This window comes from Vibrio rubrogenes (genome assembly GCF_059641415.1).
Window position 1 is genome coordinate 57,672 of the sequence record NZ_JCARSY010000004.1, and the last position, 57,671, is coordinate 115,342.

58 protein-coding genes and 1 pseudogene (2 of these 59 cut by a window edge) are annotated in these 57,671 nt (G+C 41.1%); 34 read left to right on the forward strand and 25 right to left on the reverse strand.

Going from position 1 to position 57,671, the window contains the following annotated elements:
- The 7 genes from AC55NX_RS04740 to AC55NX_RS04770 all read right to left on the reverse strand — a co-directional run.
- Window positions 1-946, reverse strand: the 5' portion of a protein-coding gene (locus AC55NX_RS04740) for a pyridoxal-phosphate dependent enzyme (RefSeq protein ID WP_496994693.1). 86 nt of this gene lie to the left of the window's left edge; the window shows 946 of its 1,032 coding nt (coding positions 1-946); its start codon is at window positions 944-946; its stop codon lies beyond the left edge, outside the window.
- Window positions 947-949: 3 nt separating this feature from the next.
- Complete coding sequence (locus tag AC55NX_RS04745; RefSeq protein WP_496994694.1) at window positions 950-2,155, reverse strand: M24 family metallopeptidase; 1,206 nt, start codon at window positions 2,153-2,155, stop codon at window positions 950-952.
- A gap of 173 nt (window positions 2,156-2,328) precedes the next feature.
- Complete coding sequence (locus AC55NX_RS04750; RefSeq protein ID WP_496994695.1) at window positions 2,329-3,753, reverse strand: 4-hydroxyphenylacetate 3-hydroxylase family protein; 1,425 nt, start codon at window positions 3,751-3,753, stop codon at window positions 2,329-2,331.
- 187 nt (window positions 3,754-3,940) lie between these two features.
- Window positions 3,941-4,492 (reverse strand): hypothetical protein, encoded by a 552-nt coding sequence (locus AC55NX_RS04755; RefSeq protein ID WP_496994696.1) that lies wholly within the window; start codon window positions 4,490-4,492, stop codon window positions 3,941-3,943.
- Between the two features lie 42 nt (window positions 4,493-4,534).
- Window positions 4,535-4,921, reverse strand: coding sequence for a phage integrase central domain-containing protein (locus AC55NX_RS04760; protein ID WP_496994796.1), 387 nt, complete (start codon window positions 4,919-4,921; stop codon window positions 4,535-4,537).
- A 750-nt stretch (window positions 4,922-5,671) separates the two neighbouring features.
- Window positions 5,672-6,910, reverse strand: coding sequence for a type II toxin-antitoxin system HipA family toxin (locus AC55NX_RS04765; RefSeq protein ID WP_496994697.1), 1,239 nt, complete (start codon window positions 6,908-6,910; stop codon window positions 5,672-5,674).
- A gap of 12 nt (window positions 6,911-6,922) precedes the next feature.
- Window positions 6,923-7,237 (reverse strand): helix-turn-helix domain-containing protein, encoded by a 315-nt coding sequence (locus AC55NX_RS04770; protein ID WP_028299537.1) that lies wholly within the window; start codon window positions 7,235-7,237, stop codon window positions 6,923-6,925.
- A gap of 420 nt (window positions 7,238-7,657) precedes the next feature.
- Here AC55NX_RS04770 and AC55NX_RS04775 point away from each other — a divergent pair, with 420 nt between their 5' ends.
- From AC55NX_RS04775 to AC55NX_RS04815, 9 genes and pseudogenes are all read left to right on the forward strand, one after another.
- The gene (locus tag AC55NX_RS04775; protein WP_496994698.1) at window positions 7,658-7,900 is read left to right on the forward strand and encodes a helix-turn-helix transcriptional regulator; all 243 of its coding nucleotides are present in this window, start codon (window positions 7,658-7,660) and stop codon (window positions 7,898-7,900) included.
- A gap of 44 nt (window positions 7,901-7,944) precedes the next feature.
- Window positions 7,945-8,563, forward strand: a pseudogene (locus tag AC55NX_RS04780) (DUF927 domain-containing protein); the annotation flags it as partial.
- A gap of 298 nt (window positions 8,564-8,861) precedes the next feature.
- Window positions 8,862-9,194, forward strand: coding sequence for an HVO_A0114 family putative DNA-binding protein (locus AC55NX_RS04785; RefSeq protein WP_496994699.1), 333 nt, complete (start codon window positions 8,862-8,864; stop codon window positions 9,192-9,194).
- Window positions 9,187-10,269 (forward strand): DNA cytosine methyltransferase, encoded by a 1,083-nt coding sequence (locus AC55NX_RS04790; protein ID WP_496994700.1) that lies wholly within the window; start codon window positions 9,187-9,189, stop codon window positions 10,267-10,269. Before AC55NX_RS04785 ends, AC55NX_RS04790 begins: the two co-directional genes overlap by 8 nt.
- Window positions 10,270-10,272: 3 nt before the next feature.
- Entirely contained in the window at window positions 10,273-11,991 is a 1,719-nt protein-coding gene (locus tag AC55NX_RS04795) for an McrB family protein (RefSeq protein ID WP_496994701.1), read from the forward strand.
- Between the two features lie 84 nt (window positions 11,992-12,075).
- Window positions 12,076-14,730, forward strand: coding sequence for a DUF2357 domain-containing protein (locus tag AC55NX_RS04800; protein ID WP_496994702.1), 2,655 nt, complete (start codon window positions 12,076-12,078; stop codon window positions 14,728-14,730).
- A gap of 39 nt (window positions 14,731-14,769) precedes the next feature.
- Window positions 14,770-15,213: a hypothetical protein gene (locus AC55NX_RS04805; protein ID WP_496994703.1), complete on the forward strand. Its 444-nt coding sequence runs from the start codon at window positions 14,770-14,772 to the stop codon at window positions 15,211-15,213.
- A gap of 9 nt (window positions 15,214-15,222) precedes the next feature.
- Window positions 15,223-15,750: a type II toxin-antitoxin system MqsA family antitoxin gene (locus tag AC55NX_RS04810; RefSeq protein WP_496994704.1), complete on the forward strand. Its 528-nt coding sequence runs from the start codon at window positions 15,223-15,225 to the stop codon at window positions 15,748-15,750.
- The gene (locus AC55NX_RS04815; RefSeq protein ID WP_496994705.1) at window positions 15,743-16,204 is read left to right on the forward strand and encodes a preprotein translocase subunit SecB; all 462 of its coding nucleotides are present in this window, start codon (window positions 15,743-15,745) and stop codon (window positions 16,202-16,204) included. Before AC55NX_RS04810 ends, AC55NX_RS04815 begins: the two co-directional genes overlap by 8 nt.
- A gap of 599 nt (window positions 16,205-16,803) precedes the next feature.
- On the opposite strand, the gene AC55NX_RS04820 is transcribed toward AC55NX_RS04815, so the two are convergent.
- From AC55NX_RS04820 to AC55NX_RS04830, 3 genes are all read right to left on the reverse strand, one after another.
- On the reverse strand, window positions 16,804-17,127 hold the full coding sequence (locus AC55NX_RS04820; protein ID WP_496994706.1) for a hypothetical protein: 324 nt from the start codon (window positions 17,125-17,127) through the stop codon (window positions 16,804-16,806).
- A gap of 265 nt (window positions 17,128-17,392) precedes the next feature.
- Entirely contained in the window at window positions 17,393-17,545 is a 153-nt protein-coding gene (locus tag AC55NX_RS04825; RefSeq protein WP_496994707.1) for a hypothetical protein, read from the reverse strand.
- A gap of 205 nt (window positions 17,546-17,750) precedes the next feature.
- Window positions 17,751-18,617 (reverse strand): YicC/YloC family endoribonuclease, encoded by an 867-nt coding sequence (locus AC55NX_RS04830; protein ID WP_496994708.1) that lies wholly within the window; start codon window positions 18,615-18,617, stop codon window positions 17,751-17,753.
- A gap of 233 nt (window positions 18,618-18,850) precedes the next feature.
- Between AC55NX_RS04830 and rph the strand changes: the two genes are divergently transcribed.
- Window positions 18,851-19,567, forward strand: a complete 717-nt coding sequence (gene rph, locus AC55NX_RS04835) for a ribonuclease PH (protein ID WP_496994709.1) — start codon at window positions 18,851-18,853, stop codon at window positions 19,565-19,567.
- Between the two features lie 115 nt (window positions 19,568-19,682).
- Entirely contained in the window at window positions 19,683-20,327 is a 645-nt protein-coding gene (gene pyrE, locus AC55NX_RS04840) for an orotate phosphoribosyltransferase (RefSeq protein ID WP_496994797.1), read from the forward strand.
- 110 nt (window positions 20,328-20,437) lie between these two features.
- Here the strand turns inward: pyrE and lpxM are convergent, their stop codons facing one another.
- The 4 genes from lpxM to coaBC all read right to left on the reverse strand — a co-directional run bounded on the left by lpxM (window position 20,438) and on the right by coaBC (window position 24,242).
- Window positions 20,438-21,406 carry a lauroyl-Kdo(2)-lipid IV(A) myristoyltransferase gene (gene lpxM, locus AC55NX_RS04845; RefSeq protein ID WP_496994710.1) on the reverse strand — a complete coding sequence of 323 codons (969 nt, stop codon included), beginning with the start codon at window positions 21,404-21,406 and terminating at the stop codon, window positions 20,438-20,440.
- A gap of 19 nt (window positions 21,407-21,425) precedes the next feature.
- Window positions 21,426-22,370: an LpxL/LpxP family Kdo(2)-lipid IV(A) lauroyl/palmitoleoyl acyltransferase gene (lpxL, locus tag AC55NX_RS04850; RefSeq protein ID WP_496994711.1), complete on the reverse strand. Its 945-nt coding sequence runs from the start codon at window positions 22,368-22,370 to the stop codon at window positions 21,426-21,428.
- 6 nt (window positions 22,371-22,376) lie between these two features.
- Window positions 22,377-22,967, reverse strand: a complete 591-nt coding sequence (gene slmA / locus AC55NX_RS04855) for a nucleoid occlusion factor SlmA (RefSeq protein WP_059122573.1) — start codon at window positions 22,965-22,967, stop codon at window positions 22,377-22,379.
- A 72-nt stretch (window positions 22,968-23,039) separates the two neighbouring features.
- Window positions 23,040-24,242: a bifunctional phosphopantothenoylcysteine decarboxylase/phosphopantothenate--cysteine ligase CoaBC gene (gene coaBC / locus AC55NX_RS04860; RefSeq protein WP_496994712.1), complete on the reverse strand. Its 1,203-nt coding sequence runs from the start codon at window positions 24,240-24,242 to the stop codon at window positions 23,040-23,042.
- A gap of 196 nt (window positions 24,243-24,438) precedes the next feature.
- Between coaBC and AC55NX_RS04865 the strand changes: the two genes are divergently transcribed.
- The 6 genes from AC55NX_RS04865 (at window position 24,439) to mutM (ending at window position 29,138) form a co-directional block, all read left to right on the forward strand.
- Window positions 24,439-26,118, forward strand: coding sequence for a methyl-accepting chemotaxis protein (locus AC55NX_RS04865; RefSeq protein WP_496994713.1), 1,680 nt, complete (start codon window positions 24,439-24,441; stop codon window positions 26,116-26,118).
- A 109-nt stretch (window positions 26,119-26,227) separates the two neighbouring features.
- The gene (gene radC, locus AC55NX_RS04870) at window positions 26,228-26,902 is read left to right on the forward strand and encodes a RadC family protein (protein WP_059119591.1); all 675 of its coding nucleotides are present in this window, start codon (window positions 26,228-26,230) and stop codon (window positions 26,900-26,902) included.
- A 365-nt stretch (window positions 26,903-27,267) separates the two neighbouring features.
- Window positions 27,268-27,504, forward strand: a complete 237-nt coding sequence (rpmB, locus tag AC55NX_RS04875) for a 50S ribosomal protein L28 (RefSeq protein ID WP_005467944.1) — start codon at window positions 27,268-27,270, stop codon at window positions 27,502-27,504.
- A gap of 13 nt (window positions 27,505-27,517) precedes the next feature.
- Window positions 27,518-27,685: a 50S ribosomal protein L33 gene (gene rpmG / locus AC55NX_RS04880; protein ID WP_004728408.1), complete on the forward strand. Its 168-nt coding sequence runs from the start codon at window positions 27,518-27,520 to the stop codon at window positions 27,683-27,685.
- A gap of 138 nt (window positions 27,686-27,823) precedes the next feature.
- A complete protein-coding gene (locus AC55NX_RS04885; RefSeq protein ID WP_496994714.1) occupies window positions 27,824-28,327 on the forward strand; it encodes a hypothetical protein in 504 nt (167 codons plus the stop codon).
- A gap of 1 nt (window position 28,328) precedes the next feature.
- Complete coding sequence (mutM, locus tag AC55NX_RS04890; RefSeq protein WP_496994715.1) at window positions 28,329-29,138, forward strand: bifunctional DNA-formamidopyrimidine glycosylase/DNA-(apurinic or apyrimidinic site) lyase; 810 nt, start codon at window positions 28,329-28,331, stop codon at window positions 29,136-29,138.
- A 28-nt stretch (window positions 29,139-29,166) separates the two neighbouring features.
- Here the strand turns inward: mutM and coaD are convergent, their stop codons facing one another.
- Window positions 29,167-29,661: a pantetheine-phosphate adenylyltransferase gene (gene coaD, locus AC55NX_RS04895; RefSeq protein WP_059119595.1), complete on the reverse strand. Its 495-nt coding sequence runs from the start codon at window positions 29,659-29,661 to the stop codon at window positions 29,167-29,169.
- Window positions 29,662-29,831: 170 nt separating this feature from the next.
- On the opposite strand from coaD, the gene AC55NX_RS04900 reads away from it, so the two are divergent.
- Entirely contained in the window at window positions 29,832-30,896 is a 1,065-nt protein-coding gene (locus tag AC55NX_RS04900) for a glycosyltransferase family 9 protein (RefSeq protein ID WP_496994716.1), read from the forward strand.
- Here AC55NX_RS04900 and AC55NX_RS04905 read toward each other — a convergent pair.
- A complete protein-coding gene (locus AC55NX_RS04905; protein WP_496994717.1) occupies window positions 30,835-31,614 on the reverse strand; it encodes a glycosyltransferase family 2 protein in 780 nt (259 codons plus the stop codon). The genes AC55NX_RS04900 and AC55NX_RS04905 overlap by 62 nt on opposite strands.
- A 119-nt stretch (window positions 31,615-31,733) precedes the next feature.
- Entirely contained in the window at window positions 31,734-32,786 is a 1,053-nt protein-coding gene (locus AC55NX_RS04910; RefSeq protein ID WP_496994718.1) for a glycosyltransferase family 9 protein, read from the reverse strand.
- 100 nt (window positions 32,787-32,886) lie between these two features.
- On the opposite strand from AC55NX_RS04910, the gene AC55NX_RS04915 reads away from it, so the two are divergent.
- The 3 genes from AC55NX_RS04915 (at window position 32,887) to AC55NX_RS04925 (ending at window position 35,748) form a co-directional block, all read left to right on the forward strand.
- Window positions 32,887-33,588 (forward strand): 3-deoxy-D-manno-octulosonic acid kinase, encoded by a 702-nt coding sequence (locus tag AC55NX_RS04915; RefSeq protein ID WP_496994719.1) that lies wholly within the window; start codon window positions 32,887-32,889, stop codon window positions 33,586-33,588.
- 3 nt (window positions 33,589-33,591) lie between these two features.
- Complete coding sequence (locus tag AC55NX_RS04920; RefSeq protein WP_496994720.1) at window positions 33,592-34,647, forward strand: glycosyltransferase family 9 protein; 1,056 nt, start codon at window positions 33,592-33,594, stop codon at window positions 34,645-34,647.
- A 120-nt stretch (window positions 34,648-34,767) separates the two neighbouring features.
- Window positions 34,768-35,748 carry a WaaS/CpsH family glycosyltransferase gene (locus AC55NX_RS04925; protein ID WP_496994721.1) on the forward strand — a complete coding sequence of 327 codons (981 nt, stop codon included), beginning with the start codon at window positions 34,768-34,770 and terminating at the stop codon, window positions 35,746-35,748.
- Here AC55NX_RS04925 and waaA read toward each other — a convergent pair.
- From waaA to rfaD, 8 genes are all read right to left on the reverse strand, one after another.
- Window positions 35,726-37,006: a lipid IV(A) 3-deoxy-D-manno-octulosonic acid transferase gene (waaA, locus tag AC55NX_RS04930; RefSeq protein WP_496994722.1), complete on the reverse strand. Its 1,281-nt coding sequence runs from the start codon at window positions 37,004-37,006 to the stop codon at window positions 35,726-35,728. The genes AC55NX_RS04925 and waaA overlap by 23 nt on opposite strands.
- Before the next feature lie 4 nt (window positions 37,007-37,010).
- Entirely contained in the window at window positions 37,011-37,790 is a 780-nt protein-coding gene (locus tag AC55NX_RS04935; protein WP_496994723.1) for a glycosyltransferase family 32 protein, read from the reverse strand.
- Window positions 37,791-37,802: 12 nt separating this feature from the next.
- On the reverse strand, window positions 37,803-39,026 hold the full coding sequence (locus AC55NX_RS04940; RefSeq protein ID WP_496994724.1) for an O-antigen ligase family protein: 1,224 nt from the start codon (window positions 39,024-39,026) through the stop codon (window positions 37,803-37,805).
- A 2-nt stretch (window positions 39,027-39,028) separates the two neighbouring features.
- Window positions 39,029-40,051: a glycosyltransferase family 9 protein gene (locus AC55NX_RS04945; protein WP_496994725.1), complete on the reverse strand. Its 1,023-nt coding sequence runs from the start codon at window positions 40,049-40,051 to the stop codon at window positions 39,029-39,031.
- Between the two features lie 8 nt (window positions 40,052-40,059).
- Window positions 40,060-41,091, reverse strand: a complete 1,032-nt coding sequence (gene waaF, locus AC55NX_RS04950; RefSeq protein ID WP_496994726.1) for a lipopolysaccharide heptosyltransferase II — start codon at window positions 41,089-41,091, stop codon at window positions 40,060-40,062.
- Between the two features lie 78 nt (window positions 41,092-41,169).
- Window positions 41,170-42,282: a glycosyltransferase family 4 protein gene (locus tag AC55NX_RS04955; RefSeq protein WP_496994727.1), complete on the reverse strand. Its 1,113-nt coding sequence runs from the start codon at window positions 42,280-42,282 to the stop codon at window positions 41,170-41,172.
- A gap of 120 nt (window positions 42,283-42,402) precedes the next feature.
- Window positions 42,403-43,569 carry a nucleotide sugar dehydrogenase gene (locus AC55NX_RS04960; RefSeq protein ID WP_496994728.1) on the reverse strand — a complete coding sequence of 389 codons (1,167 nt, stop codon included), beginning with the start codon at window positions 43,567-43,569 and terminating at the stop codon, window positions 42,403-42,405.
- An 80-nt stretch (window positions 43,570-43,649) separates the two neighbouring features.
- Window positions 43,650-44,591 (reverse strand): ADP-glyceromanno-heptose 6-epimerase, encoded by a 942-nt coding sequence (gene rfaD, locus AC55NX_RS04965; RefSeq protein WP_496994729.1) that lies wholly within the window; start codon window positions 44,589-44,591, stop codon window positions 43,650-43,652.
- A 249-nt stretch (window positions 44,592-44,840) separates the two neighbouring features.
- Between rfaD and rfbB the strand changes: the two genes are divergently transcribed.
- The 13 genes in view from rfbB to AC55NX_RS05030 are tightly spaced (at most 18 nt apart) and all read left to right on the forward strand, a layout consistent with a single transcriptional unit that may run on beyond the window.
- Window positions 44,841-45,908 (forward strand): dTDP-glucose 4,6-dehydratase, encoded by a 1,068-nt coding sequence (gene rfbB / locus AC55NX_RS04970; RefSeq protein WP_496994730.1) that lies wholly within the window; start codon window positions 44,841-44,843, stop codon window positions 45,906-45,908.
- Window positions 45,908-46,783 carry a glucose-1-phosphate thymidylyltransferase RfbA gene (gene rfbA, locus AC55NX_RS04975; protein WP_496994731.1) on the forward strand — a complete coding sequence of 292 codons (876 nt, stop codon included), beginning with the start codon at window positions 45,908-45,910 and terminating at the stop codon, window positions 46,781-46,783. The genes rfbB and rfbA overlap by 1 nt, the downstream gene beginning before the upstream one ends.
- A 9-nt stretch (window positions 46,784-46,792) precedes the next feature.
- On the forward strand, window positions 46,793-47,671 hold the full coding sequence (rfbD, locus tag AC55NX_RS04980) for a dTDP-4-dehydrorhamnose reductase (protein WP_496994732.1): 879 nt from the start codon (window positions 46,793-46,795) through the stop codon (window positions 47,669-47,671).
- Window positions 47,672-47,676: 5 nt separating this feature from the next.
- Window positions 47,677-48,228: a dTDP-4-dehydrorhamnose 3,5-epimerase gene (gene rfbC / locus AC55NX_RS04985; RefSeq protein WP_496994733.1), complete on the forward strand. Its 552-nt coding sequence runs from the start codon at window positions 47,677-47,679 to the stop codon at window positions 48,226-48,228.
- Window positions 48,225-48,995, forward strand: a complete 771-nt coding sequence (locus AC55NX_RS04990; protein ID WP_496994734.1) for an ABC transporter permease — start codon at window positions 48,225-48,227, stop codon at window positions 48,993-48,995. The genes rfbC and AC55NX_RS04990 overlap by 4 nt, the downstream gene beginning before the upstream one ends.
- Entirely contained in the window at window positions 48,992-50,170 is a 1,179-nt protein-coding gene (locus AC55NX_RS04995) for an ABC transporter ATP-binding protein (RefSeq protein WP_496994735.1), read from the forward strand. The genes AC55NX_RS04990 and AC55NX_RS04995 overlap by 4 nt, the downstream gene beginning before the upstream one ends.
- A complete protein-coding gene (locus AC55NX_RS05000; protein ID WP_496994736.1) occupies window positions 50,154-50,984 on the forward strand; it encodes a glycosyltransferase family 2 protein in 831 nt (276 codons plus the stop codon). Before AC55NX_RS04995 ends, AC55NX_RS05000 begins: the two co-directional genes overlap by 17 nt.
- 7 nt (window positions 50,985-50,991) lie before the next feature.
- Complete coding sequence (locus AC55NX_RS05005; protein ID WP_496994737.1) at window positions 50,992-52,953, forward strand: glycosyltransferase family protein; 1,962 nt, start codon at window positions 50,992-50,994, stop codon at window positions 52,951-52,953.
- Window positions 52,908-53,939 (forward strand): glycosyltransferase family 2 protein, encoded by a 1,032-nt coding sequence (locus AC55NX_RS05010; RefSeq protein WP_496994738.1) that lies wholly within the window; start codon window positions 52,908-52,910, stop codon window positions 53,937-53,939. Before AC55NX_RS05005 ends, AC55NX_RS05010 begins: the two co-directional genes overlap by 46 nt.
- Complete coding sequence (locus AC55NX_RS05015) at window positions 53,932-55,155, forward strand: glycosyltransferase family 4 protein (protein WP_496994739.1); 1,224 nt, start codon at window positions 53,932-53,934, stop codon at window positions 55,153-55,155. Before AC55NX_RS05010 ends, AC55NX_RS05015 begins: the two co-directional genes overlap by 8 nt.
- Before the next feature lie 2 nt (window positions 55,156-55,157).
- Window positions 55,158-56,093 (forward strand): NAD-dependent epimerase/dehydratase family protein, encoded by a 936-nt coding sequence (locus tag AC55NX_RS05020; RefSeq protein WP_496994740.1) that lies wholly within the window; start codon window positions 55,158-55,160, stop codon window positions 56,091-56,093.
- Between the two features lie 18 nt (window positions 56,094-56,111).
- On the forward strand, window positions 56,112-57,023 hold the full coding sequence (locus AC55NX_RS05025) for a glycosyltransferase family 2 protein (RefSeq protein WP_496994741.1): 912 nt from the start codon (window positions 56,112-56,114) through the stop codon (window positions 57,021-57,023).
- Between the two features lie 15 nt (window positions 57,024-57,038).
- Window positions 57,039-57,671, forward strand: partial view of a glycosyltransferase family 2 protein gene (locus tag AC55NX_RS05030; RefSeq protein ID WP_496994742.1) — the 5' portion only. The gene runs 225 nt beyond the window's last position; only the first 633 of its 858 coding nucleotides appear in the window; it begins with the start codon at window positions 57,039-57,041; its stop codon lies off the right edge, out of view.

Here is a 57,671-nt window from a genome sequence, read left to right on the forward strand (position 1 = left end):
GTATGACTCCCTTTTCTACCAACCAGTCATCATCGTAAAATTGTTCAAGATAGTTGATACCGGAGTCTGGGGTGATTGCGAGTACTGAATTAATTTCAGGCAATTGTAATGCCATTAGCGCAGAAAAAATAACAACTCCTGAGGAGCCACCAAGTAACAACCCAACATCACGCGCTAATAACCGACACAAAGAAATTGCATCTTGATCACTAACACTGTTAAGAAAGTCAAATATGGCTAGATCCGTATTCTGTGCTTTCCAACTCAGTCCTAGTCCATTGAGCAAATAGGGACAAAATGGTTCTCCAAAAATAGCAGATCCTGCCACATCACAAGCCATAGACAGAGTTTTCGGATGTACCTGTTTTACACCTTTAACAATACCACCAAAGTGTCCGCCTGTACTCACTGAACCAAGCAACATGTCAACAGGTATATCTATAAATTCTTGTGAGGTAACCATCTCATGGTAATTCGGATTGTCTGGATTATCATATTGATTAGTCCAGTAAGCATCAGGGTATATTTCTAATAAAGCCTTAACTCTCTCAATTCGAGCTTTTTGATATCCACCACTTATATCCGGAGTACTAACAACTTCAACTTCAGCACCGTAAGATTTAAACCAGTTCAGAGAGTTATGACTTACTTTCGGATCAACGACTACAATCAAACGAAACCCCATACTGGCACTCAGCATTGCTAGCGATTTCCCCAAATTCCCTGAAGTTGATTCAATCACAGTCCCACCGGGAAGTAACTTACCACTATCCATCGCCGTTTGAATTAACCCTAGAGCAGTCCGATCTTTAACGCTAAAATTTGGATTGAACTGTTCTAGTTTGAGTAACAACTTTTTATTGGCAGGAATGAGAGGATGCTGTAACGAAAAGAGAGGTGTATGACCGATAAGATCAGTTACAGAAGATATTGTATATGTCGTCATAATTTATAATCTCACTAAATCAGGGGCGGGATTAGCAGTCAAAAACTGGTTATATGATGAACCGATTAAAAGAGGATCTTCTATATGTAACGCTCCTCTCCCAAACTCGTAATATGGAGTTTCCACAGAAAGAACCATTCCCTCTTCAATAATATTGTTATCAGAAGGACTGAGAATAGGGAGCTCATAAGGTTCCAGCCCTATGGCATGGCCTACATGATGGCGATTATATTCAGGAAAACCTGAACGATGAACAACATCCATCACTCTTGAATATACATCCTTCCCGGTAAGTCCCGGACGTATAAAGTCAAGTGCGGCCAACATTCCATTTCGTAGTGCTTGGTAACGTTTTTGAATGATCGGTGCCGGTTGTCCAACACAATAGACTCTTGCAATATCAGACCAGAAGCCTTGATAGATCGCGTCAGAATCAAACCAAAGTAGGTCTCCTGGCTGCAAACAAATATCTGAACGTTGTTTACGTTGTCCACCAATAGCTGAACGACCGATTTTCAGCATAGTTAAAGACGGAAAAGCCCCTCTTTGTACCAGAGCACAGTTGAATCGTTCCGCTAATTCGATTTCTGACATCCCAACTTCAGCAAAAGCCGCTGTGTCGTAAATTGCAGATTCATTAATTAGGGCAGACTGAGTGAGCAACTCAATCTCATACGATGTCTTGAATTGTCTAGAAAAGCGAATCTGCTTCGATGCTTCAACCCATAGAAGTTCCGGGAACTCCTGTTGCAGGTATTGTAATGACTGTAATGTTATACCATCTTCGTCATAACCCACTCTCTTAATATCTACATCCTTTTTCAACTCGAGAATCAATGCTTTAGCTGCTTCTGCCGGAGAAGGGTGTGATTGCTCAACCTGACTGAGTAACTGTAGTTTTACCTCTTCCAGTGTTAAATCCATTTTTTCAATAGACTCTCTATAAAATGTTCCATACGTCTGTACGTGTTGAATTGGATTGTCCGCATCGAGAATCTGATCAATCTCCCCAATAGAATGCACCATATGTATTGTGTCAGGACTATGACGATGTAGCATTACATAACATTGTCCATAATATGGATTTAATGTTTTTATTACAGGTGAAAAACCAGAAAAATATTGAATATTCTCTTTGCTTGTACCAATCAACAAGTCAATATCCATCCTAGAAAATAATTTCTCTATTTGAGGTAAGTTATACGCCATAATGATTCCCATGAAAATGACTGTTATCACTTTAATTATTAAATTAAATGTAAGTATGATCTTTATTAATAGGTGTTATTTGTGTTGATGATAGCGAATAAATATCAAAGATATAATTTAATACCATGTTGTTTGATTTTTGTTGATAATATAAATATTAAATGGTCATGCACTCATAATAATTTGCTTTTAATTTTATTAAGATGCTGCTGAATATTTTTTTTGGGATAATTTTTATAATGTGTTGCAGCAATTCTTACAGGATCACCTGCATGATAGATTTCATATACCAACTGTCTTTGTCCGAAACCATCACCAGTTAAGTCCCAAGCAAGATTTAAAAGAAAAGCTCGCTCTTCAGCATTCATTGTCGCGCTATGCAATGTTGTGCGAATCGTCTCACCATTTTCATTATCGAAGTCACCATGGTGTGGTACCGCTAGCATAGAACCTGCTGCTAGTGATTGGATAATATTTACCATACGGTGGTACCATTTGGGGAAATGATATCGAACAGCTTGAATTGCATGAATGCTAGGATTCAAGATACCATTTTCTAATGTTGCATCGTGTTCTGATAAGAGGATTGCTGCTCGAACTAATTCAAGACTAGTTGTCATCTCACCTAATTGTTCCTGGACGTTCAGGAAAGAATCCAAGCCCATTTTATCTGCAAGTTCGATTGCTACACCAGTTAACAGCTCAGCCTTAGCGAGTCCACGAACAATTCCCTGATGCCCATTATGATTACGGATCCGTGTCTTATCATAAAAAGCATTCGACTTTTCAACATCGCGAAATACAAAAACGTCACCCCAGGGAATAAATACTTCATCAAAGATCATATAGGCATCAGATTCATCAAACTGATTTGCCATCGGGTGGTCTAATTGATTATAATTAATATAATTCAAAGGCTTACGGCATATTAATTTAAGCCCTTGAGCTGTTACAGGTACAGCAAAAGCCAGTGCGAAATCCTCATCACCAGAACGTAGCCCTGGCATATTGAAAATTAATAATTCATCAGCAATAGGAGCTAATGTGACGATCATTTTCGCTCCGGAAACTATGATACCCTTCTCATCTGAAGAAATAACTCGTACACCGCAATATGCATTTTCCTGAAGCCCTAGTTGTATTGAACGATCAATCTGGGGATTAACGGCTCCATGGCCAATAAAGAGGTTTTGCTGACGGCATTTTTCATAATAACATTTAGCATTATATGAAAAATCTATGAACTCCCCGGCTCCTAAGAAGTCAGAATTAACAGCCATCGTTGCCAAAGCTGCATTAATAAAATCAGGTGTTCTTCCCAACATTCCAAAAGATAAATCGGCAACCATCTTATAGCTGTCGCGTTTCTTCTTTAGATCATTAATGTTTCGGGGAGCAAGTGTACTTATGTGATATTGTTTTTCATCCTCCATATAAGTGAATAAGTCTGGTTGTGACTCCTGGAGTTGATAAAAATTTACAATGCTATCAATAGCCCCTTTGAACGAAGGCTCTGTCGTTACATCAGTAATTAATTTTGAATCAATATAAACACACCTTGGGACTTTCAGTCTTTTTAAGTAATCTTCTTCTAACATAGAAATTCCTTCACCAATTTTAAGCAAGTTACTTAACATAATTAACTGAGAAATAATAATAGAAAACGTATTAAATACAGACTAAATTTAAAAAATATTATATCTAGCTATTTAATAAAAATAGATAGTTTAATTATTAATGTATATTTACATCATCTATTATTTCAGAGTTAATAATCAGAGATATCTACATATGGCCACAAACAAGATTCACCATAAGCAAAGGCCACAAAAAACATATTACAATTAATGCAACTGATTGCAATATGAATTTAAAATATAACAAGGCCATTAACAAATAAATTACATTAATGTGATTGATACTACGTTGCAGTGAAATAATGTGAGTATTTGGTAGCATTGATGATACTGCCCCTGTTGCCCCAATCCTTGGGGGGTTTGAGTTTCTTCTGACAGGCTTTTTCGGTATACGGCTACGTTTACCATCGAAAAAGGCTAATACGCGGAACCAATAGAGTGATTCTTCATAACCCAGGCTATAAGTTGGCCGAGCAGGCGGGATCAACCCTAGCTTTCGGCTTATGCCGACAATCACGCAGAACGCGAGCTTTAGCGTAAGCCATGGCATGAGTATCACTAATATCGTCAGGCAGTACCAGGTAAGTGCATAGCCTAAGCCATGAGGCTGTTCGAGTAAGGCAATGCCAATACACCAACCAAGTCCTGCCAACATGGCTATTGGAAAGGTAATGGGTGCAAGCAGCATCATAAATTGCATGTTAGCGCCCTCCTGTGTGATGTGGTGAAGGGGGCCCAAAGTTCACCAGCGGTTCGATGACATCGGCCACGGTTTGATGAGCAACACGGCGCTCTTCAAAGTAATCGCTGGCCCCATATGTGGGCGATGGCTTGCTCGTTTAATCGCATGTCGAAACAGCTGCTTCATGTACATCAAGGTGTCGTTGGCAATGGTGGGGCGGTTGTTTTCTCGTATGCGCTCTAATACTTCGCGCACGTCGTGTGCGGTCACCTCGGCAATACATTTAATGCCAATAACTGGGCTAATGTTTTTGGTATAAACCCGATACGGAATTTTTGGGTGCTTGAGTCGTCGGCTAAGATCTGTTCGATACCAGTCGTGGAACAGTTGATCGACGGTTTCAATGTCAGATAACTCGATTTTCTGTTTCTCCAGAAGAGGATCTATGCCGCCTCATACTTCTTTTCGAAAATATGCGGCGGCACTTTTTCTGGAATAGGCGGCAGCGTCCGCCAGCAACATTAAAGGAAATTGCCTCAAGGTTGCTTCTCGCCTTCTTTTGGCTGTGTGGTGTCGCGGATCATCCAATAAGGTGAGCCTTGTTTACGGACACAAAAGTACAGTCCTTCACCGTCCGAATATTTTTGGGGTTCGGCTTTGCTGTGATTTTTCGCATGTTTACTCCATAGTTGCTGAAATAATGGAGGGGGCAATAATGGCTGACCATCATTCTGCCCACCACTTGCCTGTGGCTTTTACTAAATTTTAGTGGAGAGCAATGGAAAAACAGTGTCGTTTTCACGCTGCTGTTAGGGTTAAAACATAGCAGTTTTGAAAGGCATTATCGAGCACGATTTCTGTCAACATAGCTTGGCCATTTTTTCGCTTGTTCTATGTGATAGTGATGAGTCAGCAGAAAACTCGCCTAAGCTAAAATAGACATCATGGTGTCCATTTTAATAGAAATAAGCTCAATATGGATACTATGGTATCCAAGAGTGATAAGTCTGAGTGTCGAATATCAGGCATCAAGGTCTACAGATTGTTACCTTTGAAGTAACTTTGTGTAGACCTCTAACCGCTGCATTTCCCCGTTCAGTAAAATACACTGATGAGCACTCAACTTGCATTTCACACATTTACGCGCAGAAAAGTGCGGAATTTTACATTTTTATGCGCATAAAAGTGTTATGCGTTCTAGTCGAGTATAAAGCAGTCCCTCAATAGTTCTCTTTCTTCTTTGCGGATGCCCGCTTGTTGGGCAAGGCTTTCCCATTGTGAAACGGCTTTTAACAATCTTTGGTGGATGGCCTTGGCTTTACTTTCGGTAACGTGAAAATACTCTGCAACGTCAAATGCCAAGTTAGTCGAAAGCGCGTTGCTTACGTCATCAATATTAAGGTGTAGACCAGTGGCGTATAACACAGGGTTGATATCGTAGGCGGGAGATAGCCGCCAACCAGTGGACTCCAGAATGAATCCATGATTTCTAAGATGATCATCACAATTAGATACCATGATATTAAACAGTATTCTGGTCCAAAGTTGTTCAAGATCTGACTGAGTATTCGAGCCGTGTTGGATCAGAAACTCAGCCAGCTCTAAGTAACTTGCCCCATCATCCTGACCATCAAAGTACTCTAGTTGAGTCATCGCTGAGCTGAAGTGTAGCCGCTTTCCTGTTTCGGTACGGTCGAACCTTTTTGTTAAAAAAATATGATGTTTGCCAATAGCTTCAACTTTTGATTCAGCCATTTCGATTCCAGACTCAATGGCCATTTGATACACAATGAACTCCCATAAGCCAATATCGTAATCATCGTGACGGCTAGGGAACTTAGCTAACCACAAACTATCGTCGTGATTTCTTATTGACGCCTTTGGCCTGGCTCCACCTAGTGATGAGCCCGGTGAGATCAGCATATTGAGCCATTTCAGATAATCTGGATTATCCAAATCCGGAGTTTCTTCGATTTTATTGGCGGCATGTTGTAGCTCGGGTAAGCTGGTTATTGCGGGTGCTGCCAGCTCATGGCTATCGTCTAAAAATGGCCCCGTTGGTGATGTACAAAAGCGCAGCGCTCCCATGCGAAATGAATCGTGAACACCTAATAAGTAATCCGTCTCGTATAGTTTTTTTGCTCGCCGTTTTTCTTGTCTAGCAACCACTGCTTCTCTGCGCTGCATTAACAATCGGCCCCAACGATCTGGGCATGAGTCCAGAAATGTTTTGAAATTCTTATCGCCCTGCGCATGTTGTTCGCCAACGAATAGTTTTAAAGAGGGGTCAATTTGGCGAACATAATCGGAAGTTAGCCATGTCTTGTCATAACTAAAGCTAAAATGTTCTTTGCCTCTAATTTCTGACGATCGTAATGTGCCAACTAATATAGGGTCGGTTGACTCAGTCCAATCAGCATAAACGTAGATTTCCATAATGAGACACTCTTATTTTTTTTTCAGCAATTGGATGTCTTGCAGCTTTCTTCCCAGCTCGTCATCAAAGGCGACTTTGGCTAGGTCTTCCAAGAGACCTAAACAGGCTAATACGTTGACATAGTGACCAAGCGAAACGGAAGGATCGCCCTTTAGGATTTTTCGTAACGTTGGTTTAGACAGACCAGTTCTTTCGTGCAGCATTTCTTGGGTAATGCCGCGTCGCTTCATTGCCAGAGTTAAGTTCTCGCCCAAGATGCTTAACACCTTTTTGTGCTTTGGAAAAACGACAGCGGTGCGCTTTGCTGTTGATTTGATGGTATTCATAGTGAAACTATATTTTCTTAAATATTCAAATAGTGAAAGTATAGCTTCACTTTTGACTTTGAGTAAAGTGACAGTTTGATATTATTAAGCAGATTAAAGTGAAACTATATTTTCATTTTTCAATGGATAAAGAAGTTATAGTTTCATTTTCAATCTTTGCCTCACACTTCATTTGCTGTAACCCCACTTACCCCTTGGGCTTTTGGGGCCGTTTGGGCAAAGCCTTAATTCACGCCACTTAGCCACACACCAATCATGCCCACATGGCATTTGTTACTTGGGGCATTATGTAAATTCTGGGGCGGTTTGTTACTGCTACTCTCAGAAAGCTGCACGATCTGGTCACTTATCTGCCTACTGCGTCCGTTTAGTACTGGCAAACTCCTAACTGAACTTAACAGATCAGTGAGGAAGCAAACGATGAACCCAACCACGCAATCACCCATCACATCAGTACACCCAGCTCGTCAGCAGCGGATTTTGCGTTTGCCCGAGGTAAAGGCCAAAACTGACTTTGGCTGCAGTACCATTTATGCTTTGATGGCCAACGGAGAATTTCCGCGATCCATTCGTATTGGCGCGCGTGCCGTGGGCTGGTTAGAAAGCGATATCGACCAGTGGATTGAAACCCGCCGTATCGGTGCTACCTATGGCCGTGGATAAACCATTAGCATCAAATCGGTTACCTTCCAGTGAGATGAATAGCAACGCGCCAACATTACGGCAGCTTGGCCTTGGATTGGTTACGATATTTAACGGAGCACAGCGCGCAGGCTCGCCCTGTTTTCCAAAGCGTACGCCAACGTTTTTTAGCCAGCTTATCGGCCGAGGCCGACGGCCAAGTACGCCGAGTAGCAGAAAAGTTTGCCTTACTGGGCAGCGTCGGCCTGTTAGCGATTCGAGCCAAAGTACTCGATTGGCCAGCCCAAAGTGTAGAAGCCACCTGTTTAAGCCAGCTTAACCAATGGATACTCGCCCGCGGTGGTGTTGCCGCCAATGAAGTTCAACAAGCCATCCGCCAGGTACGCAGTTTTATTGAGCAGTATGGCGAAAGCCGCTTTACACCCAAACAAATCGGTTACAGTAGCCAAGTACGCCAACGGGCGGGTTGGATAAGACACCAGCGGCCCACAAACCCTCTACCTGTTTGACCCAATCGGCTGGCGTGAAGCCACCTAAGGCCTAAGCCCAGATCGCGCCGCCAAAGCGCTGATGGCCGCAGGCTACCTAGTCCCCGATGGTAATCGGCCGCAACGCAAAGTCAGCCTGCCCGACAACACCCGCCCACGCATGTACTGCGTTAAAGGCAGCATCTTGGATGACTAAAAAGGCGATTAATCCTGTGTGGGTTTGTCGTCTTGTAGTGAACTGCCAGCCAACATAAGAGCTGGGCGAGGTCCAAAGTCTAAAGCGGACAATACCGCTAGCGTACTGGTTGTGTACTTCCTGAACACTGGGCTTTTAATCGTCCTCAACGGAAAATAGTCTTGCGCTATTATCAGCAGTTGATAAGATATGCAGCTTATGTATAAGCGTACAGTCTTTAGATTGGTTAAGCGCTGTTTTATCTACTTGCTGGGAACCTAGTGAGCAAACAATTCGAGTAAGCTATGCGAGTAAAGCAATGAAAAACGCAAAACAATCGCGCTGCGTTATTGGGATTAAGGGGCAAACCCCCGACCCTGATTACCCCGTCGATATCTGGTTCGACTCGCTGAAATCGGTGGCCAATGTGCTGTCGAAAGAAAACCAGCAGTTGTTAAAAGTGATTGCCGAACAACAGCCGCAATCAGTGACTGAGCTGGCAACACTTACAGGCCGAGCGGTCAGTAATGTGTCGAGAACACTGAAAACATTAGATGGTTTAGGCATTATTTGTTTGACTCGCGTATCAGGCCAGGTCAAGCCAACTATAAAATTTCGCTCCTTTATTGTTGTAGGAGACTACTGTGAGTAATGTAATATTTTCTTTTTTTTCAGGTTCAGGATTTCTTGATCTTGGTTTTGAAAAAGCAGGTTTTGAAATTGTATTTGTAAATGAAATAGAAAATCAGTTTATCAAGGCATATGAGTTTAGCAGAAAAAAAATGGGTCACAGTGAGCCGAAATACGGTTATCAGGCAAACTCAATAGAAGACTACCTAAATGATAAAGATGATGGTCATCTTCACGAAAGTGTTAGAAATGAGAGTTTAGCAGGTAACCTCATAGGCTTTATTGGTGGACCGCCTTGTCCTGATTTTTCAGTTGGGGGGAAGAATGCAGGTAAAACTGGGGAAAATGGTAAGTTATCAAGATCTTATGTTGAATGTATAAAAAAATATAAGCCTGATTGGTTCGTTTTTGAGAATGTTAAAGGACTATGGAGAACTAAAAAGCACCGTGAATTCTATGATGAGTTAAAAAAAGAGTTGCTTGAATCAGGATACGAGCTAAATGATCGTTTGATTAACTCATTAGAGTTTGGTGTCCCTCAAGATAGAGATCGGATCATACTTTTTGGGATCAAAAAAGATCTATATAAAAAGATAGACAAAGACTTTTCTTGGGATAGGTATATGAAATACCCCAATAAGTCAGCTTTTTCTTATGAATGGCCTGATAAAAGCCCGTTTGGACAAGAGCTTGAGGTCCCACGTGCATTACCTTTAGAGCTTACTGTTGGCTATTGGTTTAATAATAATAAAGTTAATCAGCATCCAAATAAGGATCATCATTTTACACCAAGAGCTGGTTTGGCTAAATTTCTAGTTATTGATGAAGGTGATACATCCAGAAAGTCTTATAAAAGGCTTCATCGTTTTCGATACTCACCAACAGCTGCATACGGTAATAATGAAGTTCATTTGCATCCAACTAAGCCTAGAAGAATATCTGCTGCTGAAGCTATGGCTATTCAGTCTTTACCTAGTGATTTCGAACTTCCTAGTTCGATGACTTTAAGTGCCATGTTTAAAACAATTGGAAACGGTGTTCCTTATCTATTTTCATATGGAATAGCTAAAACGATAAAAGATTATCTGAAGGATTGATAGATGCAAATTGAAGATGCATTAAGCAAATCGAGAATGTGGATAGATCAGCTCGTTGGTAAAGAGTTGCAATACATAACAGGAAGGAATACATCGGTAATTAATAATGTTGATTGGGATGATGAGGGGAAAATATTTGTATCCCGTGGAGAAGGTCAAATAACTATACGTTTTGAGCGTATTGTTGCGGTGATCTCAAAACTAATAAAAGGTCATCCAGTACATGTAGATACTATCCTGAGGTCAGGAAGTAACGATAGAAGTGTAATTGAAACAATAATTGCAAATTTTCCACCTGTCGGTTTTATGCGTCCAAGTCAAGGTAGAAATAGGAGTAAAAATAAAGTGATCCAATGGTTGAATGAAGATATTCATTCTTTGGGTGTTATTAAGGATATAAGTCCAGATGAGTTTTCTGCATTGTCTTTCAGCGCTGCTCAAATACAAAATGCACAGCTTCTTTCCAAACCTTTCCTCCTTCTCGCTGGCATCTCAGGTACAGGTAAAACCCGTTTTGTGCGTGAGCAAGCAAAAACCTCGATGCAGTTTGATGAAACCTATTGCTTAACCTCGGTACGCCCCGATTGGCATGAGCCGAGTGATTTGCTGGGCTACATTTCGCGCTTAAATGGCGCTGCTGAATATATCACCACTGATGTGTTGCAGTTTATCGCCAAAGCATGGCGTGCCATTGTTGATAGTAACTTAACCGTTGAGGTTCAAGATAGCGAAGACCAAGGTGAGCGTTTAGTAGTAGCAGGCGAACGTGATGCGCTTGAGCAGGTGTTGCCTTACTGGCTGTGCTTAGATGAAATGAATCTTGCGCCTGTTGAGCAGTATTTTGCCGATTATTTATCGGTACTGGAAACTCGCGAGTGGCGTTGGACGGATGACAGCTTTACCTACAGCAGTGATGCGCTATTAAAACCCGCCACCATTAAAGCCGTCGCTGATAAAGAAAAGCTGCGTGAAGCGCTAGGCTTTGACAGCACTGACGATGGTAAGTATAACGAGCTTTGGGATTTGATTTGCCAGTATGGTTTAGGCATTCCGTTTAACCTGCTGGTCGCGGGCACGGTGAATATGGATGAAACCACGCATGGTTTTTCGCGCAAAGTGATTGACCGTGCACTGAGCTTTGATTTTGGTGCGTTTTTCCCTAACGACTATAACGACTTTTTCACCCCAACCAGTTGCAATAAGCGCCTTAGCTATCCTATTTGGTCAAACGCCAGCAAGGCGGATTTAGCCAATACCTTTGATGCTGACGGCACTAAAACTGTTGCGTTTTTATCGGCTGTCAATGCAGTGCTAAAAAACACGCCGTTTGAATTGGCGTTTCGTGCTTTAAACGAACTTCTTCTTGCTGTCGTCAGCAGCCAACCACAAGATGACTTAACCCTCAAAGCCGTTTGGGATGATTTTATGATGTGTAAGGTATTGCCGCGTATAGAGGGGGATTCCGACAAACTGACTACACCAGATGGCGAGGCTTTGTTGGCAGAACTGAATAACGTGTTGGCTGGCCAGTTAGCCCCAATTTGGTTAGCGTCTGAAACGGACGAGGCGAATCAGCGCCCAGACTTATATCGTGAGAAAATTACTGCCGATGGCGCTACTGATGATAACAAAGTACTGCGTATTCCGTGTCGTTCAAAAGCCAAGTTAATGTGGATGGACGATCGTTTAGCCAGTGCCACCTTCACCAGTTTCTGGCCTTAATGGCCGATTTTGTTTGATGCCTTCTATGATGCATGCAACACATAAGTTTGACCTGAGCAACGATGGTGAAAGGAGTGGTAGGGAATGCCGGAGTTAATACGATTACAAACCCCCGACTTTGAGTTTTCGGTCTGGGCGAATGATATTAGCCAGCGGTTGAGCGTGTACCAGAATACAATGGCGCACAGGGCGAGCGCTAATGATATACAACCTAGCTACGAATTGCGCTTTGCGCCTGCGGCTGAACTGAGCAATGCTATTGAACCGCAAGGGCTTGTTGCAGGTAGTTTAGACAAAAGTGGGTTAGATGATAGTGACCTTGTTGCCAATGGCTTAGCGAAACACGCTGAGCTGACATTAAATTCCCCGCTGTTTTTTGAGAATACTCAGTACCAGTTTGAGTGGGTCTTTTTTAGTGAAGTGTCTAACGCGCGGTTAACCCACCGCAGCCAAAGTGTGAATGAGGCATTTCGTTTTGCTCCCGAAGGAAAAACCGCAAGGGGCGTGGTGCCTGCACGTTTAACCGGCACCATCAATATCGGCAATGATGTGGGGTGGTTACGTTTGCCACTTACCTTTGAGCTGAATGGCAAAACACAGACTCAGCATATTGCCTTTGAAGTGCTGCCAACCAAAATGGCGTTGCACCAAGACTTGCCTGCCATGTACCAAGCCATTGATGCTGTATTTCCTCATTGGCGTTTTAGTTTGGTAGAAAAAACTGACCAAACTGTTGCACGAAGCAAAAAGCGGGTTCACTTTCCTCTAATGTGGCTTGAAAGCTTTAAAGAGCTAAGAAAGCGTTTTGAAAGTGGCTTAAAGGTGGTATGTGCTGCACCGCATAGCCGCTTACAACCAACGGTTGCCAATATTAAAGCGGCCAAACTAAAAGGCCGTTTGCCTCATAAGTTAGCTGAGCAGGTCAAGCAAGATTTTGCGAATGGCCAGTACGATAAACGCTACGCGGTCGAAAAAAAGCAACTGAGTGTCGATACCCCAGAAAACCGCTTTATCAAAATGGTGGTGAGTGAAAGCAAGCGGCAATTAGCGGAGTTTGAACAAAAGCTAAGGCAAAGTAACCAAGCACTAGAGCGCCCACGTTTATCAGAATCCTTCATTGATGAAGTACATAGTTGGCAGCAGCCGCTGCAAAAAGTGTTAGGCCAAAGTTTTTTAAAAGAGGTTGGTGCATACACAGGGTTAAGCCGCGGGTCGTTAGTGCTACAGCAAAAAACCGGTTACAGCGCGGTGTATCGTGTTTGGCAGGAGCTGAAATTTTATTTAGATCTTTTTGGCAATCAGACGAGCATTTCGATGAAATCGGTGGCTGAGATTTACGAAGTGTGGTGCTTTTTATGCTTGAAACAGATATTAGAGCGTGATCTTGGCTTTGAATTGGTGGAAAACAGTGCGGCAGAGTTAAAACCAAATGATTTTTTTGAGTACAGTTTTAAAGAAGATGGTTTGAGAGGCGCGTTTCGTTTTAAACGTAGCGATGGTGTCACTGCAAGGCTAGCACACGAGCCAGTATTCAACAAAGACGGTTTAATTCGGTCGTATGTAGTTAACCAAAAACCGGATATTGTGTTGGAAGTGACATTGCCTAAAAGCGCAAGTTCAGACTCAGGCTCATCAGAAGAGAAGCAGTTTATTTGGCTGTTTGATGCCAAATATAGAATTTCTGACATTAAAGTTGATCTAAAAAACCAATTGATAGGCAAACCAACAGAGAAAGATTTAAAACACTGGGAAAGCAAAACTGAGGTTGAGAAAGAAGCAGCTGAATTAGCCGTAGTAGATGGCGTACCAGACGATGCCATTAACCAAATGCACCGTTATCGGGATGCTCTCATCCGTTTATCAGAGCCGAGCTTGTCTGAGCAGCCATCCAGTTCAATAGCAGGCCAACCTGCTAAAAAAAGCCGCCCAGTTTTTGGTGCGTTTGCTTTATACCCAGGCTTTTTTGATCAAGCCACAAAACCCAACCCCTACGCAGCCGCTATAGAAGAAGTGGGTATTGGCGCGTTTGCATTATTACCCAGTCAAAATAGGCCTAGCCAAAATGACCCCAGTCAAACTGATCCTACCCAGACTAAGAGCAGTTATTCCGGTCATCAGTGGTTGCTAGAGTTTTTGCAAGCGCAAATTGGCACAGCGCCGAATGCACAAACAGGACAAAACAATGAAGCCATTTACCCTGTGGCTGGCATGGCGGAAAGGCTCTACGTACAAGAAGCAGCACGCATACCTTATTATGGCATGCGCCAAGTGCTGTACCCTGATTTGACGATGACAGTGGCATTAGGTGGGCAACGTGGCCGTGATAATGGCTACTTTGAAAAATTTCAGCAAGGTACAGCGCAGTGGTATCACCTGCCGCAAAGCACGTTTTTGCAGAAATTTAAGCAGCATATTGCCGAGGAAATTCGCTATTTAGCGTTGGCGTCTACCTCAGACGTCCAAAGTTCAACCAAGCAAATTGACAAACTTTGGCCGGTTAAGCGAGTCACTGTGTTACCACGCGACACCATTACCGAAGAGCAAGCCGGTAAGAAGTCAGGCTCTGTTGATTTGTATTATTTATTTGAACTCGGCAAACCGCTATCGCTGCAAACGCCAGTGACCAATGTGCCACATCGCCCAATGAAAAACTCGATGAAACTCACAACCTTAACTCGCCTAGAGAGCGTCAATAAGTTTGTTGAGGTTGAAAAAGTGTACGAAGAGGCAATGGTATGAAGGCTAAATGTTCAACTTTAACTGGATTAAATTACCATTATGGTAAATAATGCGATAAATGTAAGCGCATATATTGATGAGCAGCCTCCTAATGAAGCAGGCAGTGACAGAATCTATATCGCAGACGGACCTCTTTATTCATCAGAGTTGGTTAGGGCATTGCTCGCAACCGTTGGTGACAACACTAAGCTATTGACTGAACGTTGTAGAAAAGATGTTCAGACAATGGAATACGATATTGATGATGTTAAACAGCTAGTTTGTGCCGCTCTGAGTTCAGGAAGTTACCTAAAATCAGAATGGTGCATAGTTGGTCAAACTGATAAGGCTATGTCTTGGGCTGCATGTGATAGTTATCGGCTGTTTAGAAATGAATGGGTGGAGTATGCGCATAAAGAAATGCGCTACGAATACTATGTGAAATTTGCGATAGGCAAGACAGGTAAGTTGTTATTACTGGTTTCTTGTCATTTGTCGCGCTGAGGATATGTGATGAATAGTCAGACTTGTCCAATTTGTGAGATGGGCCAATTAACACTCCATACTGAGAGGGTTACAGTTGAGCATTTAGGTCAACAAGGCCAAATTGAAAGCCAGTATGTAGTGTGTGATTGCTGTGGCAGTGAACAGGCAGGTACTGCTGAAGCTCGCTTTAACAAGCGTGCAATGATTGCTTTTAAAAAGCAGGTGCAAGGCTTGTTAACGGGTAATGAACTCCAGGTCTTGCGTAAACGCTGGGGCTTAAAACAGGCTGATGCTGCAAAAGTGTTTGGTGGTGGCCCTGTTGCGTTTTCCAAGTACGAATCAGACGATGTGATGCAATCAGACGCAATGGATAAACTGCTCCGTTTAGCGGCGGAAGTGCCAGCTGCTTTAGATAAGTTAATGTCGGATGCGGGTGTTGAGTGTAATATCCAGACAAGCTGGAAAAATGTAGCTGTAGTGGATTTCTCATCGACTGCTCGAAAGACGAGAATTGTTGCATCGCACGAACTCGAACTAGAGGCGTGTTATGGCTAAAAAAGTATCAAAATCGTTACAACAGGCTATTGATGCTTTAGTGATACAGGATGTATACGTTAAATCGTGCCAAGCTAAGTGTGCTGATGACTTTGACCCAAAATCTACGGAACTTGAAGCATTGTTAGTGCAACAAATGCATGTTGTTCTTCGAAGTGAATTGATCGATATTGATGGTGATGGCCATTTGGTGCGCATTTATATCCGCTTGGGGACACGTTGGGTTAATCCTAAGGAAAATAGCGATCCTGATATTAAAGCATTTGTTGAAGCAGACTTTATTGCAGAATACCAAGTCACAGCAGAATTAGAGCAGGCAGCGATTGATGAATTTGCATTGAAAAATGCTAGCTACCATGTTTGGCCCTATTGGCGTGAGTTCTTGAGTACTCAATGTGAACGACTGCGTTTGCCAAGGGTTGTTTTACCAATTGTGCAATTTAGCAAACAGTAACTAAGAACTGGCCGCATTCCTGCTTATCGACAATAAAAAACCAGTTTATTAAGTCTCAGGCCGTCAATTGGCAGTTGTTCGGTTTTTCCGAACAACTGCCAATTAAAAAGCGACATCAAATAATATCGAGTTTGATATTAAAATAGCACTAACAATACCCCTCCCGCTACCCGTTAGATCAGCGCCCTGTGAGGGGGTACTCGTTTCTGGGGCTTGGTTTCGTTTTCAAGTTTATGATTTGGGATAAAGGTCTCTACTCGTTGGTACAGTAATGAGTTACGGTACCAAAATTCGCTTTCAGCCAAACATCATTCTCCGGCCCACAGCGGTGGTGCAGCAGCGTTAGGTTAATCTGGTGGCTGATCACTTTGCTTCGTGGTTTTCCATTACTCTTTCTTAAACCACTCAGTAACAAACCAGTACAAGAATTGCCTATTTGCTCTGGCGACCTAGTCAAGCAGAAGGCGCGGTTTTGCAATCCGTTGAACCAGACAATGGCTTGGCGCGGTAAAGGAATGCTGATCGGCACGCCAGTTTTACTGCGTTCTTTGGGCAGGTCCCATACGCCCGTGGTTCAATCCATTTCACGTCACATGGCTTCACACAGCTCGCTTTTGCGCACGCCCAACACCAAAAAACAGGCTGCAAGCGAGGTAGTTATCGCGGCCAAAGCTGTTGATATGAGTATGAAACACACTAAAGGCGTAGTGAATTTCCTCTTTGCTGAGCATCCTGTCTTTACTGGACTCTACGCCACCGGCATCGTCCACCGTGAAGGCTGCTGCGGGGTTATTCAGCGTTAAATCGAGCTTAATCGCATGTCGAAACAGCTGCTTCATGTACATCAAGGTGTCGTTAGCAATGGTAGGGCGGTTACTTTCTCGGATGCGCTCTAATACTTCGCGCACGTCGCGTGCGGTCACTTCGGCAATACATTTAATGCCAATAACTGGGCTAATGTTGTTGGTATAAACCCGATACGGAATTTGGGGTGCTTGAGTCGTCGACTCAGATCGGTTCGATACCAGTCGTGGAACAGTTGATCGACGGTTTCAATGTCAGATAACTCGATTTTCTGTTTCTCCAGAAGAGGATCTATGCCGCCTCATACTTCTTTTCGAAAATATGCGGCGGCACTTTTTCTGGAATAGGCGGCAGCGTCCGCCAGCAACATTAAAGGAAATTGCCTCAAGGTTGCTTCTCGCCTTCTTTTGGCTGTGTGGTGTAGCGGGTCATCGAGCCTTGTTTACGGACACAAAAGCACAGTCCTTCACCGTCCGAATATTTTTGGGGTTCGGCTTTGCTGTATGCAATAACCTGTTTTACTGTGATTTTTCGCATGTTTACTCCATAGTTGCTGAAATAATGGAGGGGGGCAATAATGGCTGCCCATCATTCTGCCCACCACTAAACAGGTAGTTTTTAACAGACATCTGCAAACCGATTTGGACGGGGAAATAAAAAAGCCCTGTATTTTCAATGCTATTCACAAGGTAATACAGGGCTTCTAAGACATTCTTGGACGGGTAGCTTTCTACCCAAGAACCTATTCGATGTTTTGGATCTGCTCTCTCATCTGTTCAATCAAAACTTTCAGTTCGACGCCGGAGGCGGTGACTTCGGTATTGATTGATTTTGAGGCCAGCGTGTTCGATTCACGGTTGAACTCTTGCATCATGAAATCCAGGCGCCGGCCACAGGAGCCGCCTTTTTTGAGAATGTTTTTGGTCTCTTTGACGTGTGAATCGAGACGGTCGAGTTCTTCGGCAACGTCGGATTTCTGGGCCATGAGCACCAGTTCCTGCTCGATGCGGCCGGGGTCGAGTTCGACGTTGGCTTCTTCAAACTTATTCAACAGGCGCTCGCGTTGCCATTCGATAATTTCAGGCATGTGGGCCCGGACTTTGTTGACTTCTTGAGTGATGGCATCCAGACGCTGTTCGATCAGCGCTTTCATATTTTCGCCTTCGCGGCCGCGGGATTCGATAAACTCTGTTAAAGCGCCGTCAAACTCATCGAGCAGCTCGGTATTGATCGTGTCCATATCGTGTTCAGGTGTTTCCATGACGCCCGGCCATTGCATCACCTGAAATGGATTGATGCGGCTCAGCTCTCCGGTCATATGCATGACTTGATTGGCAGCGTCGATCACCTGTTTGGCGAGTGCTTCGTTAATCGTCAGTTCGTTTGCTGCTGAAGGATTGGCCTCAAATCGCAGATGACATTCGACTTTGCCCCGGGCCAGACGCTTGCGAAAGCGTTCACGCAGAATCGGTTCCAGACTGCGGAATTGCTCAGGGAGTCGGAAATAGGTTTCGAGATAGCGTTGATTGACGGAGCGAATTTCCCATACGGCTGTACCCCAGTCAGCTTTTGCCTCTTTGCGTGCGTATGCGGTCATACTATAAATCATCAAATTTTCCTTAAGTCTTGAAGATTTGGACTTGCTATTGGTTTCATCTTAACACAATTCTATGGTGTAAGACGTGCGTTGATAGTGAATCCGGCGGATTGTTTGGTTGTCATTTCAGCCGATGTCGTTTGCGTTGTGCGGTGTGTTCTTGATGGTGGTTTGCGGATCGGATTTCCGCTATAATCTGCGGCCAATTTCATCACTCATCTAAGACAACAACAGGTAGATACCTTATGCGTCCAAACAACCGTGCTGCGGATCAAGTTCGTCCGATTCAAATTACTCGCCATTATACCGCTTATGCCGAAGGCTCTGTGTTGGTTGAGTTCGGCAATACCAAAGTGTTGTGTAATGCCAGTGTGGAGGAGAATGTACCACGTTGGTTAAAAGGTCAGGGCAAAGGGTGGGTGACCGCTGAATACGGCATGTTACCGCGAGCAACGCACTCGCGAACGCGTCGGGAAGCTGCCAATGGGAAGCAAGGTGGCCGCACTATGGAAATTCAGCGATTGATTGCCCGTAGTCTGCGTGCTGTGGTTGATCTGGAAGCGATGGGTGAAATCATGATTACCGTGGATTGTGATGTGATTCAGGCGGATGGCGGTACCCGGACGGCATCGATTACCGGTGCCAGTGTCGCGATGGCGGATGCATTTGAGTCTTTGGTTGCATCGGGCAAACTGAAGAAGAACCCGATGAAAGGCCACGTTGCTGCTGTTTCGGTCGGGATTCTTGGTGATGATGTGTTGTGTGATCTGGAATATGTCGAAGATTCGGCAGCCGACACCGATATGAATGTGGTGATGACCGAAGCCGGTAAAATGATTGAGATTCAGGGGACGGCTGAAGGCGAACCGTTCAGTCATGAACAATTACTGGATCTGCTGGCGGTGGCCAAAAAAGGTATTACAGATATTGTTGCGGTGCAAAAAGCAGCCTTAGCAGATTAATCGTAGAGAATAGCTCCTTGTCGGAGCTATTTTTTTGCGGTCAGTTTTTAGTGGTCGTGGTGGATCGACACACATCGACATTGATAAGAAAAGAGAAATAGAAAGAGAGACAGTCATGAAAGCGTATCAGCGTGAATTTATTGAATTTGCCCTTGAAAAAGAAGTTCTTAAATTTGGTGAGTTTACTTTGAAGTCCGGCCGGAAAAGCCCTTATTTCTTTAATGCCGGTCTGTTTAACACCGGGCGGGATTTAGCGCGTCTGGGGCGTTTTTATGCAGCGGCATTGGTTGATTCAGGCATTGACTACGATGTGTTGTTTGGCCCGGCCTATAAAGGGATCCCGATTGCAACCACAACCGCGGTGGCGTTGGCGGATCATCATGATGTCGATACGCCTTACTGCTTTAACCGTAAAGAAGCCAAAGATCATGGTGAGGGCGGACATCTGGTCGGCAGTGCGCTTGAAGGGAAGATTATGCTGGTGGATGATGTGATTACGGCTGGCACTGCGATTCGCGAGTCGATGGCAATCATCCAAGCCAACGGTGCGGCACTGGCTGGTGTATTGGTCGCCATTGATCGTCAGGAAAAAGGTACCGGAGAGTTGTCCGCGATTCAGGAAGTAGAAAGAGACTTCGGTTGTGCGGTGATTTCGATTGTCGGCCTGACCGACTTAATCACTTATCTTGAAGAGCAAGGTAATAGTGGCGAACATTTGGCAGCGGTGAAAGCTTATCGTGACCAATACGGTGTGATTTAAATCCGTGACGGATTGAGGATGATTCATCCGATGAAAAAAGACTCAGTCACTGACTGAGTCTTTTTTGTTGTCATCCCTAAACCACCGCCTTGGGCGATGGTGATTGTTTGTTACTGATATATTTTCTTGCCGTCGCGCTGCGTTTGTAGCAGAAATAAGTTCCACATGTATTGTTCCGGATGTGGGATAACCAAATCTTCAATCGCTTGATTCATTGCCCGGGCATCCTGCATTTCATCACCGGTCGGGAAGTTCTCAATTGCCGGCAAAATGTACACTTCATATTTTGACGTTTTATCATTGTATGCCGGTAGCACTGGCACCACTTTCGCTTTGGATAAACGAGCCATTTTGCCAAAGCCTTTCAGTGTGGCTTTTTCGGTCGCAAAGAAAGGGACAAACACAGAATTTTGAGGCCCGTGATCTTCATCGGGGAGCCAATAACCGATATAACCATCCTTAATGGAACGAACAAATGGCTTCACGCCAGCATCTCGTGCAAATATACGGCCGCCATACTGCATACGTTGAACATGCATCAGCCAGTCACCAATCGGGTTACGCTGCGGTTTCATGATTGTGGTGACTTTATAACCGCGTGCTGCCAGCATGACCGCAGGATAGTCCACTGCCCATGCATGGGGGGCGAGAATGATGACTTTCTCTCCGGCATCGAGTAACGGTAGCAGATTTTCCTCACCAATCAGTTCCCCCCGCTGTTGATTATGCCGGGTCGAGCGCACTAAAAACTCAGAGTAACCCAGCATGTATTGTGCGGCTTTGACAAAGGTTTCGTGCAGAATTTGCTCGCGTTCTGCTTCGCTCTTTTCCGGGAAACAGTACGTGAGGTTGATGCGGGCCCGCCGAACGACACGGCCATTTTTATTGACGATTGGCTTGGCTATTTTACGGGCAAGGCCATCCCGCCATTTGGGGGGGATAAAAGCAAATAGCGCAGCAAATAAGATACCCAGCCAAGTCCCCCAGTGGCGAGGATGTAAAAAGGACCACTGAAAAGTCGGATTGTACAGGTAATCGTCAATGCTGTTTTGACGCGGATTGTCTGGCGTTGAGCTCATGAATGCATGATCCTGATGTTTACTGATATCGAGTGTGACTGGTTCCGTCAGGCAAAGATTTAAATCGTTTGTGAAGCCACATCCATTGTTCCGGTGCGCGCATAATAACCATTTCAAGATATTGATTGAGGTACGCTGCCGCAGCTGTCATATCCTTTTGCGGATATTGTTCTTCAATTGAAATATCGGCCATGATTTCATAGGTTCCCTGAACGGTTCGGAATCCGGAAGCGGGAACAATGGCACACTTACTGGGGTAGGCAATCAGGCTGGTTCCGGTTGTGGTACACGCCTCATCAACGCCAAAAAAGGGCACAAAGACGGATTTATTATGACCATAGTCCTGATCCGGCAGATAAAACAGCCGTTCACCTTTGCGTAACACACGAATCATTTGCTTCAAGTCGCGTCGGTAGACCAGTTTGTTGCCGTTTCTGGTCCGGCCGCGATACTGGATAAACTCATAAGCAGGATTGCTATGTGGGCGGTACACGCCATAGCCGGGTAAGCCGAGTACAGCAAAGCCGCGGGCACAGATTTCCAGATTCAGGGCATGAACCGCACACAACAGCACCCCCTTATTGTTTTCTGCATGTTTGCGCAAGGCGCTGATGTCTTTTTCGACCAGAATGCGACGAAAGCGCCAGGTCGGCCAGAACCAAGTGATACCGGATTCAACTAAAGCCGCACCGGTATTTTTGAAGTTTTCAACCACCATCGCATCGATATCATCGGGTGACATCTCGGGAAAGGCGAGACGCAGATTTGTTCTGGCAATATGCACGCGTTTTTTGCCGAACTTCATGCCTAATTTTCCGAGCGAGCCTCCGATAGAAAGCGATACAGAATAAGGCAACAGGTTGACGATTGCCGCGAGAAGGCCGAATCCAAACCACACCCCCCAATATTTGGGGTGTAATAACGAGACGGAAAAGGCAGGTTTGCCGATTTTGTAATCATTCATAAAGTGTTATTTCAATTGTGCGCTGAGCAGGGACCAGTATTGTTCAAAATTTGCAGTTGGCTGATATTTGAAGTCTGAACGGACAAAACGGTTCAAGCTTCCTTCAACCTGGCCTAACAGTTGAGCCGCCAGAATATTTTCTCCGACAGGGAATGATTTTCCTTCCCGAATTTGGCGCTCGCGTAGAATCTGACGTAAAGAGGTTTCTATGCGTTCAAAAAGTTGGTTGATTCTTTCACGGAGTCGCTCGTTTTCAAACATCAGGGCGTGGCCGGATAATATCCGAGTCAGGCCAGGATTGCGTTCAGAAAATGTTAAAATTAGCTGCATCACCATGTTGAGGCGGTTGAGAGTATCTTTCTCTTCATTGAGGATCATATTAATCCGCGACATCAGTGTTTCTTCAATAAACTCGATCAGCCCTTCGAACATGCGGGCTTTGCTAGGAAAATGACGATAGAGCGCTGCTTCTGAAACACCGACCTGCTTTGCGAGCTTGGCGGTAGTAATGCGAGAGGCGCCATCATGAGACTCTAGCATCTCAGCCAGTGCCTGAAGAATTTCGTCACGGCGATTACTTTTTTTTGTTCCGGTCATTTCCATACCCTTTCCGTTACCACATGCTATCAGTAACCGGGTGAATGAATTCAGTCGGTTACGATTGTTATTTTATCCTATTTTTTCACTGATAAGTGTCATTAGTGCCAGCGCCAACTGCGATTTGGAAGCCAATGGTAATTTTCGCTCTCCGTCGGGCCAGAGCAGATGAAGTGCATTTTGATCGCTATTGAATCCCTGCCCGCTGACGGACACATCGTTGGCGCAAATCATGTCCAGATTTTTACGTGCCATCTTAGAGCGGGCATACTGTTCAATCTGCTGTGTTTCTGCTGCGAACCCTACCGTAAATGGTCGGTGAGTGGTCATTGCTGCGACAGAGGCGACAATATCCGGATTTTTGACCAGTGTGACGGTCATGGTATCGGCATCGTCCGTCTTCTTGATTTTCTGCTCGGCAACGTCCGCTGGCCGATAGTCGGCAACCGCAGCACAACTGATAAATACATCATGGTGTGGGGCTTGAGTCATCACCGCATCATACATATTGACGGCACTGCTGACATTGATGCGCTGTGCACCAATCGGTGCCGATAAATGGGTTGGACCGGCGATGAGTGTGACGTCGGCACCGAGTTGGATGGCTGCTCTGGCTATCTCAAATCCCATTTTGCCGGAACTGTGATTCGTCATATAGCGCACCGGATCGAGAGCTTCTTGAGTGGGGCCGGCAGTAATGAGAACCGATTTTCCTGCGAGTAACTTGGGCTGGAAAAATTGTTCGCACAATTCAACCAGTTGCATTGGTTCCAGCATTCGTCCCGGCCCGACATCACCGCAGGCTTGCTCACCGGCATCGGGTCCCCAAATATGCATGCCAAATGATGCGAGGGTATCCAGATTTCTTTGGGTGGCAACATGACGGTACATTTGCTGATTCATGGCCGGTGCAAGGGCAACTGGTGCCGGTGTCGCTAGAATAAGAGTGGAGAGTAAATCATTCCCCATGCCTGCAGCGATACGGGCAATAAGGTCAGCACTTGTCGGTGCCAGCAGGACGAGATCAGCCCATTTGGCCAGTTCGATATGGCTCATTGAGCGTTCCGCTGCTGGATCCAGCAAGCTGTCTGACACGGGGTTGCCGGAAACAGCCTGCATGGTGAGCGGTGTAATGAAAGCTTTTGCTGCATCGGTCATGACGACTCTGATTTCTGCGCCGTGATCAATCAGGCGGCGTGTCAGTTCTGCGCATTTGTATGCTGCGATGCCACCACTGATCCCCAGCAGTATTTTCTTTCCTGCCAATGTTTGCATGTTTCGATTCCTTAATCACTCTGCGCGCTATGCTAGCACAACTCCTGAAAAGATGTCAGAACTGTGTCAGAGGAACTCATCCGCTCAGATCACCATATTCATATACTTGAGTATATCTCACAGATATTTATGCCAAAATATGCAATAAGAGGGCTATCGATAAATGGTTAATTGATCTAAGCGAATAAGGAATTTTATGTTGAATTCTCTTCGGAGCCGAACCAAGCTCCTTTTCATCACTGTGATTCCTCTGATAGTGATTACAGCAGTGATAACAATGGTGTATTACTGGAGTGGGATGACTTCGCTGAAGCAAGAGCTGGCACAATATCGACAAGGATTGGTAACCAGCCATAAGAATAAGCTGAAGTCTTATATAATGATGGGGACGACCGCTATCAAGCCGCTCTATGATAGTGATCAAAATGGTGAAAATCAGGCGCAGGCAAAAGAGATATTAAAAGCCATGCGTTTTGATGATGATGGCTATTTCTTTGCCTATGACTCCCAAGGTGTGAATACGCTTCATGCGATTAAGCCGCAACTGGAAGGGAAGAACCTCTATAACATGAAAGATAATAATGGTGTTCCTGTGATTGCCGGTTTGATTGAGGCGTCAAAAACGGGGGACGGTTTTCTTTATTTTTCATGGCATAAGCCCTCTTTGAATGCGCAAGCTCCGAAGTTAGGTTATGCCGAATACCTGCCGAAATGGGATTGGGTTTTAGGCACTGGGGTTTACATTGATGATATTGATCGTCAGGTGGCGGCTTTTCAACATAATCGGGAAAAGCTGTTACATCAGCAAATGTGGTCTGCTGTCGGATTATCGGGGGTTGGTCTGATATTAACGATTGTGATTGTGAGTTGGTTAGTCTCTAAAGGCGTTGCACCTCTTCATCATATTCTGAAATCGTTGCAGGATGTGGCTGCCGGTGGTGGTGATTTGACCGCTCGCTTACATGTGGAAAGCCGTGATGAAGTCGGTATGGTGGCCGAAGCATTTAACTCATTTATGGATAAACTCCATCCGCTGATGTCGGATATTAGCCGGACAGAGCATGATGTTATGTTGGCGGTGAATGATCTCGATCAGCAGACCTCCCATTCCAACCAGAAGATGAACAGCCACTGTCAGGAAACCGATAAGGTCGTGACGGCGGTGACAGAAATGAGTGCGACTGCCCGTGAAGTGGCCTTGAATACGAATGCCACTGCGCAGGCGATTGAATCAGCAAATCAGCAGATTGTTGAGGCGCAGGATGAGGTGAATTTCGCAATTGAAGGCATTAGCAGTTTGGTGAAAGAAGTGAATCTGACTTCTGAAGCTATCTCGGAGTTGAGCCAACAAGCCGGAGAGATCACGCTGGTTCTGGATGTGATTGGTGAAATTGCAGAGCAGACTAATTTACTGGCATTGAATGCCGCCATAGAGGCGGCTCGAGCCGGAGAACAAGGGCGGGGATTTGCTGTGGTTGCCGATGAAGTTCGCTCGCTCGCAAGCCGAACTCAAAATAGCACGCAAGAGATCGGTAATATGCTGAACTCGTTGAACCAAGGCGTCAGTAAAGCGGTCGGTCGGATGCAAGCGAGCCGTGAGCGGGGCAAAAGCACCGAACAAGAATCGGTTCGTATCAAAGAAAGTTTATCCGGTATTTCTCAAGCGATTCGGACCATTCAGGATATGGGAATTCAGACTGCTTCGGCGGCAGAGGAACAAAGTGTCGTTTCTGAAGAGATCAACCAAAATCTGGTTGCGATTCAGCAGATTGTGAATGAGTTGAGCCATAATTTGCAGCAGTCGGAATCAATCAGTAGCCGTTTGGCACAATCTGGTAAGAAAATGGGAGACTTGGTCGGACACTTTAAGATTTAGCCGACATGATGGTTGCAACTGATGTTGATATCTCTCGGATTTCCTATCAACGAAGTTGAATCCAACGCTATCTTCAGTATTTGTATAGCAAACCGAGAGGAGCTATACAATGAGCCTGAAATTCCTTCCTAAAGAATCAATGCCGCGGGAAAAGCTACTTTCCCGTGGTCCCCACGCCCTGTCTGATGCCGAACTGTTGGCTATTTTCTTACGTACCGGAGTTGCCGGTATGAATGTCCTCGAATTGGCTGATTTTCTGTTACAGGAATTTGGTTCACTCCGTGCGTTATTTTCAGCCCAGAAAAGTGCATTTTGTCGGCATAAAGGTCTGGGAGAAGCGAAATTTGTGCAAATGCAGGCAGTGTTAGAAATGGCACAGCGTTATTTTTCGGAAACGATACAAAGAGGGGATGCGCTGACGAATCCACAATATACCCGGCATTATTTATCAGGAATACTTCGAGATAAGCGTCGGGAAGCATTTTATGTGTTGTTTCTGGATAACCAGAATCGGGTCATCTGTGGTGAAATCATGTTTGAAGGGACGATCAATGCCGCGAGTGTCTATCCGCGAGAGATTGTCGCGCGGGCACTGCAGTATCATGCTGCATCAGTGATTCTGGCACATAATCATCCTTCAGGGGTTGCTGAACCCAGTCAGGCTGATCGGCATATTACCCGGCGAATTATCGATGCCTTGGCGCTGGTAGACATTCGAGTGTTGGATCACTTTGTGATTGGTGATGGCGAGATTGTGTCTTTTGCTGAGCGAGGCTGGATTTAGGGTGGATGAATCCTGCATGTGTGGGAGGCGTTGAACGGTTTCCGATGATTTTGCGAGGAAGTTGCCGCTTTCGGTTGATTTGATAGCATCCGCGAAAGTTTTTAGTTGTGGGAACAGGAGATTCTGTTATCATTCGCCCACTAAATTTTCAACCTATTATCAGCTCGGCGATGAAAAAGATCACAGGATCTGCAAAAAAGGATCTGTTCGGGTCTTGAGCAATGCACATCAAGTTAGTATAATGCGCGACCTTTGATAGCCTTGTATGGATTTTCCATAATGGTTTTAAACCTCACCCTTCAACATGGAGAGAGGTTCGGCCACCAAGGTTGATATCGAGCTGAAACGATTTGGAGAAGACATTCATGTCCCGAGTATGCCAAGTAACTGGTAAGCGTCCTGTAACGGGGAACAACCGTTCGCACGCACGTAATGCTACTAAGCGTCGTTTTCTGCCGAACCTACAAACTCATCGTTTCTGGGTAGAGAGCGAAAAACGTTTTGTTAAACTGCGCCTGACTGCGAAAGGTATGCGTATCATTGACAAGAAAGGTATTGATACCGTTCTTGCTGATATTCGTGCTCGCGGTGAAAACGTTTAAGAGGAATTGAGCAATGGCTAAAGGCATTCGTGAGAAAATTCGTCTGGTATCATCTGCTGGTACTGGTCACTTTTACACAACTGACAAGAACAAGCGCAACATGCCAGGTAAATTTGAGATCAAAAAGTTTGATCCAGTAGTTCGCCAGCACGTTGTTTACAAAGAAGCAAAAATCAAGTAATTGAACTGCTTTTTGTAAGTGTTATAAAACCCAGCTTCTGCTGGGTTTTTTATTGCCTTCTATCTACCTTTTTTCAGTGAAAGATCATAGGATGAACGGATATATCGATGAGCGACAATATCTGTTGAGAGTGACCTGATGAAGGATCGAAAACGGCGTTGGAATAATTATCTGATTCTGGCGGTGATTTTATTTATCGCCATTTTGAATCTACCATCCATGATTAAAGATTATCTTTTACCTCATGAAGCTCAGAGCAATCCATCGCTTCTCAATCCCCAACTGACTATTACGTCGATACAGACACAACCTTGGTCACTGGTACGTGACGCCAAAGGTGGCTGGACATCAACGGTGTCGTTTGATATTTCAGCGCTGGAACTGGTACAACGGTGGCGGAATCTGGTTGGCACTCGGGTTGATGATAAGACCTACCACTCATTGTCCGGTAAGCTGAATGATCCGGGAACGGTTGAAGTCTGGTATGAAGAGCAGGAAGAGCCGCAGCGAATTACTTATTATCGCTTCCCGCAGTTTTGGTTATTCAAAAACTGGCAGGAACACTGGATTGCTATCTCGGTGGAAGACAATTATCTGTTTCCGTCGATCATCGCTAAATCACCAACGCAGAAGGAGGATTAAAATGCCGGAGTTACCGGAAGTTGAGGTAAGCCGACTAGGGATTAGTCCTTTTTTGGTGGGTGAGCAGGTGAAATCGGTGAATGTGCGAACACCTAAACTGCGCTGGGAGATTCCTTTTGAGCTTCAGCAGATTTCGGGGCAAGTGATTCGGCGGATTCATCGCAGAGCAAAATATCTGCTGCTGGAAACGGATGTCGGAACCGCGATTATCCATTTGGGAATGTCAGGCTCTTTGCGCGTGTTGGATGTTTCGCTTCCGCCCGGTAAACACGACCATGTGGATCTGTTTATGATGAACGGGAAGGTACTACGCTATAACGATCCGAGACGGTTTGGGGCATGGTTATGGGCTGAGAAAGGCACCATGCATTCGGTATTCGACAACCTTGGCCCGGAGCCGCTTTCGGATGAACTGACCGCTGAGTATATTGCTGCGAGAGCGAAAGGAAAACGAGTGACGGTCAAACAGTTCATTATGGATAATAAAGTGGTGGTTGGTGTCGGGAACATTTATGCCAATGAATCTTTGTTTACCACAGGGGTTCGACCAACCCGAGAAGCCGGTTCACTGACAATGAGTGAATGGGAGACGCTGGTGAGTGAGATTAAAGCGGTACTGACCCACTCGATTCAGCAAGGTGGCACGACCTTGAAAGATTTTGCCCAAACTGATGGTAAACCCGGTTATTTTGCTCAGGAACTACGTGTTTATGGAAAAGAAGGGGAACCATGTCCTGAATGTGGTCAAGCGATCGTGGCGCAGAAGATCGGACAACGGAATACTTTCTATTGCCCACTCTGCCAAAAGTAGTTGTATCAGCGTTAGCGATTAAATTGGGTTAAATACTACGTTTTTTACGCAGAGATTCAGCAACGACCGGCGGTACAAACGAATCGACGTTTCCTCCGTGGATGGCTACTTCCCGGACAATGGTTGACGAGAGAAATGCAAATTCATCTGACGGGGTGAGAAATACACTTTCAAGCTCTGGCATCAGTCTGCGGTACATGTTGGTCAGGCCGAACTCATACTCAAAGTCCATGGTTGTTCGGAGGCCGCGAATCAAGACGTTGGCGCCGACTTGTTTGGCAAAATCGACCAAGAGCCCGGAAAATCCCTGTACACTCACGTTCGTCAGATGTTGAGTTGCCTGTTCGGCAAAAAAGACTCTTTCCGCCAGCGTAAACATGGTATTTTTACTGGGGCTGGCGGCAACCGCAATCATGACTTCATCAAACATACCAGCGGCGCGATTGACAATATCAAGGTGCCCGTTGGTCAGCGGATCGAATGTTCCCGGATAGATGACGCGCGATAATTTTTTTTTGCTCACAGTCCGTTATCTCAACAGTTAAACTGAGTGTCTTCGGTATCTACCGAAGGCGTCTCAAAATGTAAAGTTCGTCAGAGCCATCTGACACTTACACTATAGTAACAAAAAGATTCAAAATAACCTATTGATGTCCGTATGATCGATGCTATGTGACGAAATAAGAGTTTGAAATGAAAAAAATACTTGTCATTCGTAATGATAAAATCGGTGATTTTATGCTGGCATGGCCGAGTTTCGCGATGCTCAAAGCATCAATTCCCGATTGTCACATTACTGCGTTAGTGCCTCGTTATACCATCGCGCTTGCCGAATTATGCCCGTGGATTGATGCCGTGCTTGAAGACCCGACCAAAAAGGGGTCAACATCATCTCAACAAGCGTTGATTGAAGAAATCCGCCGACGTCACTTTGATGCGTCGATTAACCTGTTTTCGACAACTTACAATGCGTTGTTGGTCTGGAAGGCGAAGATTCCGTACCGGATGGCTCCGGCGACGAAACTGGCACAGGTGTTTTACAACCATCGGGTAAAGCAGAAGCGTTCTCAGTCAGCGAAACCTGAGTTTGAGTATAATCTGGATTTGATTCGTACTTTTTTGCAGGATCATCAGATATCGGTGGTTGAGCCGCAGCCCCCGTACCTGACTTTTTCGCCATCAGAGCTTGCTAAACAAAAAGACAAACTTGCGGCACAACTGGGGATTCGTTCTGACAAATCATGGGTATTTGTCCATGCAGGCAGTGGCGGTTCGGCCAATAACTTGTCTCTTGAACAGTACAGCCAGTTGCTCGATGGAATGAACGGTGACTTTGAGGTGGTGCTGACTGCCGGACCGGGAGAAGAAGAAAAAGCCTATCAACTGCAATTGGCGATCAATCACCAAGGTGAAAAAGCGGTTGTCTATCATAAGAATGACGGGTTGGTGGATTTCGCTCGATCAATTGCTTGTGCGAGCCTGTTTATTGCCGGGTCTACGGGGCCATTACATATTGCTGCGGCGATTGATGTTCCGACCATTGGCTTCTTCCCGGCTAAACGCTCAGCGACGCCATTACGTTGGTATCCATTGAATTCTCAAGGGCGTCACTTATCGTTTGCTCCCCCCGCTGTCGGCGGGAAATCACAGCAGGAGGATATGAGCCAAATTCGGATTCAATCGCTCTTAAGTCAGATCAATGCCTGGGCGGCGACGTATTTGTCCTTATCCAAAGGTCAGCGTATTTCACAAATGTAGAATGTGCCGAAAGCAGGGAGAGCAGTAAGCCCTGCTTGCCGTCTAAAAAACCTGCTTTGATCACATACATTTTCACAAAGCATCCGAGTGCATGAATAATACCTTGGCCGATACTGCTTTTTTTTCCGCGTTGTTGTCGTTGTTCTGCCCACGCCTTTGCATATCCGGCTGACTTGACCAGATAGTGATGCATATCGTCGTACGTGTAGTGGATTGCGTCGCCAGACAGTGTTTCGACTTGCATAGATGAGGTCACTTCCACTTTTTCATGAACCAAAGCGTCGTTGTATTGCGTCAGTTTGGTTGGATAGAGCCGTAAAACTTTGTCGGGATACCAGCCACTGTGGCGAATGAATCGACCAAAAACCCAGCTTAACCGTGATATTTGATAGATAGTATTGGGTCGATTCGCTTTCACCGCCTCTTGAATACTACTGCGAAGCTCCGGCGTGATGCGTTCATCGGCATCCAGCCATAAGACATAATCGGATTCGACATACGATTGCGCGAGACGACGTTGCGGACCGAATCCCGGCCAGTCAGTATTGGAGAAAAACTTATCGGTAAATTGCCGGGCGACCTGCTCCGTTTCGTCGTGACTGCCTGAATCGAGAATGACAATCTCATTGACCCAACCCTGAACAGTTTTAAGACAGGCTGCCAGATGTTTGGCTTCATTTTTCACAATCAGGGCCACGGCTAAGGTTGGTTGTGTCACGATTATATTTCTCCGCTGAATGACGTTGTGATTCGTTTTTATCGCTGTCTGATGATAACAGGATACAGGTATTTGTCTTTATCTGGTTTGAAAGTCTATCGAGTGGCGTTCTCGTTCTCTCACAGCCCAAAATCCTTCACGGCTTTTTCAAACATTTGAATCACTTGTGTTGGCTGAATCCGGCCCATGGCTGATTTATCTTTGACGCGAGCACGCCAATTAAGTTTGGTGCTTGTTTTACCGGTTTGTGCTTGTATGGCTTCTTCATAGACGGAAACGACATAATTTTGATAGCAATAAGGCCCGGTTCGTTGTGGATTATGATGGGCATACAATCCGATAATCGGTGTGCCCATTGCATTGGCCATATGAGTCGGGCCGGTGTCCGGTGCAATCACGATATCACTGTGATCGAGTAAAGCCAGCATTTGTTTCAATGTACTGTCGCCAACTTTATTGGTGACCGGAAAGTCAATCAGGCTGAGTATCTGTTGGGCTAAGTCACGCTCTACCTGAGCAGGGGAGCCGGCAAGGATGATATGCCAGCCTTGCGCATGGATATATCGCATCACTTCAGCATAACCGGCGGCAGTCCAGTTTTTATAGGCTTTACTGGCTCCGGGAACAATCACCAGATTTCGTTTATCCTGGCGAAGATGTTGCATCGCCCATTGCTGATCATGATGAGAATAAGTGAGTGTCCACTTTGGTGTGATATCTTTAATCCCAATGTATTGTGCAAAGGCAAGCAGGCCATCCAACACATGTGGTTTATCCGGGGAAGGGACGTGCTGACTGGTAAACCAAGTCTGACAATCCTGACTGCGTGTTGCATCGAAGCCTAACTTATAAGTGGCTTTAATGCCGAGTGTGGCAAGGCTGGCTCTGAATGCATACTGCATATGGAGGAGTGCATCAAATCGTTCACCTTTCAGCGTTGCCCAGAGCTGTCGATAGGCTTTGAACCCCTGTTTTTTATCAAACACAATGAGGTTGATATTGTCGAGACCATCCAATAACTGGGCTTCTAATTGACCGGTAATCCAAGTGATTTTTGTCTCAGGCCACTGGCGTTGAATGGCTTGAACCGCTGCAACGGCATTGCAAACATCTCCGATGGCAGACAGACGCAGGATACATATCGAGCGAGGGGCGGAATCAAATAACGCCATAATGATCACTATAAAGCAATGAGAGTTGTTCGGAATTATGCAGAGACCGGAAGAAAATGTAAAATGCTGATTGAGTGAAGTTTTAATCATTGGGTAAGCCGTGAAAACGTTCGAAAAAGGTAAGTTACGAGTGTGGTATGACGAGGCGCTGTTATCCGCGTCTCCGGAGCAATGTTTTGATGTCGGGTTCTGGCAACAGCAGGATCGGATTGTCGGTCAGGCTTCTGGCCGAGGCACAACATGGTTTATCCAATTAGACAAGATTCAGGGCGCATTACGGCATTATCGACGGGGTGGATTATTTGGTCGGCTTGTCCGTGACCATTATCTTTTTTCTTGTTGGGAGAAAACCAGAAGCTACCAAGAGTTTCAGATTCTGGAACATCTGAGAAATGCCGGGGTAAATGTACCGCGCCCTGTGGCAGCAAGAGCGATTAAAAAGCATGTGTGCTATCAGGCCGATTTAATCACTGAGAAAATTCCGAATGCCCGTGATTTAGTGACGATTCTTCAGGAAAATGCATTGCGTGATGAAATGTATGTGAAAATCGGGCAAGAGGTTCGTAAGATGCACGATGCACAAGTCAATCATACAGACTTGAATATTCATAACATCTTGATTGATGATCGAGAACGGGTTTGGATTATTGATTTTGATAAGTGTATGATTCAGACTGACGGTGATTGGAAGGAGAATAATGTATCTCGTTTGAAACGCTCGTTTCTGAAAGAGCAACAAAAGCGATATATTTTTTGGGAGCATTCATCATTTGACTATTTGTATCAAGCGTATAGCGAATAAGTTATGAAGAAAAATATTTTTATTGTTAAATTTCAAGCATTTAGAGATGTTTTTCGTCAAAAGATCGGGTTATTTCTATTTGACAGAGAAAATCAAATAGAATTTGATTTAACGAAAACCAAGAGCATTCTATTTATTCGCAACGATGCAAAAATTGGTGATACGATTGTTTCATCTGGTGTGATCAGTAAAATCAAAAAATTTAGACCAGAGATAAGAATCATTGTTATGACGAATCCAAGTATGAGAGAGTTATTCGAAAGTGGATTTGGTGTTAATGATTTTGTTTATCTAAGGAAACGGCCATCTTATTCTGAGATTAGAAAGGCATGCCAAGAATTAGGCGAGATTGATGTCGCAGTATCATTGAATCAAAATATGAAGATGAAAGATATTTATTTACATCGATGTCTACAAACAAAAGTCAATATTGGCCTTGATTCAAAAGTTAAATTAATTAATAAAAACATTTCGAACGATATATGTGATAAACACTATTCTCTGAAGTTTGACTTCATTACTAAATGTATTGGGATCGATAAACCTGTAGAACCTTACATTATACCATCAAGTGAAAGTTCCATAGCTAAAATCAATCAGTTTATTTCGAATAACCAAATCGGGAAATACATACTATTTAATCCTTTTGGTAGTGGTAGTACAAGAAAATTAAATAAAGAAACCATTCTGAATATAATTCATCAATTAAATATAAACTATCCTAATTATCAGTGTGTTTTGCTGTCATCTCCTGGAACTCGAGATGAGATTAACAGAATGAAAATTCATGATAATAAACTAGTCTTCCATTTTGAGGATAGTGAATCAATTTATGATGCTATCTCTATCGTAGCACATGCTGAATTGATTGTTACTGTGGATACATCAATCGTCCATATTGCTACTGGCCTCGGTAAGAAGCAAATCGCTATTTATAAAGATGATGAGGAAAACTATAGAAATTGGGGGCCAAACTCAGATATGGCTCGGTCAATATTTACATCAAAGGATGATATTAATGACATTGACTTGTCTCGATTTAATGACTTCCCATTATAAACTAATGGTTCGTCTATCATCATGATCACTATAATTTTTATTATGTAATAGGCATTAGTAGTTTTTGGTCAATTCAAGGTAATTACAGTATATGCGAATAGAAACGGTTGGGATATATCGATGAATGTTCTTTTTATTTGCCCCAATTGGGCTGGATTAGCAACACCAATAATTAAAGAAATGTCCCGACAAGGACATCATGTGACTCATATTGACCATTCTGACTTATCTCAATTTCGTTACTTTGATAGTTGTCATCGTATTATGTCAAAAATTTATAGTAAAATATCAGGTATAAATTATAAACATAAGCAGAAAGATATTTTGGTAGAACAGACTCTGACCGGTTTTTTTATTGGTCGAGATAAATATGATATCATCATGATGACTGAACCGAATATATTTAATCGTGATCATTTAAATATATTAAAGAATCATACAAACATGATAGTTGCGACACTGTGGGATAGTTTGAGAAAATCTCCTGATAATGCAAATAACCTTGATATGTTCGACTTAACATTCAGCTATGATCAGATAGATTGTAAGGAAAATGGATTTATAAAAATAAATAATTATTTAGATCCAATGTGGAATGCACTACTCAACTATGATGAGTGCAAATATGATTTATTTTCTGTTATGTATTTTACAAAGGAACGGTATCAACATGTAATAAAAATCCTTGATAGCAACCCTTGGTTAAATCCTAATATTATATTTTACTGTGATCATCCACGCAAGCTAGAATATATAAAAGATTACCGATTAAAATCAACAGATAAGCTAGTTTTAGGTGAGGATTTAGCTCGTTATATTAGTGAATCAAAAGGTATTTTGGATGTATTACAGGGTGAACAATCAGGATTGTCATTTAGAATTTATGAGTCTATTGGTTATGAAAGAAAACTCATCACAACAAATTCTCATGTACGAGACTATGATATATATAATCCCAATAATATAGCTGTACTTAGTGATGATTGTATAATTCCACATAACTTTTTTAATCAGCCATATGAATCAATAGATAAGGATATTATATATAAATATACACTAGAATATTGGGTTAAATATATTATGAGTGAAATATCATATTAATAGTTTTCCTTAATGCGCCAGCATTGTCCATAACTAAATTTTTAGCCTGAGATGACATTTGATTGATTTGATCATGATCTTTGAATAATGCCATAACGTTGGTAGAAATTTCATTGGCATGATCCAGAATAATAACTGCCCCAGCTTGCTGTAAAGATAAAGTGATGTCGCGAAAATTATAATAACTGGGGCCTGTAATAGTTGGTATTCCTAGCGCGGCTGGCTCTAAGACATTATGTCCCCCAACTGTTTTCCCAATGAAACTTCCGCCCATAACACAGATATCAGCGGCTCCTATCAAAATTAGCATCTCTCCCATAGTATCTCCAAGATAGACCTGACATGGTTGACTATGAGTATTGTCTTGAGTTCGTCTTTGAGTTGTTAGACCTTCTTTCACACAGAGCTCATACACTGAGTTGAATCTTTCAGGGTGTCGAGGTACAAGGATGAGGAGTGCATCTGGGTACTCTTTCAAAATCCGTTTATGATTTTCAAGGATTAATTCATCTTCACCTACATGAGTACTGGCCGTAATCCATATCGGTCTTTTGGAACCTACTTTATTTCGTAAATAGACAGATTGTTTTTTTATTTCTTCTGAAATTTCAATATCATATTTAAGAGAACCTGTCACTGATAGCTGTGAGGTTTGAGCACCTAAAAGATGGAATCGGTCACTGTCTTCTCTATGCTGGCAATAGATATGATCAATTTTAGATAGACACAAATTGATTAAAGGTTTTACTTTTTTATAATTCTGGTACGACTTCTCTGATAATCGAGCATTAATAATAGATACTTTTACATGGTGATTCTTTGCTATATACAATAAGTTAGGCCAGAGTTCTGTCTCCATGATAATTAAATGACTTGGCTTTACTGATTGGATAAAACCCCGAATAGCAAAGGGGAAATCAAGAGGCATATATCGGTGCTCTGCAATGGCACTTACTTTTTGAGCTTGCTCCGCTCCTGTTGGTGTTGTTGTTGTAATAATTATTCTTTTTTCAGGAAAGTCGAGATGTAGTTGTTTGATAAATGGGATCACACTAATCGTTTCTCCAACCGATACGGCGTGAACCCAGATGATCTCCTGTTTTTGGGGAGCGGATAAAGGTGGAGTGAAGCCGAAATGTTCCGTCCATCGGGAACCAACACAAGGCTTCCCCTCTTTTTTCTTAAACAGATTTAAGAGATAAAAAGGAGCAATAATCGCTAGAACTAGTGTATAAATGAGCCGGATAAAGTTGTTCATATTGTTATTTTTTGACTAAATCGTTTGGATCTTGGTGAGTCCATTTACCACGGGGTTTATCTAAATATTGAAAGTGCTCATTGGTGAAAGTTCCCTGAATACACACATAGTTTCGTCCTCGGGCATGAACATTTTTTCCCTGTAGGACACGATTTAATACTTCTGGTCCAGTAGTCCCATATACGCCTTTTTCGACGTTGTAGTTCTCAATATTATTAACAATGGTATTCATAATCGTTTGATAGTGAGGGTTATTGGGAACAGTTGCCAAAAAGAAATTCGTATAATCGGTATTCCCTTTTTTAAACTTGATATAGAGCGCTTCCTGCTCACCTTGTAAAATTTTGCGGAGTGGCCAGACAAGGGTGGCATCAATATCCATATAGATACCACCTTGTTGATACAGAACTGTAATGCGCCATAAATCTGCTTGAGCAGCACCATCAGTCAGTTTTTGATAGGCTTTGTAAACATGTTCAGGTGCATGATCTCTCATGAACTGTTCACGTGCTTCTGTACTGACATACCGATAATCATAATCCAGAGACATCAGACGATTAAATAAGTAGTTGAGGTAAACAGGCAGAGTGCTGCGATTCGAATAATTGGTTTGCCAGATGACTCTTGGAATCGCATTGGTACTTTCCCAATTTAATTTATGCTTAGAGTTGATTGGGATGGTAAAGCGAGTCTTAGGTAAAACTGCATGAAAGAGATAAGAGAATAGTTTAAATAGATTCCCTACAACTCGAATTAAGCGATTGGTGACAATTATCATATTCATTATCTTATCCCACTATGTTTCATTGTTTTGGATATTCGTAAGATCATTTCGAGTGAAGTTAATAAGTACGGCAAGCATAAAACCGTAAAAGCTACTGATTAAGTTTTGTTCCAGAGGCACTTCTGTTAAGCAGAATATTGAAAACCCTAAGACAAAAATGAATCCACTCAATGCATGTGTCGACTTTTTTATATGTTTAAAAAAGAAAAACATTGGTGTGAAAATTAATGCAATAAAAGCCAATATACCGAGTACTCCATTACTCGCTAACATTTCAAAGTATTGATTATGAGCATGTGCTCTGGTTACACCTGTTGGCCAGTCGCTGACTTTACCGGCTTGATAGAGTTGCTGAATGGTTGCTTCTCTCTGAGAGTAAGTCTGGCCTATCAAAGGGCTTTTGATAAAAGACTGAGTTGCTGCGTACCATAATTGAATCCGTCCACCAGAAGACTCAGCATCTCTCACATCACCGGATAGAATTCGCTGAAATTCGGTTGTTGTGAAATTGATTCTATCCTGAAACTTTGATGAGTAGGTATAGAAAGTGCCAAAAAATACCAACATGATAATGACTATCTTTAGAGTGTTTTTAAATCGATGTTGTTTTGATTGGAATATAATACTAAAAACAAGTAGCAGAGGAATAGCAAAAATAGCACCTCGAGTTAATGTCAGTATTGTGGCAAAACAGCACATTAGAAACGATAGCCATAATATATTTTTTATATGGCTGCTGTTAGCCAGTGTTAGTGCTAAAAAAGCTAAGGCGCAAGATAAATATCCAAAATTAATACTATATAAATAGCCATCAACTCTAGGCATTTCTTTGATATAAAATTGATAAATCGCAATAACAATCGTACCGATTGAGCCAAAAACAATCCCCCAATCGAGATATTTTCTCGATGTTGTTGTTTCACTGATGATGTGCCGAATGAAAAAATAGATCGGGATGATGAATAAATAGCGAGATGCACCTTTAAAGTATCTAGTTGTATCCATGTCAGATAGGTAGATAGGAATATTAGCTACAAAATATGCAGAAAGTATAGCAATAACCATCCAATCTAATTTATCTAGAGTATAGTTGCGTTTCTCTTTAATTAAATACCATGCTGAAGTTAATAGTAAAATTAAGATAGCACCAATACTGAAGTTTTTAGTGCATAGCAGTAATGCTGGGACTAAAAATAGACAAGCATTAAATATTCTTCTGTAATATGTATTTTCCATCTCTACGACCATGATGAAACTTCGCTTTCGATTGTTTGATATATTTCCTGCGGGCTCGGGATACGACCATCTGCATTCATGACAATATGGTGTTTCTCATATCGTGGCGTATACCGAAAGGGAACCGTTGAGTAGAAAATTCCGACGGTTGGTGTGTGAGTTGCAATAGCGACATTTCTAATCCCTGTATCCGGGCTGACCACCAGAGCGGCTTTCGCTACCAGCTCTATGAGCTGTTCTAATGGGAGACAAATCTGAATTGAAAAATTAGGGTGTTTCTTAAGATCTTCAAGAAAATCTCCTTTTTCAAAGGTATTTTTACCCTCGAGAAAAATATGCTGAATATGGGGATGATTGGTTAAAGAGAGTTCAATGAGTGTTTTCATCTGTTGCTGGCTCAGAATTTTTGAGGTCTGAGAGGCACCATTAAAGAATAAGATGAATGGACTGGTTGTCTCTTGTTCGACTCGATGATCCGGATAGTTAAAATCGAGAGGGTAGCTTGGGTTATGTCCCAGTATTTTTAACATATCCAACATACAATCGACTTCCGGCTGGAAATCTGAACGCGGCACACAAACATTGTACAACACACCACGAAGATAGTTTTTATAAGGAAAACCGATTTTTAGTTTGGCCTGACTTAATGCCATCATCCAATGTGAGCGATTGGTACTGGCTAGGTCAAAAATGATATCTTGTTCTCCCAGATCCTTGATATTTTTGATCTTATCGAACACCGAAGTCTGTTGTTTTTTATCTTTGCCCGGCATGATATGAACACGATCAACCAGATCTTCTGGCATCCCATATTGATAGTTTGATACGGCAACGAGAGTGATCTGTGCATTGGGAAAAAATTTTCTCGCTTCGATCAGAAAAGGGCGGGCAATCACCTGATCACCGAGTGCCGCATGTCTGATTACAGCAATCTTCTTGATATTTAGCGGAGAAAAAACTTCAGTTAAATACTTTCTGGCTTTTTTTGTTGCGAAAGCCCCACGCTCAAACCATTGATATTTCATTACAATTCTTATTTGGGTTGTTGATGTTTAATCTGACGGATGACTTGATCTGGTGTCAGTTGCTTAAGGCAGTTGAGGTGTCCGTATGGACACTCCCTTTGAAAGCATGGCCTGCATTCTATATCAGTATTTAATGTAATTACATTGTCCGCTAACGGTGGTGTGTATTGAGGCGAGCTGGAGCCGTAGATGGCAACGATATGGCAATTGACCGCTGCGGCAACATGCATCAGACCTGAATCATTACTGACGACAGTATGGCAACAGGCGAGTAAATCGACCACCTCTACCAGCGTTGTTTTCCCAGCCAAATCAAAACAGTGTGACTGGCATTCCAGAGGGAGCAAGTTGCGGATATGTTGGGTGACTTCCTGATCTTTTTGTGATCCAAATAACCAGATCTGTTTCCCTGCTTTTATGAGGGATGATGCCAATTCGGCATAGTAATCAGCGGGCCATCTTTTGGCCGGTCCAAACTCTGCACCGGGACATAAACCAACAACTTCTCGGTCAGAGGCTAACGAAAAACGTTGTCGTAATTGCGCTTGTTGGTTTAAATCAATACTCAGCTTCGGTTTGAGACATTGCTCCAGTGACACTTCACTAAGCATCATGCTTTTGGGGACAGCTAAGGCTACATAGCGTTCCACCATATATTGAAAGACTTTTCTGTCAACTCTCAGATCGTTCAGCAGACCATAGCGCATTTCACCTTTCCATCCGGTTCGGACAGGGATGCCGGCGAAGAGTGGAATCAAGGCCGATTTGGCTGAATTGGGCAGAATGAAAGCATGAGTGTAACGACTAGCGGCTAACTGACGACCGATTTTCCATCGTTTAGTTAAACTAAAATCCCCATGGCCGATTGGCATCTCGATGGCGTGATCAACTTCAGGCATGCGTTCCAGAATCGGACCACACCATGCTGGTGCCAGAACATCAATTGTTGCGCTTGGATGACGGCTTTTGAGTTCACGGTATAAACTCTGCGACATCACCATATCTCCAACCCATGAGGGGCCGATTATCAGGATTTTCATTTGCATGATTTTAGAACGACTCATCTAAACTAGCGAGCATAGTACCATCAGCATGATAGTACCGTAAGCTGCTCGCGATTATTCCTGATAGTAATGTAGCAGATTTTGAGTATGTGTCTGTATTGAAAACTCTTTACATGCTCTTATTCTGGCTGATATGGCATTGTTTTTTGCCGCTTCATAGTGCTCATAGCTGTTCAGAATGGCTTGGGCAATGGATGTATCACTGGTCGGTGTACAATACTGAGCGTAATTTTCCAGTAATTCCGGAAGAGCGCCTGTATTTGCAGCCACAATGGGACGTTGAGCAGCCATCGTTTCGATTGCAGTTAAGCCGAATGCTTCATTAGCATAAGGCAGGCAAACGATATCCATGATGGATAGCTGTTGCTGGGTGTCTTGACGAAATCCGGTGAATATAACATGGTCGCTCAAATCTAAAGCCTGAATACTTTGTTTGACCTGAGCAAGATAAGCTAAATCGCATCCCTGTGAGGCTTCCAACCCGCCAACGATTACTAATTTACTATGAGGAAGAGTCTGCTGAACTCGCGCAAAAGCTTTCACCAGTTCAATCTGTCCTTTCCCCGGGCTAATACGACCAATCGTGCCGATCACAAAATCCTTTTCCGGGAGTGAGAGGGATTGTTTGATTGTTGCGATTTCATTGGGAAGCAGTTCTGTTTTGTCAGGAATATCTGTCCCTAACCACAAGCGTGTTATTTTCTCGGGGGAGACCGGAAGTGCATTAAGATTTCTCCGGTGTGTTTCATCACTAATAGACAATACCTGATCAACATGTTGGTAAACCCACCGATGGAAAGTATCTTTCTTGCTTCTTGTCACACCCATGTGTTCGGTGAATATAATTTTCACGGGGACAAACTGTTTAATTAGTGCGGCAACCAATAGATCACCGGATTTATGGCAGTGAATAATATTAATTTGATGTTGTTTAACCCATTGAATGAGAGAAAATAGTTTGACGGTGATGAGCTGAGACTTGCTCCTTGCCGTATACAGGGAGAATCGGTTTTCTGTCATCCCCGACTCAACTTGCGTACCAGCCAGACATAGACCGAATATTTGATATCCCGCAGAGAGGAATTGTTTACCCATTCTGATCGGGTACATTTCCAAACCTCCCCATCCTTTTGACAGGCATATATGTAATATTACGGGATGTCTCACTATCCTCTCCTATTGATAAAAGTGATATATACATTCTACAACATTCGGAGAAAACAGGTTAATTGATTGAGGAAAAAAGAGTTCTGAATGTCCTATCAGAACTCTTTTTCTTAGGTACGATTAGTCGGAACCGAAGAGATCCCGGGTATAAACTTTGTCTGCAACTTCTGACAGTTCATCTGACATACGATTTGAAATAATGATATCGGCCATTTGTTTAAACTCATCCAGATCACGTATCACTCGGGAGTTGAAGAACTGATCTTCTTTCATCGCGGGTTCATAAATGACAATTTCTAGCCCTTTTGCTTTCAGACGTTTCATGATTCCCTGAACTGACGATGCCCGGAAGTTGTCCGAACCAGACTTCATTATCAGGCGATAGATGCCGACGGTTTGAGGATTCTTCTTCAAAATACTTTCTGCAATGAAATCTTTCCGGGTTCGGTTGGCATCAACAATCGCGGCAATAATATTATTGGGGACGGTGTTGTAGTTTGCCAGAAGTTGCTTGGTATCTTTTGGCAGACAGTAACCACCATAACCGAAAGACGGATTGTTATAATGATTGCCAATGCGAGGATCGAGACAAACCCCTTCAATAATCTGACGGGTGTTCAGGCCATGAGCCTCAGCATAGGAATCCAATTCGTTAAAGTAAGCAACCCGCATGGCCAGATAAGTATTGGAGAAGAGCTTGACCGCCTCGGCTTCCGTGGCATTGGTAAAGAGCACTTGGATGTTTTCTTTTTGAGCACCTTCCACAAGCAGGTTGGCAAAAGTTGTTGCTTGATCACTTTGCTCACCGACAATAATCCGTGATGGGTAAAGGTTATCGTGAAGTGCTTTCCCTTCACGGAGAAACTCAGGGGAGAAAATAATGTTTTGGCAACCGAAGCGCTGTTTGACCTGTTCGGTATAACCAACCGGAACCGTAGATTTAATGATCATGGTTGCCTCAGGATTGATTGTAATCACATCCTGAATGACCGCTTCAACGGTCGTGGTATTAAAATAGTTGGTCTGTGGATCGTAATCTGTAGGCGTAGCGATGATGACAAAATTAGCATCACGATATGCTTCTTCTTTATTCAATGTCGCTTTAAAATCCAATTCCCGTGACGATAAGAATGTTTCGATTTCTTGATCGATAATAGGTGACTTTCGGTCATTGAGTAATGCGACTTTTTCCTCAATAACATCTAACGCTACAACGGTATGATTCTGGGCAAGTAGGATTGCATTCGACAACCCGACATACCCAGTTCCTGCAACAGCAATTTTCATAACGACTCCCAACCTAACGTATTAAAAATGAGACACTTGGTTATCATACAAGTCTCGCTAGGATTGGGAATGACTAAACGCTACTGATTAATGATATGTAAATATTCTGAGACACCTTCAGCAACAGTTTTGAACACAATGTCACATCCTGCAGCGCGTAGCTTCGTCAGATCGGCTTGCGTAAACTCCTGATAAGCACCTTTCAGATGGTCAGGGAACGGAATCGTTTCTATGACGCCACAACCGTAATATTCAATCACGGCTTTTGCCACTTCTTCAAACGACTCTGCTTTCCCTGTACCACAGTTGAAAATGCCGGAAATACCCTGTTCCCAGAACCACAAATTCACCTGACACACGTCACCGACATAAACAAAGTCACGGATAAAGTGATGGCTACCTTCAAACAGTTTCGGATTTTCGCCTGCTTTCATCTGATTATTGAGATGGAAAGCAACGGATGCCATAGAGCCTTTATGATCCTCGCGAGGGCCGTAAACATTGAAGTAGCGAAATCCAGTGATTTGTGAAAGTTTCTCACCATTTGCTTCAGCATCTTGCCAGAGACGGCGAACGTAATTATCAAACTGCTGCTTAGAGTAGCCATATACATTCAGCGCACCTTCGTATTCAGGTGATTCGATGAATGTCTTTGTTTCTCCGTAAGTGGCTGCAGATGAAGCATAGAGAAAGGGAATTTCTCTCTCTAAGCAGTAATGGAGCAACTCTTTTGAATACTCATAGTTATTGAGCATCATGTATTTGCCATCCCACTCGGTTGTCGCTGAGCAAGCACCTTCGTGGAAGACCGCTTCAATCGGACCGAAATCATCACCAGCCATGATCTGTGCTAAAAAGTCATCACGATCCATGTAGTCTGCTATGCTCAGGTCAACGAGGTTTTTGAATTTTTTACCGTTCTCGAGATGGTCAACGACAAGGATATCGTCAAATCCTTTGTCATTTAGGGCTTTTACGATATTGCTGCCAATCATGCCAGCACCGCCGGTTACGATGATCATAGGTTTTCCTGTGAAGATATGTATATGTATATGTATAATTGTCGCCCATTATAGCGAGTTGACATGCTGATGTAATCACAAAATCAGGGTTAAGCATGGGTTAACCTCGCCTCAAGTCAAAGATTCATGTATCATCCACCAAAGTTTTATTCCTCGGTAGATAAGCATTTGGGAGCTTTACCTAAGGGCGGTAGCGTACCTACGATATCGTGAAGTGAATGCTAATACAGTTAATTAGGAAGTTATTGAATGAAAATTTTGGTCACTGGTGGCGCAGGGTTCATTGGCTCCGCGGTTGTTCGTCATATTATTCGAGATACAATGGATAATGTTGTGAATGTTGATAAATTAACTTATGCAGGAAACTTGGAATCGTTACCTGATGAAGTAGCGACAAGTCCACGTTATTCATTTGAGCAGGTTGATATTTGTGATCGCTTGGCGCTTGATCGTGTCTTTCATAGCCATCAGCCTGATGCGGTGATGCACTTAGCAGCAGAGAGCCACGTAGATCGTTCAATCGATGGGCCGGCTGAATTCATTGAGACGAATATCGTTGGTACATATACACTTCTTGAAGCTGCCCGTAATTATTGGAATCAGCTGAATAAAGAAAGAAAAGAGTCATTCCGTTTTCATCATATCTCAACTGATGAAGTCTATGGTGATTTGGAAGGAACTGATGATTTATTCACGGAGACGACCCCTTACGCACCATCCAGTCCTTATTCTGCATCTAAGGCATCGAGTGATCACTTAGTTCGTGCGTGGTTAAGAACTTATGGATTTCCTACTATTGTAACCAACTGTTCTAACAACTATGGCCCTTATCACTTTCCTGAAAAGCTAATTCCGCTCATGATTTTAAATGCAATAGAAGGGAAACCGCTTCCAGTTTATGGTGATGGTATGCAAATTCGTGACTGGCTATTTGTAGAAGATCATGCAAGAGCACTCTATAAGGTTGTTACCGAAGGTACTGTCGGTGAAACCTATAACATTGGTGGGCACAACGAAAAAGCCAATATTGAAGTTGTGAAAACTATATGTGGTCTGCTGGAAGAGCTTGCCCCAAATAAGCCTAAAAGTGTCGCTAAATACGAAGATTTGATTGCTTACGTAAAAGACCGTCCAGGACATGATGTCCGATACGCGATTGATGCAACAAAAATTGCGCAAGATATTGGTTGGAAACCTGAAGAAACCTTTGAGTCCGGTATTCGAAAAACAGTTGAATGGTATTTATCGAATCAGAAATGGTGGAGTCGGGTACTTGATGGTTCCTATTCTCGCGAGCGCTTAGGTCAGGGGGAGTAATGAAAGGGATCGTATTAGCAGGAGGTTCCGGCACACGTCTGTATCCTTTGACTCGAGGTGTATCTAAGCAGTTAATGCCCATTTATGACAAACCGATGGTGTTCTATCCAATATCAACACTGATGTTGGCAGGGATTCGAGACATCTTGGTCATTACAACGCCTGAAGATAATGAAGGGTTTTACCGTCTTTTAGGAGATGGTTCAGCATTTGGAATTCATATTGAGTATGCCATTCAGGAGAGTCCAGACGGACTGGCTCAGGCGTTCCTTATTGGGGAACAATTCATTGGAGATGATTCTGTATGCTTAGTTCTTGGGGATAATATATTTTATGGTCAGCATTTTACTGGGATGCTAAAACGTGCAGCCGAAAGAAGCTCTGGTGCGACAGTCTTTGGTTATCAGGTTAAAGATCCTGAACGTTTTGGTGTTGTAGAATTTGACAATAATATGAGGGCGTTATCGATTGAAGAGAAACCTTTGCATCCTAAGTCAGATTATGCGGTTACAGGGCTTTATTTTTATGATAATCGGGTTGTAGATTTTGCGAAACAGGTTGTGCCATCAGAGAGAGGCGAACTAGAAATCACAAGCATTAATCAAATGTATCTTGATGATGGTTCTCTTAATGTGGAGTTATTAGGCAGAGGATTTGCGTGGTTGGATACTGGTACGCATGAAAGCCTCCATGAAGCATCATCTTTTGTCCAAACGATCGAACATGTTCAAGGGTTAAAAGTTGCCTGTCTAGAAGAAATTGCGTGGCGTAGCGGTTGGCTAACCAATGATGAGGTATTATCTCTTGCCCAGCCCATGTTGAAAAATGAATATGGACGTTATCTGGTTAAATTAATCAATGAATCTAAGAAGTAGGCTCATAAGATGAAAATATTGGTTACTGGTTGTAATGGGCAGGTTGGGCATTGTATTGTTCAGCAGTTATCAGATACAACAGCTGAATGCTTAGCCGTTGATCGAGAGCAACTTGATATTACTGATCGAGGCGCTGTTTTCAATATAGTAAGAAAATTTCAACCTCATATCATTATTAATGCTGCTGCTTATACTGCTGTTGACAAAGCAGAGGAAGAAGTAGAATTATCTTATCGAATTAATCGTGATGGGCCGAAATATTTAGCGCAAGCCGCGAATGAAATTGGGGCTGCTATCCTGCATATTTCTACAGATTATGTGTTCTCTGGTGATCTTGATGATGAATATAAAGAGACTGATGATACCTCTCCACAAGGGATTTATGGTGAGAGTAAGTTAGCCGGAGAAATTGCTGTTGCTGAAGCATGTGAAAAACACATTATTTTAAGGACCGCTTGGGTGTTTGGGGAACATGGTCATAACTTTGTGAAAACAATGCTTAGATTGGGGAGTGATAGAGACAAGCTGGGAATTGTATCTGATCAGTATGGTGGTCCAACTTATGCGGGTGATATTGCGGTAGCATTGATAAAAATTGCGGAATCAATTTATATCAAGCAAGCTGTCAAATATGGTGTTTATCACTTTTCCGGTTTACCTCACATCACGTGGTTCGGTTTTGCGGAAGCAATTTTTGATACCGCTCTAGATAAAAAACTTCTATCTAGTAAACCTCTATTAACTCCACTTTCCACCGAGCAGTATCCTACACCAGCGAAGAGACCTCTTAATTCTAAGTTATCAACAGATAAAATTATGCAAGAGTTTGGTATCTCAGCAAGTGATTGGCAAAAAGCTTTAACTAATTTAGAAAATTACAAGTTGTAAGAATTATGAAAGTAATCGAAACCGAAATTCCTGATGTGAAAATTATTGAGCCAAAGGTTTTTGGCGATGATCGTGGTTTTTTTATGGAGACATGGCAGCAGAGAAAATTTGAAGAGTCAGTTACAGGAAAATCTACAAATTTCGTACAGGATAACCATTCTAGGTCTAAAAAGGGTATCTTACGAGGGCTCCATTATCAGACAGAAAATACGCAAGGTAAGTTAGTCAGAGTTATTTCTGGTGAAGTTTTTGATGTTGCTGTTGATATTCGTAAAGAATCGCAAACCTTTGGCGAGTGGATTGGTGTTTATTTATCTGCAGAGAATAAACGTCAACTTTGGATTCCAGAAGGTTTTGCTCATGGATTTTATGTAACTAGTGATACAGCTGAATTTGTATATAAGTGTACTGACTATTATGATCCTAGTTCAGAATGTACTATTTTATGGAACGATGAAAGCATAGGAATAAAATGGCCTCTAGTAAATGGTGCTCATCCTGTTTTATCAGAAAAAGATAAAATGGGAATTTTATTAGATAAGGCGAGAACTTTATGATTAATGATATAAGCTTATCTCTAACATTAGCTAGACGTGAACTAGAATCTAAATACCGTGGATCTATCTTAGGGATCTTTTGGCTATTACTGAATCCAGTATTATTATTGTCACTATATTCTTTTATTTTTCAGTATGTATTTAGTGCAAAATGGCATGTTGACGAAAATACAACAAATTATACAGTTGCACTTTTTTGTGGATTAGTGCCTTTTTTCTTTATTAGTGATATGTTGGGGAAAGGTACTGAACTTATAAGAGGGAATTCTAATTTGGTAAAAAAGGTAGTATTTAATAAATTAACTTTACCTATTTCATCTACATTAAGTTCTTCATTAACCCTTCTGATAAATTTAACTCTCCTATTGGCCGCGGATTTATTATTTAATGATGGTTTTTCTACATATAAATTATTAGTCTATGCATATCTGTTTCCTATAATGGTTGCTGGTTATACAGTATGTACAATTTGTGCCTGTGTAGGTATCTATTTTAGAGATTTTTCTAACATCATAGCATTTATAAATCCTGTACTTATGTTTACAAGTCCCATATTTTTCAGCTTAAGTTCGGTTTCTGATAAGTTTGGTTCTATTATTAAATTGAATCCATTGACATATATGATTGATGGCTTAAGAAGTATTATTATAAATAATATTTTTGATTTTGAGAATTTTATAAGTGTATCTTTTATCGGAATATTATGCTCTTTAGCCGCAAGTTATATTTTCAATAAGTTGAAAGAAGATTTTTCGGATTTGATATGATGATTGAAGTAAAAAATGTATATAAAGAGTATAACCTAGAAGATAATCAGTGGATTAGAATTTTACAGCAGCTAGGTCTTAAACGAATTGATGAAAGAAAAATATATAAAGCTTTAAGTAGTGTTAGCTTTAAAATTGAGCATGGAGAGACTGTCGGTATTATTGGAAATAATGGTGCTGGAAAATCTACTCTTCTACAGATAGTCTCTGGAACACTGAAGGCAAGTGGAGGAGAAATCATTCGTCCTAAAAGAATTGCTGCTTTACTTGAACTTGGCGCTGGATTTAACCCTGAGTTTACCGGAAGAGAGAATGTCTATTTGAATGGTGCCCTTATTGGTATGACCAAAAAGGAAATAAATCAAAAATTTAACGATATTCTAGATTTTTCAGGAATAGGTGATTTTATCCATCAACCAGTTAAAACGTATTCTTCTGGTATGTTTGCTCGGTTAGCTTTTGCTGTTGCGGTTCATTCTAAACCTGATTTATTGATTGTTGATGAAGCTCTTAGTGTTGGTGATACTTCTTTCCAAGAAAAATCAATAAATAAAATGAAGGAATTAAAAGATAGTGGAGTTCCTATCTTTTTTGTCAGTCACTCTATTCCTATGGTTAGAAATTTCTGTGATCGAGTGATATGGCTCGATAAAGGGCTAATCCAAATGGATGGTGAGGCTAGGATTGTCTGTGAACATTATTTAAAACATTTAAAAGAAAATCAAAATGGTAAAAATTCTTTAGAAATGATTTCTCATACTCCTCCAGATGCGTCGATTGTAATAGAAAATTATGAGATAGATAATAATATAGTCTCTACATTAGATGATATTTCACTGATGTTGACTCTTAAATCTCTTAAACCTGTGCGTACTGGTTTTGGTGTAGGATTAATAATATCTGATGAAAATGGTCAAATAATATCAGTTATGAGTACTGTTCGAGATGAAATTGATTTAGAAAATATCCCAACACAAGTATCAATAAAACTTAAAAATATACCTTATTTACCAGGAAACTATAATATATCTATATCTATAACTGATGAGTTATCAACCTTTCATTATGATAGAATAGATTATTGTCTTCAGTTTGAGGTCATTGAACAGAATAATAAAAAGGGACTTCCATTGCATGAAGGAATTTCAGGTGTCGAGCATGAATGGATATTTTAGTGAAGAGACATTAGAGCTTTATTTAGAACGCTATTCTTCAAATAATAACAAAATAGTCACAATGACTAGAATAAGAAATGAAAGTTTGATCTTAAAAGACTTTCTTGAGCACTTAAGTAGTTTTTCTGATGCAATTATTGTTTTTGATGATGCAAGTTATGATGATACTTTAGATATATGTAGAAAACATGAGAAGGTATGTGCAATTATTAGAAATAATAGGTGGAGTAGTCAAAACAGAACTAACCTAGAGACTAGACATAGAGCGAGATTACTTGAAGTGGCAAAATCTTATTTCAATTTTGATTGGTTTTGTTATTTAGATGCAGATGAAAGACTTGTGGGTGATGTTAGAGATGAGATACTAAGCCTAGATAAAGAGAAAGTTCATTACTTTCGTATTCCCCTTTATGATGCTTATTTAACGGAAGAAGATCATCAAGCATTTACTAGAGAAGATTCACTTCTTAATTCAAGAATATATTATGGCCCAGAGAGACGTGATATTATTTTTGGTTGGAATGAAAATGCAAATCCTAACTATATTTTAGATGATTCTAGAGAGCCATCGGTCGATGGTGATAATTATGTCACTATCTTAGGATGCCAACATTTTGGGAAGGCTATTTCAATGGAAAAATGGGATGAAAAATGTCATTACTACATAGATAATTTTCCATATGAACCTTATGGAAAAAAGTGGCAAGAAAGAATAGGTCGGTCGATTCATATTGAGTCGGATTTTAATACTCCATTATATGTATGGGGTAAGGAACTATTTGAAAATTCAATAAAAATTCACCCAGTAGATTAACTCGATCATGAAAGTATGTATATTATGTAGTTCGCTTAGAAACTATGCGGGAGCAGAACGTGTAGTGTATGAAGTCTCTAGAGAAGTTATAAGAAAAGGTCATTCTCTAGTTATTGGTTGTATTGATCCTGGAGATTTTTATTTTCATGAAATGAAAGGCATTATTTTACGAGATAAAGCAGAAGAACTTGAAGAATACTATGATGTTATAATAAATTTTCATTGGCCTTCGTATCCATTCTTTTTCCCAGATAAAATAAAATATAAAAAACTTGTTTCCTTCTGTTTGAGTCCTTATGAACCCAATGAGTTTCCTAATTTATTGATAGATTCAGATTTATTTGTTTTTAATTCAGAAGAAAGTGCGGAGTCTTTTTTCTCTCAAGTAAAATATGATGAAGAAATTAAGAAAGATATAAATTCTACTATTTTTCCCAATTCATTAAATTTGAGTGAATACCCTATAAGAGAAAGTGTTGGGCAATTAAATAAAATATTATTAGTATCAAATCATATTCCTCCAGAACTTTCTTATGTAATAGATATGTTCAGAGCTATTGATATTCTAGTTGATGTCATTGGCTTCGACCATGAGCAGAAAATGGTTAACAGTGCATCTATCATCAATGCAGATCTAGTTATATCAATCGGTTATACAGTTGTGATGGCAATGGCAAGTGGTATTCCTGTTTATGTATATGACCATATGGGAGGACGAGGTTTTTTATCTGGAAGTATAGATAGAGATTTTAAATATAATTTCTCCGGAAGACCTTTTGGTAAGAAAAGCTCTTCTGATATTTTTTATGAAATTATATATGGTTTTGAAAAAGCCAAACATAATAGTCAAAAGATTATTGGTCATGTAAGAGAACATCATGATATATCAGTAAACGTTGATAAAATATTAAATATAGAACAAGTTAATAACAGAATAAAGGAGTCTCATACTCATATATCACTTAAGAAATTTAGTGAGTCTTATGTAAGAATGTTTAAAACTTTTAGATTTTATGAACTATTTTATTTAGAAAATAGAAAACCAGTGAAAGTTATAAATAAATCTGAAGGCTTTGACATAATTAATCAGAACCAATCACTACCTCAACTGAATAAAGCTTTATCAAAATACACAAAGAAAGTTGCAGTGATGCTGATGAATAATATAGATCTTATTTTTGATAAAATAAAAACAATAGATGATAGTTATGATGTGTTTTATATCAAAGATGAGGATACAAATATTGAAAAAAATATAATTAATGTGGGTGATTTTTTCTCGTTAGTGAAAATAAAGTGGCAAATACTGATTACTGATTCTAGTTTTCTTTTATCACGAACTGATAAACTAAAGTTGGAAAATAAATATATTTATCTCAATCCTATTGGTGATGTATTTCATGTTTATGATAAAACAGCATCATATATCGTCGATGATATAGTAACTTATTATAAGTTACTGAGTATAAATTTAACTCCTGTATTACTTGAACAACCCCATAATTATATTTGTCATGATGAAAATAATTATAACAATGAATCGAAACCTCTGCTTATTATATCAGATAATTTAAGTAATATTAAGGACGTGTCGTTTGGAAGAAAAAATGATGACTGTACCGAAATTTGGCTTGTTATCAACTCATATGATATTGATTTAGTAGCACGTTTTTATGTTGATAAAATATTTATAGCTCCATCTGATGTATTTTTAAATAACATTATTAAACAGTCTGATAAAATAGTTGTCGATAGTGATAATTTGGATGTTATTCAGTCAGTATTATTATATAGGCGAAATACAGCTGATGCTTGGATTAAATCAGATAACAGTAAATTTGATTACAAGTTAAGCTATGTAAATAGATTTGATTTTATGTCTTTCCATAATGATATAGATTTTTTACACTTGAAAAGTGTGGGATGTGGAAATATAAATTATTTATTCGATGTAAATGGTTCTTATTAGTTATGTGTCTTGTTTCAATTATTGTACCAATAAAGAATCCTGGTTCTATTTTTAAGAGAGTTTTAGAATCACTATTATACCAGAAATGTTTATTCGACTATGAAATTATTATTATTGATTCGGGTTCTACAGATAGTACATTAGAGCTTATCAGACAATATAATAGTCCAAAAATTAGGCTTGTTGAAATAGAGCCTAGTGATTTTGGCCATGGGAAAACTAGAAATTATGGTATTAGCTTGAGTCAAGCTAAATATTGTGCATTACTAACCCATGATGCAACTCCTGCTGATGAGAATTGGCTTTCTGAGTTTGTCCATATTATTGAAAGCGATGAAGATATTGCAGGTGTCTTTGGCCGCCATATTGCTTACGAGGATGCTAATTTTTTTACAAAAAGAGAGCTAAATTTGCATTTTAATGGGTTTATTGGGAATGAAGTGGTTTGTCTGGATAATGTTGAAAGATATAAGTCAGATTTGTCTTATAAACAATTTTTACATTTCTTCTCGGATAATAATGCACTTATTCGACGAAGTGTCTGGGAAAAAATACCTTATCAAGATGTTAATTTTGCAGAAGATCAGTTATGGGCTAAGTCGATAATAGAGGCTGGATATAAAAAGGCATATGCTGACAAATCTGTTGTTTATCATTCTCATGACTATAGTCTAATAGAGAGACTGCAGCGAAGTTATGATGAGAGTAATGCATTTTCTCGTCTATTTGGATATGACATTATGCCTAATATTTTTTTCTTACTAAAAGTTTTGTTTTTTGTTAGTAAGTCTGAATTGCTCGATATGGTTAAAACTGGTGAATGTAAAAATAATATAAGACTTTTCATCAGACAGCCTTGCTATAATTTTATGAAATATTTTGGAATGTACTTAGGTGTGCATAATAGATTTTTACCAGAAAAAATGAGAAAGAGTCTATCCTATGATAAAAAACTGTATGATGGTTTAAGGAAAGGTCGTGAATAAGATCACATTTTTATTTGAAGTTGTATTTTCTTATTACAAACAGAATGGGTTTTGGGCTTTGTTACGAAAAGCCTTTTTGCATTTGATATTATTTAAATCTTTTAAAAGAATTGATATTGGGAATACATATCAATTCATAAATCAGAAGCGTATTGGTAAAGAGTGGGATGATAGATTATCCGATAAAAATACGGTGAATTGGTTAGTGCCAAATTTTGGTATAGGCTCTGGTGGTCATTTAAATATATTTCGGTTTATATCTTTTTTAGAGAAATATGGTTACAAAGTAAATATTATTATTGATGAGCCAGATCTTGGGCAAGATAAAGATAAAATTAAAAAAATAATCTGTGATAATTTTGTTGTTCTAAATGCTGATGTTTATTTTGGTATAGAACAGGCTCCTATAGCATATTCAACATTTGCTACATCATGGAATACAGCTTATACATTAAATGCATTTAGAACCACAAAAAATAAAATTTATTTTGTCCAAGACTTTGAACCTTTTTTCTATGCCTTGGGTTCCGAATATATCTTTGCAGAAAATACATATAGATTTGGTTTCTATGGTATTACTGCAGGTAAGTGGTTAAGTGATAAGCTTTCAAAAGATTATAATATGAACTGTAATCATGTGGGCTTTTCATATGAAAAAGAACGATATAGAGTCCTCCCTCAAATCGTCGAAGATAAACCTGCTAAGAAAAGAATCTTCTTTTATGCTCGACCACCAACACCTAGGCGCGGGTTAGAGTTAGGTGTAATGGCACTTCAAAGAGTATGCCAGTTAAGAGATGATGTTGAAATCGTTTTCGCTGGCTGGAATATGAAAGCATATAATTGTGATTTTGATTATGAGGATCATGGTGTTGTAGAGTTAGATCGCCTTCCTGAACTTTATAATACATGTCATATTGCTTTAGTTTTGTCATTTACTAATTTATCATTACTTCCTTTGGAACTGATGGCATCTGGTGTCCCCGTTGTTTCTAATAGTGGTGCAAATGTTGAGTGGCTATTGAACGAAAATATTTGCAAGTTTGCATATCCAGATATCGAAAGTATTTCCAACGCTATTATCGAGTTGATTGATGATGATGATAAACGACTAGAACTTATTAAAAAGGGACTAGAATTTGTCAATCAGACTTCATGGTATAAAGAGGGAGAGAACTTTGTTTCTATCTTTGAAGAACTTTTAAAAGGTGAATAAACTTGTTAGATTTATATAAAAAGTGTTTAATATTAGGAGCTAATGGCTTTGTTGGAAGAGCCTTGACTTGCAAGATGTTAAAACACTTTGAGCAAGTAGTAACATTTAGTTTGGATGTTTCTGAGGAAATCACACTCGATGGTGTTACCAATATCATTGGAGATTTCTTTGATGAGAGTGCATTAGAGAAATCTTTATGTGGGTGTGATGTCGTTGTTCATCTTATTACAACAATGACTCCTGTTACTTCAAATAGCAATCCATTAAAAGATGTCGAGCAAAACTTACTTGGGAGTATAAAGCTTCTAGAATTATGCCGAACTTCGGGGGTGAAGAAAATAATATTCTTGTCATCTGGAGGAACTGTATATGGTAACTTAGATCATACTGAAAAAGCATCAGAAAATCATATAACAGAACCTACTTGTTCTTATGGAATTGTTAAACTATCTATCGAAAAATATTTAAATTTATATCGTACTATTCATGGGATTAATTCTATTAGCTTAAGGGTATCTAATCCGTATGGTCCGTTACAGGAATGTAAAAATTCTCAAGGAGTTATTGCTTCTTTTATAAGTAATGCTGTGAACAACGAAAAGTTGCAGATATGGGGAGATGGTAGTGCTGTCCGTGACTTTATATATATTGAGGATCTTGTTAGTGCAATAATTGCAGCCATAAAATATGATGGTGATAAGAGTATTTTTAATATTGGCTCTGGTGATGGAGTTGATTTAAATGAAATTTTATCAGAGATACAATATATATTAAATAGAAAATTATATGTTGATTATATTGATTGTGATAAAGTTGGAGTATCTCGGAGTGTCTTAGATAACTCCCTAGCTATAAGTGAATTAGATTGGAAACCTCGCTTTAGTTTAAGTGATGGTTTGAAAAAAACTGTTGACTATTGGGTTGAACGAAATAATTGATATTTATTATGGTTTTATATGATGTATGAAATAAATCTGTCAGCTTTAATAGTTACATATAATCCAGACTTAGATGTACTGCATAACTTAGTCAATAAGCTAAAATATCAAGTATCAACAATATTTATTATTGATAACAATTCAACTAATGTAGATAAATTACCTCGAGATGGTGTTAGTCTTGTTCCATTAGAGGAAAATGTTGGGATCGCTGAGGCTTTAAATGTAGGTATTAGTCATGCAAGGAACAATGGTGCAGATAGTGTTATATTTTTTGATCAGGACAGTGATCCTTCATTGAACTTAGTTTCAAGTTTACTTAAGACTAGAGAAAAAGCTTACCAAGATGGTATAAAAGTATCTGCAATTGGCCCATTTTATAAAGATATAAGGACAGGAACTTTTAGTTTTTATGTTTTTACATGTCAGAATAAAATGAATAAAGTTTATTATGAACAACTAATGGATAACAATGTTTCTTACGGAAGATGTGACTTCATTATTTCTTCTGGTACTTTAGTTAATATCAATGTATTAGATGATGTGGGTATGATGAATGCCGATTTATTCATTGATGCTGTTGATATTGAATGGTGTTATCGTGCTAAATCTTATGGTTATGACTGTATTGTAGATGTTGGTAGTGTTATGGAACATTGCATTGGTAATGATGTGAAAGTTTTTTGTGGGAAGGAACTTTATATTCATTCTCCTCTTCGTGATTATTATTTCTTCCGTAATTTTCTTTATTTACTTTTTTCTCGTCATGTATCTTTTCCATGGAAGAAAAATATTATGTATAAAATATTCATTTTGTCTATATTTTCAATATTTATATATCCAGAAAAAATAAAGAGATTTAAGTATATATCACTTTCAATTTGGGATTTTTTTGTTAAGAGATTTGGTAAGTGTAAATATGATTTATAGGGATGATAAAGTCACATGAAGTATGAGGTCGTCATCTGTACTTATAATGGCTGTGATTATATAAAAGAGCAGGTTTTAAGTATTTTAAGTCAGTCAGTAAAGCCAGAGAGAATTATAATATCAGATGATGGATCAACTGATAATACTATTGAAATACTAGATGAAATATCTCAGCACTCTACTATTCCTTTCCTAATTACTAAAGGCCCAGGATTGGGCACTATTCGAAATTTCATCTCAGGACTAAAATTTTGCAAACATGAAGTGACTTTCTTTTCAGATCAAGATGATATATGGCTAGAAAATAAAGCGGAATTAATGTTAGATGTAATGAGGAAAATAAAGGGAAAAGCTCTAATATATTCTGATGCAATTTTGATTAATGAGTCAGGAGATGTTATTACAAGTAGTCATATTAGTCATCTTCATATATCTCCTAATTTAACTAAAGATGATTCTATTCTTTTTCAAAATTGTGTGCAGGGAGCATCTTCATGTATTAATCATCAGTTGAGAGAATTTATTATATATATACTAGATTACTGTGAACTTTCTAATATTGTTATGCATGACTGGTTCTTTGCTATTATTGCAAAATATTCTGGGGATGTTATTTATGTAGATAAGCCAATGTTTAAATATAGAATT

Excerpts from the sequence above, each read along its gene's own strand:
- AC55NX_RS04745 (WP_496994694.1), bottom strand. The coding sequence starts at position 2,155 with ATGGCGTATAACTTACCTCAAATAGAGAAATTATTTTCTAGGATGGAT.
- AC55NX_RS04750 (WP_496994695.1), bottom strand. The coding sequence starts at position 3,753 with ATGTTAGAAGAAGATTACTTAAAAAGACTGAAAGTCCCAAGGTGTGTT.
- AC55NX_RS04755 (WP_496994696.1), bottom strand. The coding sequence starts at position 4,492 with ATGCAATTTATGATGCTGCTTGCACCCATTACCTTTCCAATAGCCATG.
- AC55NX_RS04765 (WP_496994697.1), bottom strand. The coding sequence starts at position 6,910 with ATGGAAATCTACGTTTATGCTGATTGGACTGAGTCAACCGACCCTATA.
- AC55NX_RS04770 (WP_028299537.1), bottom strand. The coding sequence starts at position 7,237 with ATGAATACCATCAAATCAACAGCAAAGCGCACCGCTGTCGTTTTTCCA.
- AC55NX_RS04775 (WP_496994698.1), top strand. The coding sequence starts at position 7,658 with ATGAACCCAACCACGCAATCACCCATCACATCAGTACACCCAGCTCGT.
- AC55NX_RS04785 (WP_496994699.1), top strand. The coding sequence starts at position 8,862 with ATGAAAAACGCAAAACAATCGCGCTGCGTTATTGGGATTAAGGGGCAA.
- AC55NX_RS04795 (WP_496994701.1), top strand. The coding sequence starts at position 10,273 with ATGCAAATTGAAGATGCATTAAGCAAATCGAGAATGTGGATAGATCAG.
- AC55NX_RS04800 (WP_496994702.1), top strand. The coding sequence starts at position 12,076 with ATGCCGGAGTTAATACGATTACAAACCCCCGACTTTGAGTTTTCGGTC.
- AC55NX_RS04805 (WP_496994703.1), top strand. The coding sequence starts at position 14,770 with ATGGTAAATAATGCGATAAATGTAAGCGCATATATTGATGAGCAGCCT.
- AC55NX_RS04810 (WP_496994704.1), top strand. The coding sequence starts at position 15,223 with ATGAATAGTCAGACTTGTCCAATTTGTGAGATGGGCCAATTAACACTC.
- AC55NX_RS04815 (WP_496994705.1), top strand. The coding sequence starts at position 15,743 with ATGGCTAAAAAAGTATCAAAATCGTTACAACAGGCTATTGATGCTTTA.
- AC55NX_RS04825 (WP_496994707.1), bottom strand. The coding sequence starts at position 17,545 with ATGCGAAAAATCACAGTAAAACAGGTTATTGCATACAGCAAAGCCGAA.
- AC55NX_RS04830 (WP_496994708.1), bottom strand. The coding sequence starts at position 18,617 with ATGATTTATAGTATGACCGCATACGCACGCAAAGAGGCAAAAGCTGAC.
- rph (WP_496994709.1), top strand. The coding sequence starts at position 18,851 with ATGCGTCCAAACAACCGTGCTGCGGATCAAGTTCGTCCGATTCAAATT.
- pyrE (WP_496994797.1), top strand. The coding sequence starts at position 19,683 with ATGAAAGCGTATCAGCGTGAATTTATTGAATTTGCCCTTGAAAAAGAA.
- lpxM (WP_496994710.1), bottom strand. The coding sequence starts at position 21,406 with ATGAGCTCAACGCCAGACAATCCGCGTCAAAACAGCATTGACGATTAC.
- lpxL (WP_496994711.1), bottom strand. The coding sequence starts at position 22,370 with ATGAATGATTACAAAATCGGCAAACCTGCCTTTTCCGTCTCGTTATTA.
- slmA (WP_059122573.1), bottom strand. The coding sequence starts at position 22,967 with ATGACCGGAACAAAAAAAAGTAATCGCCGTGACGAAATTCTTCAGGCA.
- coaBC (WP_496994712.1), bottom strand. The coding sequence starts at position 24,242 with ATGCAAACATTGGCAGGAAAGAAAATACTGCTGGGGATCAGTGGTGGC.
- AC55NX_RS04865 (WP_496994713.1), top strand. The coding sequence starts at position 24,439 with ATGTTGAATTCTCTTCGGAGCCGAACCAAGCTCCTTTTCATCACTGTG.
- radC (WP_059119591.1), top strand. The coding sequence starts at position 26,228 with ATGAGCCTGAAATTCCTTCCTAAAGAATCAATGCCGCGGGAAAAGCTA.
- rpmB (WP_005467944.1), top strand. The coding sequence starts at position 27,268 with ATGTCCCGAGTATGCCAAGTAACTGGTAAGCGTCCTGTAACGGGGAAC.
- rpmG (WP_004728408.1), top strand. The coding sequence starts at position 27,518 with ATGGCTAAAGGCATTCGTGAGAAAATTCGTCTGGTATCATCTGCTGGT.
- AC55NX_RS04885 (WP_496994714.1), top strand. The coding sequence starts at position 27,824 with ATGAAGGATCGAAAACGGCGTTGGAATAATTATCTGATTCTGGCGGTG.
- mutM (WP_496994715.1), top strand. The coding sequence starts at position 28,329 with ATGCCGGAGTTACCGGAAGTTGAGGTAAGCCGACTAGGGATTAGTCCT.
- AC55NX_RS04900 (WP_496994716.1), top strand. The coding sequence starts at position 29,832 with ATGAAAAAAATACTTGTCATTCGTAATGATAAAATCGGTGATTTTATG.
- AC55NX_RS04910 (WP_496994718.1), bottom strand. The coding sequence starts at position 32,786 with ATGGCGTTATTTGATTCCGCCCCTCGCTCGATATGTATCCTGCGTCTG.
- AC55NX_RS04920 (WP_496994720.1), top strand. The coding sequence starts at position 33,592 with ATGAAGAAAAATATTTTTATTGTTAAATTTCAAGCATTTAGAGATGTT.
- AC55NX_RS04925 (WP_496994721.1), top strand. The coding sequence starts at position 34,768 with ATGAATGTTCTTTTTATTTGCCCCAATTGGGCTGGATTAGCAACACCA.
- waaA (WP_496994722.1), bottom strand. The coding sequence starts at position 37,006 with ATGAACAACTTTATCCGGCTCATTTATACACTAGTTCTAGCGATTATT.
- AC55NX_RS04935 (WP_496994723.1), bottom strand. The coding sequence starts at position 37,790 with ATGAATATGATAATTGTCACCAATCGCTTAATTCGAGTTGTAGGGAAT.
- AC55NX_RS04940 (WP_496994724.1), bottom strand. The coding sequence starts at position 39,026 with ATGGAAAATACATATTACAGAAGAATATTTAATGCTTGTCTATTTTTA.
- AC55NX_RS04945 (WP_496994725.1), bottom strand. The coding sequence starts at position 40,051 with ATGAAATATCAATGGTTTGAGCGTGGGGCTTTCGCAACAAAAAAAGCC.
- waaF (WP_496994726.1), bottom strand. The coding sequence starts at position 41,091 with ATGAAAATCCTGATAATCGGCCCCTCATGGGTTGGAGATATGGTGATG.
- AC55NX_RS04960 (WP_496994728.1), bottom strand. The coding sequence starts at position 43,569 with ATGAAAATTGCTGTTGCAGGAACTGGGTATGTCGGGTTGTCGAATGCA.
- rfaD (WP_496994729.1), bottom strand. The coding sequence starts at position 44,591 with ATGATCATCGTAACCGGCGGTGCTGGCATGATTGGCAGCAATATCGTA.
- rfbB (WP_496994730.1), top strand. The coding sequence starts at position 44,841 with ATGAAAATTTTGGTCACTGGTGGCGCAGGGTTCATTGGCTCCGCGGTT.
- rfbA (WP_496994731.1), top strand. The coding sequence starts at position 45,908 with ATGAAAGGGATCGTATTAGCAGGAGGTTCCGGCACACGTCTGTATCCT.
- rfbD (WP_496994732.1), top strand. The coding sequence starts at position 46,793 with ATGAAAATATTGGTTACTGGTTGTAATGGGCAGGTTGGGCATTGTATT.
- rfbC (WP_496994733.1), top strand. The coding sequence starts at position 47,677 with ATGAAAGTAATCGAAACCGAAATTCCTGATGTGAAAATTATTGAGCCA.
- AC55NX_RS04990 (WP_496994734.1), top strand. The coding sequence starts at position 48,225 with ATGATTAATGATATAAGCTTATCTCTAACATTAGCTAGACGTGAACTA.
- AC55NX_RS04995 (WP_496994735.1), top strand. The coding sequence starts at position 48,992 with ATGATGATTGAAGTAAAAAATGTATATAAAGAGTATAACCTAGAAGAT.
- AC55NX_RS05000 (WP_496994736.1), top strand. The coding sequence starts at position 50,154 with ATGAATGGATATTTTAGTGAAGAGACATTAGAGCTTTATTTAGAACGC.
- AC55NX_RS05005 (WP_496994737.1), top strand. The coding sequence starts at position 50,992 with ATGAAAGTATGTATATTATGTAGTTCGCTTAGAAACTATGCGGGAGCA.
- AC55NX_RS05010 (WP_496994738.1), top strand. The coding sequence starts at position 52,908 with ATGTGGAAATATAAATTATTTATTCGATGTAAATGGTTCTTATTAGTT.
- AC55NX_RS05025 (WP_496994741.1), top strand. The coding sequence starts at position 56,112 with ATGATGTATGAAATAAATCTGTCAGCTTTAATAGTTACATATAATCCA.